This is a genomic window from Gluconobacter oxydans DSM 3504, from assembly GCF_000583855.1.
In the GTDB taxonomy this organism is placed as follows: Bacteria; Pseudomonadota; Alphaproteobacteria; order Acetobacterales; family Acetobacteraceae; genus Gluconobacter; species Gluconobacter oxydans.
Map to the genome: position 1 here is coordinate 1,830,001 of NZ_CP004373.1, position 57,671 is coordinate 1,887,671.

General features: G+C 60.4%; 52 protein-coding genes, 1 tRNA gene and 2 rRNA genes (2 of these 55 only partly in view). 28 read left to right on the forward strand and 27 right to left on the reverse strand.

From position 1 onward, the window contains the following. The 3 genes from GLS_RS08000 to GLS_RS08010 form a co-directional block, all read left to right on the forward strand. Positions 1–569 (forward strand): 23S ribosomal RNA (locus GLS_RS08000); it begins 2,167 nt to the left of the window's first position. Between the two features lie 82 nt (positions 570–651). Then, a 5S ribosomal RNA gene (gene rrf, locus GLS_RS08005) occupies positions 652–766 on the forward strand. A gap of 53 nt (positions 767–819) precedes the next feature. Then, positions 820–896, forward strand: a tRNA-Met gene (locus tag GLS_RS08010). 218 nt (positions 897–1,114) lie between these two features. Here GLS_RS08010 and nagB read toward each other — a convergent pair. The 6 genes from nagB to GLS_RS08040 form a co-directional block, all read right to left on the reverse strand. Next, on the reverse strand, positions 1,115–1,858 hold the full coding sequence (nagB, locus tag GLS_RS08015; protein WP_041111695.1) for a glucosamine-6-phosphate deaminase: 744 nt from the start codon (positions 1,856–1,858) through the stop codon (positions 1,115–1,117). 127 nt (positions 1,859–1,985) lie between these two features. Next, positions 1,986–3,275, reverse strand: coding sequence for a glucose/galactose MFS transporter (gluP, locus tag GLS_RS08020; protein WP_041111821.1), 1,290 nt, complete (start codon positions 3,273–3,275; stop codon positions 1,986–1,988). Then, a complete protein-coding gene (locus GLS_RS08025) occupies positions 3,272–4,288 on the reverse strand; it encodes an N-acetylglucosamine kinase (RefSeq protein ID WP_080691928.1) in 1,017 nt (338 codons plus the stop codon). The genes gluP and GLS_RS08025 overlap by 4 nt, the downstream gene beginning before the upstream one ends. Before the next feature lie 76 nt (positions 4,289–4,364). Then, positions 4,365–5,912, reverse strand: a complete 1,548-nt coding sequence (locus tag GLS_RS08030) for a hypothetical protein (RefSeq protein ID WP_041111822.1) — start codon at positions 5,910–5,912, stop codon at positions 4,365–4,367. A gap of 29 nt (positions 5,913–5,941) precedes the next feature. Further along, a complete protein-coding gene (locus GLS_RS08035) occupies positions 5,942–7,147 on the reverse strand; it encodes an acyltransferase family protein (RefSeq protein WP_052327535.1) in 1,206 nt (401 codons plus the stop codon). A 61-nt stretch (positions 7,148–7,208) separates the two neighbouring features. Then, positions 7,209–9,431 (reverse strand): TonB-dependent receptor, encoded by a 2,223-nt coding sequence (locus tag GLS_RS08040; RefSeq protein ID WP_158413641.1) that lies wholly within the window; start codon positions 9,429–9,431, stop codon positions 7,209–7,211. 346 nt (positions 9,432–9,777) lie between these two features. Here GLS_RS08040 and GLS_RS08045 point away from each other — a divergent pair, with 346 nt between their 5' ends. Continuing rightward, on the forward strand, positions 9,778–10,929 hold the full coding sequence (locus tag GLS_RS08045) for an ROK family transcriptional regulator (protein WP_041111824.1): 1,152 nt from the start codon (positions 9,778–9,780) through the stop codon (positions 10,927–10,929). 147 nt (positions 10,930–11,076) lie between these two features. Here the strand turns inward: GLS_RS08045 and nagA are convergent, their stop codons facing one another. The 8 genes from nagA to GLS_RS08085 form a co-directional block, all read right to left on the reverse strand. Then, on the reverse strand, positions 11,077–12,186 hold the full coding sequence (gene nagA / locus GLS_RS08050; RefSeq protein WP_041111825.1) for an N-acetylglucosamine-6-phosphate deacetylase: 1,110 nt from the start codon (positions 12,184–12,186) through the stop codon (positions 11,077–11,079). Next, positions 12,183–12,329: a hypothetical protein gene (locus tag GLS_RS13370; RefSeq protein WP_155721048.1), complete on the reverse strand. Its 147-nt coding sequence runs from the start codon at positions 12,327–12,329 to the stop codon at positions 12,183–12,185. The genes nagA and GLS_RS13370 overlap by 4 nt, the downstream gene beginning before the upstream one ends. Before the next feature lie 703 nt (positions 12,330–13,032). After that, on the reverse strand, positions 13,033–14,421 hold the full coding sequence (gene hydA / locus GLS_RS08060; protein ID WP_041111826.1) for a dihydropyrimidinase: 1,389 nt from the start codon (positions 14,419–14,421) through the stop codon (positions 13,033–13,035). A gap of 31 nt (positions 14,422–14,452) precedes the next feature. Continuing rightward, positions 14,453–15,106 carry a GntR family transcriptional regulator gene (locus GLS_RS08065; RefSeq protein ID WP_226986546.1) on the reverse strand — a complete coding sequence of 218 codons (654 nt, stop codon included), beginning with the start codon at positions 15,104–15,106 and terminating at the stop codon, positions 14,453–14,455. Then, complete coding sequence (locus GLS_RS08070; RefSeq protein WP_041111827.1) at positions 15,106–16,047, reverse strand: dihydrodipicolinate synthase family protein; 942 nt, start codon at positions 16,045–16,047, stop codon at positions 15,106–15,108. Before GLS_RS08070 ends, GLS_RS08065 begins: the two co-directional genes overlap by 1 nt. After that, entirely contained in the window at positions 16,044–17,198 is a 1,155-nt protein-coding gene (locus GLS_RS08075; RefSeq protein WP_041111828.1) for an NAD(P)/FAD-dependent oxidoreductase, read from the reverse strand. Before GLS_RS08075 ends, GLS_RS08070 begins: the two co-directional genes overlap by 4 nt. Beyond that, the gene (locus GLS_RS08080) at positions 17,195–18,616 is read right to left on the reverse strand and encodes an FAD/NAD(P)-dependent oxidoreductase (protein ID WP_041111829.1); all 1,422 of its coding nucleotides are present in this window, start codon (positions 18,614–18,616) and stop codon (positions 17,195–17,197) included. Before GLS_RS08080 ends, GLS_RS08075 begins: the two co-directional genes overlap by 4 nt. Continuing rightward, positions 18,603–18,854 (reverse strand): (2Fe-2S)-binding protein, encoded by a 252-nt coding sequence (locus GLS_RS08085; RefSeq protein WP_080691930.1) that lies wholly within the window; start codon positions 18,852–18,854, stop codon positions 18,603–18,605. The genes GLS_RS08080 and GLS_RS08085 overlap by 14 nt, the downstream gene beginning before the upstream one ends. A 139-nt stretch (positions 18,855–18,993) precedes the next feature. Here GLS_RS08085 and GLS_RS08090 point away from each other — a divergent pair, with 139 nt between their 5' ends. The 12 genes from GLS_RS08090 (at position 18,994) to GLS_RS08145 (ending at position 34,828) form a co-directional block, all read left to right on the forward strand. Continuing rightward, complete coding sequence (locus GLS_RS08090) at positions 18,994–19,794, forward strand: transporter substrate-binding domain-containing protein (RefSeq protein ID WP_041111831.1); 801 nt, start codon at positions 18,994–18,996, stop codon at positions 19,792–19,794. After that, a complete protein-coding gene (locus GLS_RS08095) occupies positions 19,791–20,450 on the forward strand; it encodes an amino acid ABC transporter permease (protein WP_041111832.1) in 660 nt (219 codons plus the stop codon). Before GLS_RS08090 ends, GLS_RS08095 begins: the two co-directional genes overlap by 4 nt. Next, the gene (locus GLS_RS08100; RefSeq protein WP_041111833.1) at positions 20,447–21,100 is read left to right on the forward strand and encodes an amino acid ABC transporter permease; all 654 of its coding nucleotides are present in this window, start codon (positions 20,447–20,449) and stop codon (positions 21,098–21,100) included. The genes GLS_RS08095 and GLS_RS08100 overlap by 4 nt, the downstream gene beginning before the upstream one ends. Beyond that, the gene (locus GLS_RS08105) at positions 21,087–21,860 is read left to right on the forward strand and encodes an amino acid ABC transporter ATP-binding protein (protein WP_041111834.1); all 774 of its coding nucleotides are present in this window, start codon (positions 21,087–21,089) and stop codon (positions 21,858–21,860) included. The genes GLS_RS08100 and GLS_RS08105 overlap by 14 nt, the downstream gene beginning before the upstream one ends. Before the next feature lie 14 nt (positions 21,861–21,874). Continuing rightward, entirely contained in the window at positions 21,875–22,765 is an 891-nt protein-coding gene (locus GLS_RS08110; RefSeq protein ID WP_041111835.1) for a dihydrodipicolinate synthase family protein, read from the forward strand. 1 nt (position 22,766) lies between these two features. Further along, positions 22,767–23,615 carry a transporter substrate-binding domain-containing protein gene (locus tag GLS_RS08115; protein WP_041111836.1) on the forward strand — a complete coding sequence of 283 codons (849 nt, stop codon included), beginning with the start codon at positions 22,767–22,769 and terminating at the stop codon, positions 23,613–23,615. Between the two features lie 40 nt (positions 23,616–23,655). Further along, positions 23,656–24,387: an amino acid ABC transporter permease gene (locus tag GLS_RS08120; protein WP_041111837.1), complete on the forward strand. Its 732-nt coding sequence runs from the start codon at positions 23,656–23,658 to the stop codon at positions 24,385–24,387. After that, entirely contained in the window at positions 24,387–27,260 is a 2,874-nt protein-coding gene (locus GLS_RS08125; RefSeq protein ID WP_041111838.1) for an FAD-dependent oxidoreductase, read from the forward strand. Before GLS_RS08120 ends, GLS_RS08125 begins: the two co-directional genes overlap by 1 nt. Then, a complete protein-coding gene (locus GLS_RS08130) occupies positions 27,257–27,991 on the forward strand; it encodes an amino acid ABC transporter ATP-binding protein (protein ID WP_041111839.1) in 735 nt (244 codons plus the stop codon). The genes GLS_RS08125 and GLS_RS08130 overlap by 4 nt, the downstream gene beginning before the upstream one ends. A 109-nt stretch (positions 27,992–28,100) precedes the next feature. Then, positions 28,101–29,369: an ArgE/DapE family deacylase gene (locus tag GLS_RS08135; protein ID WP_226986547.1), complete on the forward strand. Its 1,269-nt coding sequence runs from the start codon at positions 28,101–28,103 to the stop codon at positions 29,367–29,369. 110 nt (positions 29,370–29,479) lie between these two features. After that, the gene (locus tag GLS_RS08140) at positions 29,480–32,059 is read left to right on the forward strand and encodes a TonB-dependent receptor plug domain-containing protein (protein WP_041111840.1); all 2,580 of its coding nucleotides are present in this window, start codon (positions 29,480–29,482) and stop codon (positions 32,057–32,059) included. 288 nt (positions 32,060–32,347) lie between these two features. Then, positions 32,348–34,828, forward strand: a complete 2,481-nt coding sequence (locus GLS_RS08145; protein ID WP_226986548.1) for a TonB-dependent receptor plug domain-containing protein — start codon at positions 32,348–32,350, stop codon at positions 34,826–34,828. On the opposite strand, the gene GLS_RS13535 is transcribed toward GLS_RS08145, so the two are convergent. Continuing rightward, positions 34,825–34,974 carry a hypothetical protein gene (locus tag GLS_RS13535; protein WP_226986549.1) on the reverse strand — a complete coding sequence of 50 codons (150 nt, stop codon included), beginning with the start codon at positions 34,972–34,974 and terminating at the stop codon, positions 34,825–34,827. The two genes, GLS_RS08145 and GLS_RS13535, sit on opposite strands and share 4 nt — an antisense overlap. 15 nt (positions 34,975–34,989) lie before the next feature. Between GLS_RS13535 and GLS_RS08150 the strand changes: the two genes are divergently transcribed. Genes GLS_RS08150 through ureG form a run of 8 tightly spaced genes read left to right on the forward strand, consistent with a single transcriptional unit; the run spans position 34,990 to position 40,805 of the window. Continuing rightward, positions 34,990–35,838 (forward strand): HoxN/HupN/NixA family nickel/cobalt transporter, encoded by an 849-nt coding sequence (locus GLS_RS08150; protein ID WP_226986675.1) that lies wholly within the window; start codon positions 34,990–34,992, stop codon positions 35,836–35,838. Next, positions 35,835–36,662 carry an urease accessory protein UreD gene (locus tag GLS_RS08155; RefSeq protein WP_041111842.1) on the forward strand — a complete coding sequence of 276 codons (828 nt, stop codon included), beginning with the start codon at positions 35,835–35,837 and terminating at the stop codon, positions 36,660–36,662. Before GLS_RS08150 ends, GLS_RS08155 begins: the two co-directional genes overlap by 4 nt. Before the next feature lie 25 nt (positions 36,663–36,687). Beyond that, entirely contained in the window at positions 36,688–36,990 is a 303-nt protein-coding gene (locus GLS_RS08160) for an urease subunit gamma (protein WP_041111843.1), read from the forward strand. Continuing rightward, positions 36,974–37,318, forward strand: coding sequence for an urease subunit beta (locus GLS_RS08165; protein WP_041111844.1), 345 nt, complete (start codon positions 36,974–36,976; stop codon positions 37,316–37,318). Before GLS_RS08160 ends, GLS_RS08165 begins: the two co-directional genes overlap by 17 nt. Beyond that, on the forward strand, positions 37,315–39,021 hold the full coding sequence (ureC, locus tag GLS_RS08170) for an urease subunit alpha (protein ID WP_080691932.1): 1,707 nt from the start codon (positions 37,315–37,317) through the stop codon (positions 39,019–39,021). The genes GLS_RS08165 and ureC overlap by 4 nt, the downstream gene beginning before the upstream one ends. Next, a complete protein-coding gene (locus GLS_RS08175; protein WP_041111846.1) occupies positions 39,021–39,515 on the forward strand; it encodes an urease accessory protein UreE in 495 nt (164 codons plus the stop codon). Before ureC ends, GLS_RS08175 begins: the two co-directional genes overlap by 1 nt. After that, positions 39,508–40,194: an urease accessory protein UreF gene (locus GLS_RS08180; protein ID WP_052327644.1), complete on the forward strand. Its 687-nt coding sequence runs from the start codon at positions 39,508–39,510 to the stop codon at positions 40,192–40,194. Before GLS_RS08175 ends, GLS_RS08180 begins: the two co-directional genes overlap by 8 nt. After that, positions 40,191–40,805 carry an urease accessory protein UreG gene (gene ureG, locus GLS_RS08185; protein ID WP_041111847.1) on the forward strand — a complete coding sequence of 205 codons (615 nt, stop codon included), beginning with the start codon at positions 40,191–40,193 and terminating at the stop codon, positions 40,803–40,805. Before GLS_RS08180 ends, ureG begins: the two co-directional genes overlap by 4 nt. Positions 40,806–40,852: 47 nt before the next feature. Here ureG and GLS_RS08190 read toward each other — a convergent pair whose 3' ends face one another. From GLS_RS08190 to GLS_RS08230, 9 genes are all read right to left on the reverse strand, one after another. Beyond that, entirely contained in the window at positions 40,853–41,923 is a 1,071-nt protein-coding gene (locus GLS_RS08190; protein ID WP_041111848.1) for an ornithine cyclodeaminase, read from the reverse strand. 1 nt (position 41,924) lies between these two features. Next, positions 41,925–42,848, reverse strand: coding sequence for an arginase (gene rocF / locus GLS_RS08195; protein WP_041111849.1), 924 nt, complete (start codon positions 42,846–42,848; stop codon positions 41,925–41,927). Between the two features lie 33 nt (positions 42,849–42,881). After that, positions 42,882–43,688, reverse strand: a complete 807-nt coding sequence (locus tag GLS_RS08200; RefSeq protein WP_041111850.1) for an ATP-binding cassette domain-containing protein — start codon at positions 43,686–43,688, stop codon at positions 42,882–42,884. Between the two features lie 31 nt (positions 43,689–43,719). Next, positions 43,720–44,403, reverse strand: coding sequence for an ABC transporter permease (locus GLS_RS08205; RefSeq protein WP_041111851.1), 684 nt, complete (start codon positions 44,401–44,403; stop codon positions 43,720–43,722). Between the two features lies 1 nt (position 44,404). Further along, positions 44,405–45,118 carry an ABC transporter permease gene (locus GLS_RS08210; RefSeq protein WP_041111852.1) on the reverse strand — a complete coding sequence of 238 codons (714 nt, stop codon included), beginning with the start codon at positions 45,116–45,118 and terminating at the stop codon, positions 44,405–44,407. Continuing rightward, entirely contained in the window at positions 45,115–46,260 is a 1,146-nt protein-coding gene (locus GLS_RS08215; RefSeq protein ID WP_041111853.1) for an NAD(P)/FAD-dependent oxidoreductase, read from the reverse strand. The genes GLS_RS08210 and GLS_RS08215 overlap by 4 nt, the downstream gene beginning before the upstream one ends. Continuing rightward, positions 46,244–47,752 (reverse strand): FAD/NAD(P)-dependent oxidoreductase, encoded by a 1,509-nt coding sequence (locus GLS_RS08220; RefSeq protein ID WP_041111854.1) that lies wholly within the window; start codon positions 47,750–47,752, stop codon positions 46,244–46,246. Before GLS_RS08220 ends, GLS_RS08215 begins: the two co-directional genes overlap by 17 nt. Continuing rightward, complete coding sequence (locus GLS_RS08225; RefSeq protein WP_041112796.1) at positions 47,749–48,054, reverse strand: (2Fe-2S)-binding protein; 306 nt, start codon at positions 48,052–48,054, stop codon at positions 47,749–47,751. Before GLS_RS08225 ends, GLS_RS08220 begins: the two co-directional genes overlap by 4 nt. Positions 48,055–48,121: 67 nt before the next feature. After that, positions 48,122–48,988, reverse strand: coding sequence for a transporter substrate-binding domain-containing protein (locus tag GLS_RS08230; protein WP_041111855.1), 867 nt, complete (start codon positions 48,986–48,988; stop codon positions 48,122–48,124). A 120-nt stretch (positions 48,989–49,108) separates the two neighbouring features. On the opposite strand from GLS_RS08230, the gene GLS_RS08235 reads away from it, so the two are divergent. From GLS_RS08235 to GLS_RS08245, 3 genes are all read left to right on the forward strand, one after another. Further along, complete coding sequence (locus GLS_RS08235; protein ID WP_041111856.1) at positions 49,109–49,990, forward strand: LysR family transcriptional regulator; 882 nt, start codon at positions 49,109–49,111, stop codon at positions 49,988–49,990. Positions 49,991–50,145: 155 nt separating this feature from the next. Beyond that, a complete protein-coding gene (locus GLS_RS08240; protein ID WP_148295912.1) occupies positions 50,146–51,594 on the forward strand; it encodes a DNA methyltransferase in 1,449 nt (482 codons plus the stop codon). A gap of 213 nt (positions 51,595–51,807) precedes the next feature. Continuing rightward, a complete protein-coding gene (locus GLS_RS08245) occupies positions 51,808–52,668 on the forward strand; it encodes a glucose 1-dehydrogenase (RefSeq protein ID WP_041111858.1) in 861 nt (286 codons plus the stop codon). A 53-nt stretch (positions 52,669–52,721) separates the two neighbouring features. Here GLS_RS08245 and GLS_RS08250 read toward each other — a convergent pair whose 3' ends face one another. From GLS_RS08250 to GLS_RS08260, 3 genes are read right to left on the reverse strand one after another with little or no spacing between them, the layout of a single operon-like run. Beyond that, on the reverse strand, positions 52,722–54,968 hold the full coding sequence (locus GLS_RS08250; protein WP_041111859.1) for a xanthine dehydrogenase family protein molybdopterin-binding subunit: 2,247 nt from the start codon (positions 54,966–54,968) through the stop codon (positions 52,722–52,724). 12 nt (positions 54,969–54,980) lie between these two features. Continuing rightward, positions 54,981–55,988 (reverse strand): FAD binding domain-containing protein, encoded by a 1,008-nt coding sequence (locus GLS_RS08255; protein ID WP_041111860.1) that lies wholly within the window; start codon positions 55,986–55,988, stop codon positions 54,981–54,983. Beyond that, entirely contained in the window at positions 55,985–56,491 is a 507-nt protein-coding gene (locus GLS_RS08260) for a (2Fe-2S)-binding protein (RefSeq protein ID WP_041111861.1), read from the reverse strand. Before GLS_RS08260 ends, GLS_RS08255 begins: the two co-directional genes overlap by 4 nt. A 254-nt stretch (positions 56,492–56,745) precedes the next feature. On the opposite strand from GLS_RS08260, the gene GLS_RS08265 reads away from it, so the two are divergent. Further along, positions 56,746–57,671: the 5' portion of an MFS transporter gene (locus tag GLS_RS08265; RefSeq protein ID WP_226986550.1), read on the forward strand. It continues 301 nt past the right edge of the window; only the first 926 of its 1,227 coding nucleotides appear in the window; its start codon is at positions 56,746–56,748; its stop codon lies off the right edge, out of view.

Genomic DNA, 57,671 nt, shown 5'->3' on the forward strand with positions numbered 1-57,671 from the left:
GCTGTCGAGTGCAATGGCATAAGCCCGCCTGACTGTGAGAGTGACAGCTCGATCAGAGACGAAAGTCGGCCATAGTGATCCGGTGGTCCCACGTGGACGGGCCATCGCTCAACGGATAAAAGGTACTCTAGGGATAACAGGCTGATCTCCCCCAAGAGTCCACATCGACGGGGAGGTTTGGCACCTCGATGTCGGCTCATCACATCCTGGGGCTGGAGCAGGTCCCAAGGGTTCGGCTGTTCGCCGATTAAAGTGGTACGTGAGCTGGGTTTAGAACGTCGTGAGACAGTTCGGTCCCTATCTGCCGTGGGTGTAAGAGACTTGAGAGGATTTGTCCCTAGTACGAGAGGACCGGGATGAACATACCTCTGGTGCACCGGTTGTCACGCCAGTGGCACAGCCGGGTAGCTAAGTATGGACGGGATAACCGCTGAAAGCATCTAAGCGGGAAACCCACCTCAAAACGAGGTCTCATAGAGCCGTGACAGACCATCACGTTGATAGGCCGGGTGTGAAAGTGCAGTAATGCATGCAGCTAACCGGTCCTAATCGCTCATACTTCTCACTCCAAAACACATGCACAGAAATCAGCCACACACTTCAAACGCACCAACCACCACCCTCTCTCAAAAGACAGGGTGGGCTGGAAGACCTGGTGGCCATTGCGAGGGCCCTACACCCGATCCCATCCCGAACTCGGCCGTGAAATCCCTCAGCGCCTATGATACTGCACCTTAAGGTGCGGAAAAGTCGGTCGCCGCCAGGTCCCCCAGCCTACCCAACACCACACCAAATCCCCCAACATCAACCAAACACCACCGCGGGGTGGAGCAGCCCGGTAGCTCGTCAGGCTCATAACCTGAAGGCCGCAGGTTCAAATCCTGCCCCCGCAACCATAGATCCCTGCACCAGGTGCCTGAAACCCCCACGAAACCAACAGGTTCGTGGGGGTTTTCGCGTTGAAGGCCGGGGGGAGGAGAGCTGTTTAGTCCAAGAGACTCACGGCGAAGCTTCAAATCAGGGGCGATCATATCGCTCAGATAACCTACTTTAGATGTTAGCGTACTCTCAGAGCGGGCTTCTTGCGTTTTAGCATTCAAAAAAACGGACAGTGTCATCTCGTTGTCCGCTTCCAGTCACTGGCTGCGGCTTTGTCCAGAATGATCGTGGCGTTGTCATGAAGACGGATTGCGGAGGCACTTACGGTCTCGCTTATAGGGCCGTTCAGAGCTTCATTGACGATTGCCGCCTTTCCTTCTCCGACAGCGACCAGCACAAGGCGCCTCGCATCAAGGATCGTGCCCACTCCCATGGTCAGGGCGCGAGGGGGGACACGGTCCGGATCGTTGCCGAACATGCCGCTGTTCTGACGTCGTGTGACCTCATCGAGATGTACAACCCGTGTCCGGCTGTCGAACGCTGAGGGGGGCTCGTTGAAACCAATATGACCGGTCTCGCCAATGCCCAGGAGTTGCAGGTCAATGCCACCTGCCGCATGGATAGCCGCTTCATAACGCGTACATTCCACTTCCAGATCCGGTGCAATGCCGTTCGGAACATGCGCCCGATTTGCCTGCATATTCACATGAGCGAACAGATGATCCTGCATGTAGTGATGGTATGAATTCGGATCCGTAGGCGCCAGGTCAACATATTCGTCCAGATTGAAAGAGGTGGTACCGGAAAAATCCAGTGCGCCTATCTCATGCTTCTGCACCAGAATCTGGTAGATATTTTCCATTGTACGGCCCGTTGCCAAGCCGAGAACAGGTGTGGGAGATCTGCGGATCTCATCCGTGATCATATCGGCGGCGCACTGGAAGGCCTGCTCGGGGCTGTCGGTGACAATGACATTCATGGGGTGCATCAATCCTGTATGACGTATCACGCTCGGCGCTCTGAATTGGTCCAGAATTTTATGACCTGAAATCTGCCGTCAAGCATGTTGTGCTTGCGCAGGAAGTGCCTGTTATCAGGAGGTGACATCATGGTTTCTGATCCAGAGGTAGGAGGCCAGTCTGACCATAACGTCGCGCATAGATCAGCAGGGCAAGATAGGATGGCAGAACAAGCAGTGCGAACATCGCCTGAAACCCGATCACGGGTTTCAGGGCCACATAAATCTGCGGAATGACGGCCCCGCCGCTATACGCCATGACAAGCAGTGCGGACGCCAGAGGCGTCCATGAACCTGCGCCACGGATCGCAATCGGGAAGATTGTGGGCATCAGCATGGCGTTGGCAGCTCCGAGGAGAGCCACGCAGAGTACAGAAACATAGCCATGCGTCAGGAAGGCTGTGATTGTGAGCATCCCTCCCAGAATGCAGGCCAGTTCCATGAGCCGTTCCTGTGTCAGGATGCGTGGAACAATCACAAAACCGGCCACGTATCCCCCCAGCATTGCGGTGAGGGTCAGAGAGGTGAAGAAGCGGGTCTGGCTGAGCGGCAAACCAAAGCCCTGCCCATAAGTGCCGATGGCATCCCCTGCCATGACTTCAATGCCCACATACAGGAACATGGCGACAATTCCGAAGATCAGATGTGGCCGGAAAATACGCCCATTACTTTCCCGTGGCCCCTGCAGGGCCGGCGCCTGAAGATCGGGTAGGCGACAAATTGCCACACCAATGGCCGTTACAAGCAGAATGACGGCCATCGTCATGTAAGGGGCATAAATGGCGTGGACAAAACCTGTGAGGATCGCGTTGCGCGCCGTAGGGTCTGTCGCGTCCTGTACGCGTTGGGAAATGCTGCCGATATCTCCCATAACCAGCGTCGCAAGAACAAGCGGCGCAAGGATCCCGGCGCATTTGTTGCATACCCCCATGATGGCGATACGCTGTGCGGCCCGCTCCGGCGGTCCGAGCAGGCTGACGAGAGGATTGATGACCACCTGCATCAGCGAGAGGCCAGCGCCCATGACCAGAAGACCGCTCAGCGCTCCTCCATAAAGGCGCATTGCAATGAACTGTCCAAACAGCGCCACGCCAGCCGCGCAGAGTAGAAGTGATACCGATAGCCCCCTGCGCAACCCCAGTTTCCGGGCCAGAAAAGACGCCGGCAGGGAAAAGAGGAAATATGAGAAATAGAATACCATGGGGACAAGAAAGGCGCTCGTATCACTGAGATCGAATGCCACACGCACAAAGGAAATCAGTGGCCCATTCATCCAGGTTACGAAACCCATGATGAAGAAGATTGCGGCCGCAACAGCCAGAGGCCCTAGGCCATAACGGCCGGTAAGGTTTTCGTTGGTCTGCGTGGTTCCTGTCATGATGTCAGCCCTGCAGCACGGAGGGTTCGGGAGGTCCGGTCGATCCAGTCGTCATCCGGGTCCCAGCCAGCCATACGTGCGGCATTGAGCAGTCCCCCTCCGACCGGAGGAAGACGGGGCTGGACGGGCGCGCCATGCCGGGCCGTGATGATGTCGCGGAGGAACTGGCTCTGGAAGGTTCCGCCAGCATAACTCCACGGGAGCGGGGTCCCGGAAAACTGGCGCTGTGCGGCATCGATATGGGCACCCAGATGATCCGCGGCGTCACGCATCAGCCGTCTGGCCGGTTCAAGCCCCTGCTCGGCCAGATCCGATACATGCCGGGCAAGGGCTGCGACACTGGCACGCGGGTGTTCAAGCGCTCCATACCATGCCAGTAGCGCCGTCCCACAGGCCTCTCTCTCGATTGGCAGCCCCATGGCACCTGCAAAGGGTTCGAAAAAGGCCTGATCCTCCTGATTGCGACCGTCGAGGAGCATGGTCAGAAGAGACAGCGCCTGACGACCGATCCAGAAAGCACTTCCTTCGTCACCGAACAGGCCGCCCCAGCCACCGACCTTGATCTGGTTGCCTCTGCCATCTGTCGCCCATGCAACGGAGCCCGTGCCGGACAGGAGGAGAACACCTGCGCGCCCACCGAAAGCTCCTGTACACGCCATTTCCACATCACCGGTAAAGCTGAAAGGTCGCGCAAAAGCGTTCCTGACGACTTCCTCCTGTTTGCGGCCCAGAACGCGGGTTTCGCCATACCCCGCAATCCCCAGCGAGAGGGCCTCCGTTGTGGCGGGGATCCGGGCGAGCAGGGACTGTAGAACAGTCTGCCAGTCGCTCTGGTCGAAAGGATTGGAACCCGCTTCCCGCATCACTGGTCCCAGTGTGCCGTCCCTGCCAAGCACCACCAGAAGTGTCTTTGTCCCCCCGCCATCTATTGCTGCGATGCTGGCAACAGGGGCAGAGGCGCGTGTCCGAGAAACCGGGGGCATGGATTGCAGGATTGGGTGTGTGGCTGTCATATCGGGGCGTTTCGTTCGAAGCGGAGGAAGCAGTTACGGGAAGCAGTGCGCGGAAATCCACGCAAGTGGCATGATGCTATCGGGCAAGAGTGAACACCATTTTGGAAAAATGACCTCCATCATAACGGATCACAACGTCTTTCCGGCCAATAATACTTTCTGCGCCCCTCGCATCGGTCTGGACCTGAATCCGCATGTTGCCCGCGATCCATAGATTGTTATTGATTTTCAGCGTGTCCTGACAGGGATCATGCAGTGAGAACGCCACATGATCTTTCCAGGATACCAGAGCGGCTCCCTGTTCGATCCTGACATCTGCTGCAGGCGTATCCGAGATCCGAAGGGTGCCGATATGTCCGCAGGATGCTCGCCACTGCATGGCCAGGGGATGATACTGCGATTTCGTATCTACGCCGCGCTGCAGATTTGCCGTTTCCCCGCCGAGTAGCATGTCCCGGTCCACCCTGGCGCTGACGCTCCGGCGGCTGTCGATCCGGCGTGTCACATCATGGGGCTGTCGGAGTGTCAGAAAATCATTCCTGAGACCGGCAGGCAGTGTGGCCTTCAGAAAGACGAATGTTGGTGCAAACCATAGATCCGCCAGATGGGGCGTCTCAACTGTTATTGTCGCGGGGAGCGGGGCGCTCGCACGTGGCACGAACGTTCCGATCCAGTCCCCCAGTAACGCGACGTAGCTTTCCATATCCATGCCGTAGGCACGGTCATAAGGACCTGAAAGGTTTTTCATGGGCGCGCTGTAGAATGCGGCGATATCCGTCCACAGATGTCGGGAAATGTCTTCTCCCTCGGACCGTATCATCGCGGTCGACCCATAGCGCCGCCATAGACCCAGCCCGAACAGGTCCACGCCATAATAGGTTGGCGAGTTATATTCCATGAAAGACTGGTTCTGGCGGAAGATGGCCACCGTGTCCTCGATCCAGCGGTCCCGGACATCTGCCAGCGATCTGTCGTGCCTATAGACTGCATCCTCGTCGAGGAGTTGTCCGAACATGATCGCAATATTCGTATAGGATGGGGAAAGACGTTTGTTGTGTAACTCGCCCTGCACAGCCTGATGAATGGAGTCATGAAGACGGCTGCGCAGGTCTGGCGAAAGGCGGTCCCCAAAGACATGCAGCATCAGGGCAAACTCTGAACCGATGAATTCTCGCCAGTTGGGATCATATTCATTCCAGGCAACAGCTTTTTCCGTTGGAAGGACTTCGTCGGGAGAACGGCGGAAAGTTCCGGCCCACGCAGCTTCATCTTTCATTTCCTCAGACGCCGGGTACTGGTTGTCGAGAATGACGCTCACAATATGTTCTGCGCGCTGCTGGTCAGTAGGGCCGTGGCGCATCATGAGCGCAAACGCATACCAGCTGCTTTCCCGGATCGGATGCGATACCGGATGCGAGGAACTCAGCACCGTACCGCGCAGCAGACCGACAGCAGGATCATAAAGGCTGTCCATGGAGGCCATGGCTTCGCGGAAAATCCAGCTCTGACGAACGTCGTTGGAAGCCGGGGTTTCAGGGGTACTCCATGCCGGAAGCGGAATCATTACACTGGCGCCAAGGCACATAGAGAGCGACAGGGAGCGGCGAAACCGTGATGAGAACATGGACGCAATATCTCCAGTCAGGACTGTCTTCAGATTTTCAGAAAAATGCGTCGCCGCCAGAGCAGCAGGTTCAGTATGAAGCACAGCCCCACATAGGTGACCGCCCATGCCAGTGTGGCAGTTTTTCCCGCACCGAACAGTCCGAAACTATGGTCATAACCCCACTGCCATAAGGTGACGGGAACTTCCCCCTCACGCACGGTCAGTGTCGTCATCAGCCCATGTCCAAGTTCCGAAAAAACATAGGCGACAATGGCATTTGCACCGAAAATGACAGCACCTGTGCAGACAGTCTGCGCCACCCGAAAGCGCTCCTGGATCCGACGGATGTCAAACAGTTCAACGCAGGCCGCAAGAAACAGAAATGATGCGCCTGCACACACGAGTGCATAGGAACTGGTCCAGAGGTTCTTGTTCAGGGGGAACAGGAAAGACCAGCCCGTACCGGCGATGAACGTTGTACTTCCCAGGCAGAGAAGGTGGCGAACCTTTCGCCTGTTGTCTTTGTCCTGCATCATGAGGCCGCCCAGCAGGCCGAACAGGGTCGTGGCCAGGCTTGGAATCGTGCTCAGAAGCCCTTCCGGATCACGAAAGCCATGATGGAGGCGCCCGGTATGAAACAGGGTCTGCGTCAGGGAAACGCAGGCCTGATCCAGCCAGTTGGCAAGATTATCATGAATGTCGAGTAGTGGGACATCCGACCCCGGCCATCCCAGCCCCGGCAGCGGCGTTCTGCATAGCAGGACCCAGTATACCAGAAGCAGTCCTGCCGCCGTGAGAGCGATGGATCGGAAGGATCTGACGTAGAGGTAAAACAGGACTGCAGCAAAATAGCAGATGGCGATCCGTTGGAGGACGCCGAAATACCGCATCGTTGTCCAGCCGAATGTTGGAAATACACTGATCAGGAGGCCGATTGCAAAAAGGATCAAGGCCCTGCGTGCTGCCCGACGCAGGATTGTCGCATGCGATGTCTGCTCGCGAAAAGGCCGTCGCATTGCGAAGATTACGGCGCTTCCCATCAGGAAAAGGAAATTTGGAAAGACCATGTCTGTCAGGGTCATGCCGTTCCAGGGGCTATGCTGAAGCTGCGAGAACGTATGGGCCGCATCCATGCCGTCATTAACCAGGATCATAAAAGCAATCGTCACCCCCCGGTCCACATCGATCGCGAGCGAACGATCGGACCGGGTCTCAACGACAGAAATATCCTGCGCTGTATTGATCAGAGTCATGGATGGACGGCTCCGTTCATTCCGGCTGCCTGTAACTGCCGAAATCACTGTATGATCCCACTCATAGGCCGGTCGAAATAGAAGCCATGATGCCGAAATTCGAACCGACATTGTAATTGGGTGAACTTCCGGAAATGGTCGTTCCATAAATGCCTTTGTATGAGCGGGCATTGGCAGTGACCCCGGCAATACCTGACAGGTAGTTGTTCCCGCCTATATTCTGCACGTTCAACTGGATCTGAGGGTGTTTGAAAATACCGAGCTTGGGTGCGAGCCTGTATCCAAGCGTTGTATTGGCCACCACGTAACCCGGCATTTTTTCATCGTTCATGAACGTCGCGTATTGGGAAGACAGATACCGAAGCTGGAAATTCCCGAAGAAGCGTCCGTCATCATAGGACAGTCCCAGAGAGGCCGTGAAATGCGGGCTCTGTACAGCGGTCTTGCCTTTCGTGGGAAGGTAGTCGCTGCCGACCTGATAGTTGTTGTCGATCCGTGCATCCAGATACTGGCCGGAGACGTAAGGGCTGAAGTGGTGCCAGGGCTGCAGACCAAATTCCACCTGCGCGCCACGCACGGTTTCACCACCTACATTCATGGTCTGGTCGATCAGGGTGGTCGTACCTGCAATATACCCGCTGGATGTAACCTGATGGTTCGTCAGGTTCAGGTTGAACAAAGACGCGGACACATTATAGAGGCCGTGATGGCGGAAGCCGATTTCTTCACCAATGGTATATTCGGGTTTGAGCGATCCCGGTTGCGAAACTGCAGTGGAGGATGATGGATCAAAGTCCTGCACCTGAGTCTCACTGCTTCCTGGAACGCGGAAAGCCGTCGTCGCATTGAAATAGACCTGATCGTGTTGCGTGACGTCAAAACTGGCTGCCAGTTGCGGAAGCGGCTCAAAATAGTTCCGGACACTTTTGTAAGGATCGGCCCCAGGCATGTCTTCCGTGGCCTGACGCGAGACCATGGCCGCCTTGATGCCCGCTTCAAGATGCAGTCTGTTCTTCAGAAGATCCAGTCGATCGGACAGGAACAGAGCGTTTGTCTGCTGCAACAGATTAAGGTTATAGCCTCGCAGGACTTTACCATTCTGTAGAATAATGGGGTATTTCCCGTCCATGTTTGCGACATTGCCGTTCAGATCCACTGTAGAGTAGGAGTTTTCTTCCCAGTGAGTGGCGTAAGAATACCAGTATCCGAAAGACAACGTGTTGTTGCCTCGTTTCCAGTCCAGTGAAGTCGTCAGGCCACTGTTCTTTGCATTATAGTAACCAATTCCCATGGCCGTAACTGTGCCATTGACCGTATAGGGCTGGTTGAGGGGGCCCGCAGGTTCAGTGCCGTAATAACTTCCATCCGCGGAAAGATTTGAGGCACCTGTGGCGGGGGAATACTGAAGAACGAAATAAGGCGTCGCGTTGAAAGAAAGTCCACTTCCCAGGTCGAGATGAAGCGGTGCAACGATCGTGATGCCGTTGCGGTTCTTGGTCTGGAATTTGTAATAGGCTGTATCGCCGGGCGTATATTCTTCGTTGAAATTGAAGCTGCGTCCGTACTCGTTCCACTGGCTCATGGTTGGGCGTCGGACAGCATTCCAGAAAAGGCGCGTATAACTGAAAACGACCCCGAACGAGTTCGATTTACCCCATTCCTTGATGAATTTTGCATCAGTATGGTAGCGCTGCAATACGCCAAAGCCGCGGTCCATATGTCCATGGGTGTTGGAAAATGACAGAAAACCGCGGATGCCTGAATGGCCGATATCACCGGTATCGAAGCGGACGAACTCCTTGTTAACAGAATAATTTCCGCCCATCAGGTCAAGATATCCTCCCATCTTGTGGGAGGGATCAATCATTTTTGCAGAAATCTGTCCGCCAACGGTATTATACAGCGGGGCTGTCAGGTCAGGTGATCCCTGCGCAACGGTAATACTGCCGATATTTTCGTTATCAACATAAGTCGAAGTAAAGGGCTCGTAATTGAAGGCATCAGCTACCGGGGCACCTTCGAACAGATACCCGACTTCCGTCTCATTCATCCCGCGCATGGAAAGCGCGTCCCCCGTCGCCCCCATGATATCCTGGCTCTGATAAGCAACACCCGGCATCGCGGAGATGAGTTCGTTCATGTTGGCAGTGGGAGACTGTTTCGCCAGATAGTCCCGGGTTACCGTGCTTTGTGAGCGTGGAACCCGCTGCACGCCCATCATGCCGCCGCCTGGCGTTGTATTCGTCACGCCGTTGGCCGCAGCAATGCCGGCGTGAATGGTCATGGCTTCCTCGGATCTTGCTTCAAGCGACCGGGGTACGGGCTTTCTGTCTGGCGCTTTGGGGCGTCCAGACGGGGAGCTGTTTCGCTGATCCTGACTGACAAGCTTGGAAACAGGCGCTCTGTGCAGATGTTTGGTGTTCGTTGCCGCAAAGGATGCGGTGGCGTTCATCGCTGAAATACAGCTTGTCGCTATGAGTATGCGTCGTTTTGTAGGCCACATAACAAGACCTCATTTGCGGAGATGATTGTTCCGGATTCAACACATATTCGATATCGAATTAATTTCCCATAGGATATTATATCCAGTAAATAAATTTCCTGAAGAACTTATTGGCGGGTTATAAGTCATGAATGAAACAGCTTTTCTTGACGGCATCGCAAGGAACATCGTGGCGCTTCTCGCGCGCCAGGGCGGCATGACACGATCGGATATCGCCTCTGCTCTCAATCTGAGTAAAGGAAGGGTGTCCGTCATCACCGGTCAGCTTCTGTCTCAGGGGGTTATTGAGGAATATGCGTATGTTCCCAGCAGTCGCCGTCCGTCTTCACTGCTGCGCCTTCATCCGGAATATGCGTCTTTCATCGGGGTTAGTCTTCATAACCGGGAAGCATCTGCCGTCGTTATCGACCCCAATGGTACCGTTCTTGCCAAGACCTTCTTCGAGCGTGGCGATGATTACGAAACAAGCATTCGTCGCATTAGCGATGCCGTGACAATGCTCAGAAATGAGTGCCCGCCAGGAACCAATTTTCAGGCGGTCGGGGTAGCTCTGCCTGCCTATGTCTCGATGGATAAGCAGGTCTGCGTTACGTCATCGGTTCTGGGATGGGACAATCTTGATGTCAGTGCGGCTATTTCCCGGGAAATCGGACTCCCGGTCTTTGTCGAAAATGACACGAATGCCCTGGCCGTTTACGAGAGCATGTTTGGGAGCATGCGCCATATTCCCGCATTCGTGGTTATGGCCGTGGGAGATGGAATTGGCGTGGCCTATACGGTCAATGGTTCGGTACACCATGGTGAATATGGTGGCGCAGGAGAACTCGCACATCTTCCCGTGGCGCAGAGCCTTTCGCAGGAGCCGCCTCGTCCATGTCGATGTGGAAACAGGGGGTGTCTTGAGACGGTCTCTTCATCGCAGGCGATCAGAACCCGCGCGCGGGAAGTTGGTCTGCCCCCGAATATTCAGCTGATTTCCGCAAAAGCGCGTGAAGGAGATCCTGAAGCCCTCCGTATCCTGCACACTGCTGCCAATAGTCTGGGTTATGCCGCTGCCAGCCTCATACAGATTCTGGATCCGAGACATATCATCATTGCGATCGAGGACGACCTTCTGCATGGGGTTTTTGCCGCAGCTCTGCGTCAATTTGTGGAACAAAATCTCATGCCGAGTTTTAATCGGCCGGAACGTCTTCAGCTGACCTGTTATGACACGCTTGTGTGGGCTACAGGAGCTGCGGGATTGGCTTCAAGGAAACACCTGTTCGGATCATGCTAGAAACATGCATGATCATATCCAATTTTAGTGTGTTATTCCTCCGCCCTCCTGATGCTGCCGATGCTTCAGGAAGGGGGAAGGTTTCTCTTGAATCGATGAAGAAAAACGTTTTGAAGCCGCATATATGGGGCGGCCTATGCGAGTATGTCAGACGGTTCGCCGCCCATTTACCCAGACTTCTTTTACGGCCAGAGAGTCATCAAGGACGGTAAAATCCGCCAGAAGTTCCGGAACGAGAGCCCCGCGGTCATGGAGGCCGAGATAGCGTGCGGCATTGGTGCTGACGAGCTTGGCGGCATTCGGAAGGGATGTTCCGGCCTGTACGGCATTTCTCAGAGCCTGATCCAGAGTAAGGATGCTGCCAGCGAGGGAGCCGTCGGGCAGGCGAACCGTGCCGTTGCTGATTGTGACGTCCTGTCCGCCGAGCTGGCTGGGACCGTCGGCCCCGCCGGTTCCTCGCATGGCGTCCGTTACGAAGAGTAAACGGCTGTCCATCAGGCGTGATGCCAGCCGAAAGCTGGCGGGATGGACATGGTGAGTATCGAAAATCATTTCGGCATACGCAACATCGCTGCACATCAGAGCCGTGACAGGGCCGGGCTTGCGCCCTTCAATCGGAGACATGGCATTGAAAAGGTGGGTAGCGCCGATCGTCCCCCCTGCTGCACAAACGAGGCAGATGGCACGCTGCGCGCCCTCATAATCAGTTGTGGTGTGACCCAGACTGACGCGCACGCCAGCTTCTGCAAACTGACGCATCGCGGTTTCAGCGTGATCCAGTTCCGGAGCAAGCGTCACCACACGGACACACCCCGTACTGATGGCCTCGGCCACCTTGTCAGGACTGGGAGCAATGGCAAAAGGGGGTTGTGCGCCGAGTTTATGTGGGCTGACGAAAGGTCCCTCCAGATGGGCTCCATGGATACGGGGACCCTTGTCTATGCCGCTCTTGCGAACTTCAGACACCGCATGCAGGGCACTCATCACGTCCTGCCAGGGCGCCGTAATAGTGGTGGGAAGGATTGTGGTCGTACCGTGCCTCATGTGAAAGCGCGAGAGCTTTCGGATGGCATCTGCTCCATCCATCGTGTCCGCTCCGTCACCTCCATGGACATGTCCATCCACGAAACCAGGCAGAATATAACGGTTGGGGGGAGTTGCGACGGGATTGATGGTGCGGATGTGGCTGTCGAAGCTGATACGTCCGGGAAGAATGCGATCAGCGAGGACAAGATTGCCGTCGAGATGAAGTGTCATTGGGTCTGATCCAGAGGGAGAAGGCCGGTCGGCCCGTAATGTCGGGCATAGAAGAAGACTGCAATATAGGTAGGGATGACAAGTAGCGCGAAACTGGTCTGGAAACCGATGAACGGTTTCAGGGCGACATAGAGCTGCGGCATGATGCTTCCTCCGCTATAAGCCATGACGATGAGGGCTGAAGCCAGCGATGTTCAGGGGGCGGCACAGCGGATCGCCATGGGAAAGAGCGTTGGCATTACCATGGCATTGGCCGCGTCTAGAAGGGCAATGCACCCGATCGAGACATGACCGGTTATCAGGAAAGCATGAGGGTAAGAATGACGCCGCAGATGCAGGGTAGTTCAGAAAAGCATTCCTGCGTAATGAGACGCGGTACTATGAGAAAGCCCAGCAGATAGCCGAAAAGCATAGCTGCGAGGGGGAGGGGTGTGAAAAATCCCGTCTGCCTCAAGGAAAAACCAGTTCCCGGCCTTCCTACAACTCTGCCAAGATGCTGTTCTTTTGGGTTTTTCTTTCGTCCAGATCCTTATATTTTCCGGGAGTGGGACCTGGCTGGTCCCATCAGCCTGATACAGGTCGAAAACGAATATGCGTCTTTCGGAAATGATCCGAAGTATATGGCTTGTTTTGCACAGCATGCTGGATGCGTTGCTCGGGGAACGAGGTACTACTTCTCGATTATCATCAGGAAAGCCCCGCCAGCATCAGGGGGTATAAGACCCTAACCGGATTTTAGGTTCGGAATTCATATCCAGAACGGACCTTGTATCTCCACACCCTCTCTCATTGCAGTTAGCGGATGGGGCAGGGTGTGGAGGTATCTCCTGGCAGAAAAGGGTCCGTTTATTTCTTTTGTGCCTTAAGGAACTGACCAGTGCCCGGTTGTGCGACCAGTTTACCATTATTCATGGCGAGCTTGCCTCTCTGGTAGACTTTGACAGGCCATCCCTGGACGGATCGACCTTCGTAGGGTGTGTAATCGATATTACTCTGGAAGAGACTATTGGTGATCGTCACGGATTTTTTCGGATCCCACAGGACGAGATCAGCGTCGGAGCCTGGAGCAATGGTGCCTTTTTGCGGATAGAGGCCGTATCGTTGGGCGGGGGTCGTCGCTGTCAGACGAACGAAGTCTGTCAGGTCGATTTTTCCGCTATTGATGGCCGCGTCATAGAAAACGGGCAGTCTCGTTCCTAGGCCGGGCATACCGTTGGGGATCAGAGAGAAATCCGCGTCCCGACCATGCCGTCCCTTGCCGACCGAGCCGTCGAACGTATAGCCGCAGTGGTCCGAGGAAATAATGCTGATCACGCCACTACGGATATACTGCCACATGCCTTCCTGAGCCGCTTTTGTGCGCAGGGGAGGGCTGCAGATATATTTCGTGCCTTCGAAGCCATCCCGCTTGAGGTCTTCTTCCGTCAGGGTGAGGTAGTGCGGGCAGGTTTCCGCCACGACCTTCACGCCACGGGACTGGGCGCGGCCGATTTCCTCGGCGACTTCGGGGCAGGAAACGTGGAAGATCTGGATCTTCTGGTGGGTCAACTCGCTCATCGTCATGGCACGATAAGTAGCCTCGCGCTCAACACAGGGCGGCCGTGATGTGACATGGCCATGCGGCTCGGTGCGGCCTTCGGCCAGATGCTTGAGGATCAGGTGGCGGATGGCGTCATAGTTTTCGCAGTGTACGGAGACGAGAATGTCGCTTTTATGCGCGGCTTCCAGAACCTGAAGGAACTGGCCGTCAGAGAGGTGAAAATCGTCATAGGTCATGAAGACCTTCAGGCCCGCCGCACCCCGTTCTGCCACGACAGGAATTTCATCACGGATGGTCTGCTCGTCGGTCCGGGTGATGATCTGGTGGATGGCGAAATCGATGCGGGAATTGGCGCCTTTCCTGCGATAGGCGTCAAACTGCTCTACGAGGCCACGGCCGGGAACATGGGAGGCAAAACAGACGACCGTAGTGGTGCCGCCGAGCAGGGCCGAGCCGGTGGCGGAAACGAAGTCGTCTTCGTGGATCGTCCCGTCGGCTTCTTCCTGTTCGATATGACAGTGGCCGTCGATTCCGCCCGGCAGGACGAGCAGGCCGGTTGCATCAATGGTTTCATGGCCTTTCAGGTCGAAACCGATATCGACGATCTTTGAGCCGTTTATTCCAATATCGGCAATATATTTATCCGTTGCGGTCACGATCATGCCGTTGCGGATAACGATGTCAAAAGTCGTCATGACGGGTTCTCCTGAAATATGGGGGAGCTGGTCAGCCGCCCCTGAGAATGTCCATGCAATCGGTTGCGACATTGCGCAGATGCATGACCATGGCTTCACGGGCGCCGGTGCTGTCACCGTCGAGCAGGGCGTCGAGGATGGCCAGATGTTCGCGTGTGGATGCGGGAACACGGCCGAGAGGGTAGGTGACCTCGCACAGGCGGGTCAGAGTCCGCAGTTCGTTGATGGAGCGCAGGAGGACCGAGTTGCCCGAGACTTTCGGGAACATCAGGTGCAGCCTGTCGTCGAGCTGCCACTGGGCGGCAGTCTGTTCGGGCGTTTCGCCAAGTTCGATGACTTCTCTGCGAAGGTTTTCCAGCATGCTGCGATCAAGTCTGTCGAAAGACAGGTTGATGGCTTCGCTTTCAAGGATCTCGCGGATGTGAATGCCCTGAAAGAACTCGGTGGCCGAGACATTCCGGACTGCAAACGAACGCGACCCCTGCTTGACCAGCAGATCTTCGGCAGCGAGTCGCATCAGGGCTTCGCGGACCGGGGTCCGTGAGATGTCCAGATGATCGGCCAGACGGCCCTCCACAACGGACATGCCGCTCGGAAGCTCTTTCTCGAGAATCATGCGCCGGATCTGCGTGTAGGCCAGTTCCGCAAGGTTTAATTCGCGTTCGGCCACCATGTAATCGCCCATTATGGTCCTTCCAGAGTCATTGCGTCCTGCAATGCGGCTGACAGTTCCTGCCATTCTTCTGGAGTGATGATATCAGAAGCCTTGCGGGTACGGCAGGAGGGCCATTTGCCCTGCATGACCAGGCAGGCTTTCAGGCGCAGGGTGGCGCGTCCCGACGGCGCACGGCCGTAGATCAGATTGGCCAGCGGTTGGATGACGTCATGGACCTTGCGGGCGGCGGGGAGGTCATTGTTTTCCATCGCGCGCCACAGCTTTGCGAGCGAGACGGGCAGGATGGCGGCGAGACTGACGAGACTGCCCGTCGTTCCGATGGCAAAGCAGGGCAGGAGATGTTCATCCCCCGAAGCCATGACGTCCACATGCGGTGCGACGCGGGCGGCGAGCCTGCGATGTTTGTCATAGGCGTTGGTTTCCCAACTGCCTTCCTTGATGGCGACGATACCGGGGAGCCTGAGCAGGCTTTCCAGGATCGGAAGGGAATAGGCCATGCCGCCGCTGCCGACTGACGACTGATACAGCATGATCGGGGCGTCTACGGCCTCACAGATGGCGGCATGATAGGCGATGATGGCATCATGGTCCTGTGAGACGGCCCATGAGAATGGCGGAAACACGAGCAGGGCGTCGGCTCCCGCCTCGACGGCATCCCGGGCGTGCAGGCAGGCTTCGTCAACGTCTTCGGACAGGATGCCCGAAACGATGATGCGATCCGCGCCAATGGTTTCGGCCGCCAGTTCCACGACGCGCCGCTTTTCCGCACGTGTCAGCAGATGGTTCTCGCCCGCATGACCGTTGCACAGGATTCCCACGATACCTTCGGGGCGCGTGCAGTCCAGAAGATGCTGCCTGAACAGGAGCTCATCCAGCGTCCCGTTTTCCAGGAAGGGTACCAGCGTTGCGGCATAGACACCCCGGAACGGCGTGGGGGATGCTGGGATCATGACTGTGGTCCAGTGGCTGCGGGAGTGGAAAAGCGGGTGGGGTCGAAGGCGCTCAGGTCCGGGTTGCCGCCCAGGATCCGCTCGGCGAGGAGGCGGCCCATATACGGGCCGCTCGTAAAGCCGGAATGGACGCAGCCGACGACAAAGGCATCATCATCGGGCGTCAGCGCGCCGATCAGGGGCATGGCGTCCGGCGTTTCGGATTCGAGGCCGAGCCAGACACGCAGGACCTGTGCTTCGTCGAGGCGCGGGACGACATACTGGGCCAGACGGACATTGCCGCGCAGGTTTTCGGGAATGACGCGGGTGCCGCCCTGATGGATGTTGCCTTCGCCCTGCCAGCCGCCGCCGATCAGCACGCTGCCATTGGCGAACTGCTTGAGGGACAGCAGGCCATTGGCAATGCTCAGTACACTTCCCATGACGGGAGGAAGCGTCTCCGTGACGACGAGCTGGTTGATGAGGCAGCGGATCGGAATGGTGTATCCAAGCCACCCCAGCATTTTCTCGAGCCATGCTCCAGTGCTGAGTACGATCCTGCGGCCATGCACGGGCTGGGCGCGACTGGAAACCCGGACGTCATAGCCACCGCCAGTGGCGGGGGTAATGGTCTCGACCGGACTGTTTTCGATGATCGTGACGCCGGCCTGCCGGAGCGCACGGGCATAGGCTCCCCCGACGCGATAGGTCGGAATATGGCCGTCCAGTGCGCAATAGGCAGCGGCGCGGAGGGTCGGATTCACCCCCGGTTCGATCCGGACGGCCTCTTCGGGGGAGACCACCTCGATGGGGGCTCCCATATCCTGCCTGACCCGTGCACGCTGGCGCAGAAGCTCTTCTTCGGCTTCGGTGAAGGCCATCGAAAGCCCTGGTGTCGCCAGGGCTCCCACGTCTTCCCCAAGCCAGCTGGCGCTGTCGAGCCACATTTCACGGCCGCGGATGGCATGGGGAATGAGCTGGGCGCGGGTCATGTGCAGGGTCAGGGTGCCCGCGTTGACGCCGGATGCGGCCCGGAACATGTCCTGCCTGTCGACCAGCGCCACCTTCTGGCCGCCGCGCGCGAGGAAAAGTGCGGTTGTGGCGCCCATGACACCGGCACCCACGATGACCGTGTCAAAAACGTCCGGTCTGGTCTGCAGGGCTGGGGTCATAGCGGGGCCGCCTTCGGAAGGGGAATGTCGGAATAGGCGAAGGTCCCGGTCACGGCTGTGAGGGGGAGGGGGAAGAAGGGCATTCGGGCCGTGAAACTGCCCGCTTCTTCGGGAGTGTTGCCGCAGGCCGCCGTCAGCAGGCCCCGGGCGCTGTCCTCGCACATCCGGCCCTGACAGGGCCCCATGCCGCAGCGTGTCCAGGCCTTGAGCTGGTTCAGGTCTTCGGCTCCGGCCTCGATGGCGGAGCGCAGGGTCGCGGCCTTCACCCGCTCACAGCGGCAGACGATTGTCTCGTCCTGAAGATGGGCCGGGATGGCGCTCCCGGCGTTCATCAGGGGAAGCATCCGGCGGGAGACGGCTTCGAGACGGCGAAGCTGCCGCAGGGGCGCACGTGTGAGGGTTTCGTAGGTTTGGGCGGAGATCACACCCCGGTCCTGGGCAATGGCATGGGCCGTGATCAGGCCCCGCAAACGGGCCACGGCCATGCCCCGGATGCCGGCGGCGTCGCCCGTGACATAAAGATCGGGGCGGCTGGTACGGCCTGCGACATCCGTAACGGGTTCGAGATAACCGCCAACGTGATCATGACGGTGCTGGACACCGGCCGTGCGTGTGATGAGGGTGGAAGGCTTGAGTCCATATCCGCAGGCTGCGGCCTCGGCAGCATAGACGTGGCGGCGTTCAGGGTGGTCCATCTCGCTGACGGTCAGGAGAAGGCCGGTTTCCGTTTCCTGCGCCGCCGAAATATGGGCGCGGTGGTGGATCGGAATGCCAGCTTTCCGGAGGCGCAGCATCCAGCGGGTGGCCTGTGTCAGACGGGCGGGATCCAGAGACAGCATGGCGCCGAGACGGAGCCAGTTGGAGCGGTGACCCGCATCCACGATGGCGGCGACCTTGCCGCCCAGTTCAAGTACCTGATGGGCGACCGAGAACAGAAGTGGTCCCGACCCCGCCACTACGACGGTCTGGCCGGGCAGGGTGCCGCCGTTGCGCATCAGGATGCTGGCGCCCGCAAGCCCGGTGATGCGGGGCGTGGTCCAGCCCTGGAACGGAAGGAAGCGCTCGGTGGCACCATTGGCGACGACGACGGTCGACGGGGGAAGCTGATCGATGCCGTCCGGCCCGATCAGGTCGAGGGTCAGGGTAGGGGACAGGCCCCAGACGCGGGTGGAAAATCGGACATCCACCGGGGATGCAGCCAGTTTCTGGCGCAGGGCGTCGCCGCCGGAAAATTCGTGATTGGGCGGAACTGTCTGGCGGGCATAGGGTGAGGGCGCGCGGAAGATCTGACCGCCCGCAGCCGGCTGTTCGTCAATCAGGGTGACGGGAAAATTGTGCCGGGCGAGCGCGATGGCGGATGTCGCACCGGCGATGCCTCCACCGATGACGGTAACGGGGGAGAAATCAGGACTGGACATAGGGCGTGACGGTCATGTTCGGGAGGACGGGAGCCTTGCAGGCATAGGCGACGGCGCCGTCGATGCGGACGCGGCATTCCTGGCAGCTTCCCATGAAGCAGAAGGCACCGCGTGGTGTGCCATCGACGCCGGACTGGCCGAGTTCCGTGATTCCGGCGCGTCTGAGGGCCGCTGCAACCGGTTCTCCCTCGATGCCTTCGATGGCCTGGCTCAGGAAGGTGAAGGTGACGGATTGCATCTTGTTTCCTATCGGGATCGGTCCGGAGAAGAAATTTCTTTTAAAGGGTTTTCTATCGTATACAGAACGTATATCTGAATTAGATCAGTGATCGGGCAACCGCAACCCCAAAGTCGCACAGCATGCAGGGAAACCTTTCTTGAGAGCGAATTGGAACAGTCTGTTGCTGGGGTTCTGCGCTGTTTCCGGTGCCCTGTGGGGTGGGGGAGCAGAGGCGAGGGACAGCGCCGCCATCCGGGCGAGCGGGCACATCAATATCGGTGTAGAGCCCGGGCTGCCTCCGCTTGGGGAATATGACGATCATAACGAACTCGTCGGATATGATGTCGATATCGGCCGGGAGATTGCCCGAGGCATGGGTGTCGAGCCGCGTTTCGTGACGCTCGCGTCCAGCGGACGCATTCCCTATCTGATGGCCGGGAAGGTCGATATCGTTCTCGGCGGCCTGACGCTCACGCCCGGTCGTGCGGAGGTTATTGCGTTTTCACGGCCGCTTTATTCCGAACAGTTTGCAGTCATCACACCCGAGGATCGGGGTATTGCCTCCTTCGCGGATCTTGAATCGGGCGCGCATCGTTTGATCGAGGTGCGGGGTTCAACGGCGGTTGCCTATCTGCAGCAGCGCGTTCCCAAGGCGCCGATGCTGCTTCTGGAGAGCTATGCCGATGCCATCCGCGCGCTGGCGCAGGGGCGCGGCGATGCGATGGTGGATGTCATTGAATATGTCGGCCATTACCTGCCGTCCCAACCCCAGGTTCACTGGCGGATCATTCGGGGATTTGCGCCGCCGGTAGGGGATGACTGCATCGGGATGACGCGGCAGGACGTGACCCTGCGCGGGGACGTGAACCGTATTCTCGACGCGATGGAGCATGACGGGCGTCTGGAGCAGATCCATCGCCGGTGGTTCGATCCAGTCGTGGCGGAAAGCGTGCCATGACGGGGCTGGATTTCCGTCCCGTTTTTGCGCGGCTGCCGTTCCTTCTGGGCGGTGTCGGCGTGACGGTCCTGATTGCAGGGCTGGCCTTCGTGTTCGGCCTGTTGCTGGCGGTCGGGCTGGCGGTTGTGCGTTTTGAAAATCAGGGAGGCTGGCGCAGGTTCAGCCGCAGCTACAGCACGGCCCTGAGCAACACGCCGCAGCTCTCGCAGATTTTCGCGGTTTTCTACTGTCTGCCACTGATGGGGCTGATGGTTTCGCCCTTTCTGTCGGTTGTGATCGGGATGACGCTCAATGCGGCGGCCTATCTGGCGGATATTCTCGGGGCGGGCATGGCGCGGGTGCCGCCGGTCTATCATGAGGTTGCGCTGACGCTGGGGCTGAATCGGCGTCAGACCTATCTGCGGGTGATCCTGCCCTATGCGGGGCGTACGATGTTCCCGGCGCTGGCCAACCATTTCCAGATCATGATCCTGGGCAGCGCGATGGCGTCCATTTTCGGCGTCGAGGATCTGACCGGCCGGGCTTATGATATCGGATCGACAACGTTCCGGATTCTTGAGGTCATGCTCGTGACGGGCGGTTTGTATGCCGTGCTGTCCTTTGCTCTGACCGGCGTGTTTGCCCTGTGCCGCCGGACGATGGAGCGGATGGTATGATTGCGTTTTCGCATTATGACATCGCGCTTCTGCTGCAGGCGATGGGCCGGACGGTCGAGCTGTCGCTGGGCGGCGGTCTTCTCGGGATTGCCGGGGCGATCATCCTGACGGCGCTGCGGCTGTCGGACCTGCGCTACATGTTTCCGCTGCGGATGCTGGCAGTGCTTTATGTGCAGACCATCCGGCGCATTCCGTTCATCGTGACGCTGTATATCGTCTTTTTCTGTGCGGGCATGATGGGTGTGGACGTGTCGGCGACCGTTGTGGCGATCGGCTCCATCGGGCTGATTGCCGCAGCCTATCTCTGCGAGATCCTGCATGGCGGTGTGAAGACGGTTCCGGTGGAGCAGGTCGAAGCCGCACTGGTGCTGAACCTGCCTCTCTGGGCACGGTGGCGCTATGTGATCGGCCCGCAGGCGATGTCCGCCGTTGTGCCACCTGCTGTGGGATATCTGGTTCTGTTCATCAAGGACACGGCGCTGGCTTCGCAGATCGGGGTTGTGGAGCTGAGCCAGGCGGGTGTGATCCTGTCCAACCGCGGGCTGCCCTCGGTGCAGGTCTTCTGCGTGGTGCTGCTGCTTTATTTCGCTATTTCCTATCCGCTGACCTGCCTGAGCCGCCTGCTGGAGAAACGCATTGCCGTACATTGATGTCCGCGACGTCTGCGTCCGCCACGGGAAAAACGAGACCCTGCGTCATGCCGGGTTCGAGGCCGAGCGCGGGGAGATCGTGAGTTTCATCGGGCCGTCCGGCTCGGGCAAGACCACGTTCCTGCGTACGCTGATCGGGCTGCAGCCGGTCTGGCAGGGTCGGATGGGCGTTGACGGGCGGATCGTGGATATGGCCGCTCCGGCATCGGCGCGCATCCTGCGGGAGCAGGCGGCGATCGTGTTCCAGCAATACGGGTTGTTCGGTCACATGTCGGTTCTGCGGAACCTGACGCTGGCGCCGACAGTCGTGGCGAAGCGCTCGCGCCGGGATGCCGAGCATGAGGCCCGGGCGCTGCTGGAGCGGCTGGGTCTGGCGAACAAGGCCGACATGCTGCCTGCCGACCTGTCGGGCGGACAGAAGCAGCGTGTGGCGATTGCGCGCGCGCTCATGCTCCGGCCTTCGCTGCTTCTGCTGGATGAGCCGACATCGGCGCTCGATCCGCACAAGGTGCGCGATGTCGGTGTGCTGCTGCGCGATCTGGCGCAAGACGGCATGACGATCGTTCAGGTTTCCCACGCGATGAATGTCGTTTCATCGCTGTCCGACAGGATCGTCCTTCTCGAGGATGGTCAGGTCAGGGCTGTCGGAAAGGGTCGTGGATGTGCGGCGCAGCAGCCGGATATCGCGGCGTTCATGAATACCCATGGCGGTGATGCCGCAGCGGATCCAGCCGGCTTGCGGCCGGACCCGGAACATTGAGGAAGGAAAGACCCATGAAGTTTCGTGGAACATATACCGTCATGATCACGCCGTATGACAGCGAAGGGCGCGTTGACGTCCAGGGGCTGCGGCGCTTCACCGACTGGCAGATCGCCCAGGGTATCGCCGGCCTCATCCCGCTGGGGTCCACCGGCGAGTTCCTGTCGCTGACGGATGATGAACGCACGCTCGTTGCGCAGACGGTCATCGAGCAGGCGGCGGGGCGTGTTCCGGTGTTCATCGGGACGGGCGCCGAGAATACCTATGACGTGATCCGCTACAGCCAGGAAGCCGAGAAGCTCGGGGCGGATGGCGTGATGATCATCCCGCCGTTCTATTCCACGCCGACGGATGACGAATTGTTCGTCCATTATCGCCGGGTGTCGGATGCGATCGGTCTGCCGATCATGCTCTACAACAACCCGGCCACGGCGAATGTGGATCTGAAGCCGGAACTGGTGGCGCGCCTGTCCCATATCGACAACTGTTGCCTGATCAAGGAATCCACGATGGATGTGACCCGCGTGCGGGACATCATCCGGCTTTGCGGTGACCGGCTCTCGGTTTTCGGCGGGATCATGGGCTTTGAAAGCTTCCTTGAAGGGGCGATCGGCTGGGTAGCTGTTGCGTCCAACGTGGCGCCGCATGTCATGAGCGAGATTTTCAATCTCTGCGACGGTTACAAGGATATCGGCAAGGCCCGCGAGATGTATTTTCGCCATGTCCCGCTGATCCAGTTCGTGGGCGGTCAGGGCTATGTCTCGGGGACGAAAGCCCTGCTGAAGCATATGGGCTTCGACGTGGGCGGTCCGCGCGCGCCGCGTCTGCCGCTGCCGGCTGAGGATGATGCGCGGGCGCTTCAGATCGTCCGCGATCTGGACCTGCGGTTCGAAGAAAGCGCCTGATATGGGGGGCAGCCCTGTATCCTGTCTGATTCGGGGGGCGGGGCTGCTCTGTGCAGCCCTGGCGTTCGGAGCGCAGGCCGCGCCATGCCCGGAGGCGGTCAGCGGGCTGATTTCCCCCGGGCATCTGGTCATGGCGACCAATCCGACGCTGCCGCCCCTGCAATATGTGACGGTGGACGGACAGATCGCCGGGATGCGGATCGAACTCGGAAACGAGATCGCCCGCAGGCTTTGCCTGGCGCCGATCACGCTTTCGACGTCCTTTGCGCAGCTCACGCTTGGACTGCTTGAAAAGCGGTGGGACGTCATCAATACGGGGATGTTCTACACCGTCCAGCGGGCGCGGCTGATGGAAATGATCCCGTACGAAATCCAGGCGATCAGCGTTTCCCTGAATGATGATTCCGCGTTGCATCCTGCTAGGCTCGAGGATCTGTCAGGATCTTCGATCGGGGTCGAGATGGGCGGGATCGAGGAGCATCACGCCCGGGAGGCTGATAAGGCGCTGCGGGATGCAGGGCGTCCGGGCTTCGATATCAAGACGTTCCAGAACGTGGGCATCGCCTTTGCCGCCCTGCGGGCGCGGCAGGTGACGGCCGTGTTCTCCATAGACGCGGTGGCACGGCGCAATGCGCTTCAGGGTGGCGTGAGGCCGGTTCTGAAGGGGCTGTATCCCACCCCCGTTGCCCTGGCGCTGCGGGATCCGGCTCTGGCGCAGCGACTGGCGGAAGTTCTGGAAAACATGCGTGAGGACGGAACGCTGGAGCGCCTCATGGCGCCTTATGGCGTCTCGCCTTTTCCCGGACGGATCGCGGTCTCGGGGCCGTCCCATCCGTCCGGCACACCCTGATACGACACACTGATTCGATACACGAGCACGGGGCATCGACATGCAGATCTGGAGCTGGCACGGCTTCTTCACCTATCTCGGCAGCCCCTATATTTTCCGCGGGGCGCTCATCACGGTCTACATGACGGCCGTCTCAATGGTGATGGGGTTCCTGCTGGGCCTGCTGATTGCAGTCATGAAACGCTCGCAGCGCCGTCTGCTGTCCTGGCCCGCACGGTTTTATGTCTGGTTTTTCCGGGGCACGCCGCTGCTGGTCCAGCTGGTCGTGATCTATGCCGGGCTGCCCAAGCTGGATATCCGGCTGAGCGTGATGGCATGTTCGATCATCGGGCTGACGCTGAACGAGGCCGCGTATCTGGCGGAAATCATCCGTGCGGGTCTGAATGCCGTGCCGACCGGTCAGATCGCGGCGGCACGGGCGCTGGGTCTGAGCGAGCGGCAGATCGCCTGGCGCATCGCGTTTCCGCAGGCGTTCCGGCTCATTATCCCGCCGCTGGGCAATTCGGTGAACGGACTGCTCAAGACGACCAGCGTGACGTCGGTCATTTCCATGGAGGAACTGATGCAGCGCAGCCAGATCCTGGTGCAGGACCAGTTCATGGTTCTGGAGCTGTTTTCCGTGGCGGCCCTGTATTACCTGCTGATGACGACGGCCTGGGATTTTCTGCAGCGGCGGATCGAGCATTATGCGGAGCGTCCCTATCGCCGCCAGCAGCAGTCCGCGGCAGTTGATCCCATCGAACTGCCTGTCACGACGCAGGACGCACGCTGATGTCGGATCGTCTGAGTTTCACGTTCAATGACAGTCCTGTCTCTGCGGAAGCCGGCCAGACCCTGACGGCAGCTTTGCTGGCTGCGGGCCGGATCGTGCATCGTACAGCTCCGGACGGATCAGGGCGCGGGCCGTTCTGTGGGATCGGGGCCTGTCAGGACTGCCTGCTGGAAGTGGACGGGCAGATGTCGCGCCGGGGCTGCATGACGCCGGTGCGGGACGGTATGCGGGTCCGGAGCAATGACCGTCTCCCGGATGCGGCTGTTTCAGCGCCCCTGTCGCAGGGTGAAGAGCGGCTGGCCGAGCATGTCTGCGAGGTTCTCGTGGTGGGCGCTGGGCCGGCGGGACTGGTGGTCGCGACGGAGCTGGCACGGGGCGGTGTGGACGTTCTTGTCGTGGATGAGCGTCACATTCCGGGCGGCCAGTATTTCAAGCAGAACGCCGTACATCCGGAGCGGCAGGACGATCAGGCGCGCAAGGGGCGGCACCTGATTGAGGCCATGCGGGCCAGTGGGGCACGTCTGTGGCATGATACGCTCGTATGGTGCGCCCATCGCGAGGACGGCGCGCTCGTCATCGGGGGGCTGCGGGATGGCGAGGCGTTCTATATCCGCACGCAGCACATCATCGTGGCTACCGGCGCGCAGGAAACGCCCGCTCCGCGTCCGGGCTGGACCCTGCCGGGCGTCATCACGACGGGTGCCGGACAGACGTTGCTGCGGGCCTATGAAACCGTCTCTCCGGGGCGGGTCATCATTGCCGGAAACGGGCCGCTCAATCTTCAGCTCGCGGCGGAACTCGTCGGTCGTGGGGCCGATGTGGTGGCTGTTGTGGAGTCAGCGCCTGCGCCGGTGAAACGGCCTGTCCTGGCCGGGCAGCTTTCTGCAGCGGCGCCACGTCTCGCCCTTGCCGGGATGCGGCATCTCTGGACGCTGCGCCGGGCAGGTGTGCCCGTGCTGTGGGAGAGCGTCGTGACACGGATCGAGGGCTCGGGCCGTGTCGAACGTGTGACGGTGAAGCAGGCCGGGGCGGAAGCGCGATCGATCGAGGTCGAGACGGTCTGTCTTGGCGACGGGTTTGTCCCGGCCAGCGAACTGCCCCGTCTTCTGGGCTGTCGGCAGGACGTCCGGGACTGGCCCGTGACCCACCCCGAAACAGGACGACAGCCCGACGGGCGGACCGATCAGGCGGATGTGTCCGTTATCGGTGAAGCGGGGCGTTTTGGTGGGGCTTTTCTGGCGCAGGCCCAGGGCAGGCTGTGCGCGGCGCGACTGCTGGAGCGTTCCGGAAAGACGTTGCCCCCCGGTCTGGACCGTAGCCGGCGGATGTATCGCGACAATGCGCGTTTTCAGACCCTTCTGTGGAAACTCTATCAGCCGGTTGTTCCGCTTCCCGTACCGGAGGATACCACCATCCTGTGCCGGTGCGAATGTGTGACGGCCGGGACTGTCAGGGCACAGGTGGCCGAGGACGGGATTGCGGATCTGGCGGCTCTCAAACGGGCAACACGTGCCGGGATGGGGCGCTGTCAGGGGCGGTTCTGTCAGGCATCGCTCATGAAGGTCCTGCCTGAGCCGAAAAGCGAGAAGGACTTTACGGCGCCCCAGATCCCCTTGCGCCCGGTGCCGGTGGCAGCACTGGCGCGGCAGAAACCTGAATGGCGGGGGCATGTCCGGGTTCCGATCCCCTCGGGTCTGGGACAGGCCGTGCAATCTGCTTCTGACACCGCTGAGATCGTGGATGTCGTGGTCGTGGGCGGCGGGATCGTCGGGCTTTTTGCGGCGCTCTTCCTTGCGGAGGCCGGGAAGAGCGTCGTTGTGCTGGAACGCGGGCGTGCCGGGGCGCTGGCTTCGGGCGGCAATGCGGGCAGTCTGCATGCCCAGCTTATGGCGTTCGATGCCAGTGCGGATACGGATGGACCGTCGATGCCCGCGCGGACGCTGGCTTTGCAGCGGGAATCCATCCGCATGTGGGAGGCGCTGCGTGGGACGTTCGACCGGGATCTGGAAATCAAGGTCTGTGGTGGCCTGGTCGTGGCAGAAACTGAATCCGACATGGAGCGTCTGCGCAGCAAGGTTGCGGTCGAGCAGTCTCTTGGCGTTGATGCGCGGATCCTGGATCCGGGTGAACTACACGGGATCGAGCCAAACCTGAAACAAGGCTTTCTGGGAGGGGCGTATTGTTCCGAGGAAGGCAAGATCAATCCTATGGCAGCAACGCAGGCCGTCCTCGCCCGGGCGCGTCAGGCGGGTGTGCGGGTTGAGGAACTGACGGCACTCTCCGCAATCGAGCGCGATGGAAGCCGGTTCCGCGTCAGTGCGGGGGCGGCAAGCTGGTCAGCCGGGGCTGTGGTGAATGCTGCCGGGGCCTATGCGGGAGAGGTTGCGGAGTTGGTCGGCAGGCGTCTGCCGGTCTTTGGGGCGCCGTTGCAGATGATCGTAACCGAGCCTGTGGCTCCGCTGGTCTTTTCGCTTCTGGCACATGCCAGCCGTCACCTGACGCTCAAACAGGCAGCAAACGGCTCCCTGCTGATTGGCGGGGGGTGGAGCGCCGGTCTGGATCCGGTGCATGGCCATCCGCGTCCGCTGCGGGAGAATCTGGAAGGGAATCTCTGGGTTGCCCAGAGGCTCATTCCGGCTCTGGGCGCGGTGAATGTCGTCAGGAGCTGGGCGGCAATGAACATCGATATCGATGGTGCTCCGATCCTTGGGGAAAGCCCGGATGTTCCCGGATTCTTCACGGCCGTAACCGCCAATGGTGTCACGCTCGCGCCAGCCATGGGGCGGCATGTCGCGGATATGGTTCTGCGCCGTTCCGAACGTCCCGATCTGGAGATCTTTTCTCCCGCACGTTTTTATGGAGATCCGTCATGATCACTCTGGACAATGTGACGAAATCATATGGCGCCTTTCAGGTGCTCAAAGGCTGTTCGGCGGAAATCGGGAGGGGAGAAGTGGTCGTTGTCTGCGGGCCGTCAGGCTCGGGCAAGTCCACGCTCATCAAGTGCATCAATGCGCTGGAGACGTTCGAAGGCGGCCAGATCTGGGTCGATGGCATGGCTGTGCGGTCTGCGCAGACTGATCATTCGGCGCTGCGGGCGAAAGCGGGGATGGTGTTCCAGAGCTTCGAGCTGTTTTCCCATCTGAGCATTCTGGACAACATCATGCTGGCACCTCGCCTGGTTCAGAAGCGTGCGAAGGACGAGATCCGCGAGCATGCGAAAACCCTTCTGCGCCGGGTCGGGCTGGAGCGCCATGCGGACAAGTATCCGATCGCGCTTTCCGGCGGCCAGCAGCAGCGTGCGGCGATTGCCCGTGCTCTGGCGATGAAGCCGGATGTGATGCTGTTCGATGAGCCGACATCGGCGCTTGATCCGGAGATGGTGCAGGAAGTTCTTCAGGTCATGACGGAACTGGCCCGTGAGGGCATGACCATGATGTGCGTGACCCATGAGATGGGATTCGCCCGGCAGGTGGCAACGCGGATTCTGTTCGTGGATGCGGGCGAAATTGTCGATGACTGTCCGGCAGCGGACTTTTTTGCGGGTCGCTGCTCGGTGCGGGCCCAGGCTTTTCTGCGGTTTGAGGCCGATCATCCCGGATAAGAAATTTTTTTGCAGTTCGGGCAACATTCCGCTTCGATATCGAATTCAGTTCGTATACAAAGAGAATATGAACTGAGGACGAAAAGGCGATCCGGTGGGAGAAGGCGCTGTGCTGGAAAAGACTTCCTGTTGCAAGAAAACGCTGACCGAGAGTCTGGACTGTGTTGTCGACCGGGATTTCGAGACGCGGCAGGTGCCGTTTCTCCAGGAGCTTGTCAGGGTTCCGTCGGACAACCCGCCCGGTGACTGCGCCCCACATGCCCTGTTCTCTGCCGGGAAGTTACGGGATCTTGGGTTCGACGTCGAATGTCATCCTGTTCCCCGGGATTTCGTGGAACGCCACGGAATGCAGAGCGCAACCAATCTGATCATCCGGGAACGTTTCGGGGACGGCAAGGGGCCGGTTATTGCCCTCAATGCACATGGCGATGTGGTTCCTCCCGGTGACGGATGGATTCACGACCCCTATGGCGGTGTGATCGAGGATGGGAAGCTCTATGGTCGCGGGGCTGCGGTCTCCAAGTCCGACTTTGCAACCTATGCGTTTGCATTGCGGGCGCTGAAAGAAGCTGTTTCGGACCTCTCCGGGACCGTTGAACTTCATCTGACCTATGATGAGGAAATCGGCGGACATGTCGGTCCGGGCTGGCTTCTGGCTGAAGGGCTGAGCAAACCGGATCATGTCATCAGTGCCGGTTTCACCTATGATGTGATGATCGCGCATAATGGCAGCCTTCAACTGGACGTCGCTTTCACCGGCAAGGCCGCCCATTCCGCATGGCCCGAAACAGGGGCGGATGCCATCGAAGCGGCCAGTCGTGTCATGTCGGCGCTGTATGCCTATCGGGACGGGCTGGTGAAGACGGTCTGTTCCATTCCCGGAATTGATACGCCAACACTCGTCATCGGAACGATCGAAGGCGGCGTGGCAGCCAATGTGGTTCCCGAGCATGCGAAATTCCGCTTGGAACGCCGGATTCTTCCCGACGAGAAAGCAGCCGATGTCGAGGCTGAACTGCGTCAGATCATTCTGGATGCGATGGATGTTCCGGGTGTGCAATGCGTCGTGACGCAGCATCTGCTGGCGCTGCCTCTGGTGCCGGATGCGGGTCAGGCCCCTCTGATTGCCGCGTTGCAGGCTGCTGCTGAGGCTGTTTTCGGGGAGCGGATTGCCGTGAAGGGCATGCCGCTTTTCACGGATGCCCGGATTTACAGCAATGCGGGTTACCCCACTGTTCTGTACGGAGCCGGACCGCGCCGACTCCAGGACGCCAATGGCCACCGTGCGAATGAGCATGTGGTTCTCGAAGACATGCGTCGTGCGACGAAGGTGATTGCAAATGCACTGGCCCGTCTGCTGCGCCCCGAAGCCATGTAGTACCGACCACGAAATAATCCCACCGTGCAGCAGTAGGCCCTGCGGTTCCTGCTGTGCGATCTGACTATTCCGACTGATATCCCTGTCTTGCCAGGGCGATGGAGCCGATCATGAACATCAGGAAACTTGCGCTTTATTCGACTTTTCTCTCCGTCAGTTTCTGCACTGGTTCGGTTTTTGCTGCCACGACTAAGGCCACGTCAGGCCTCGTGAAGGCGTCGGTTCACAAGACGTCTGCCAAGGCGGCGCCGGTGAAGGCAGCTGCGCCCGCCAAGAGGGTGGCAAAGGCCAGGAATGCGCCGTTCGTCGCAGGGGGCGAAGAGGGCGTGATCGTGACCGGCACGCATGCCACGAACCGCCATGCCCGTCAGAGCACGAGCCCGATCACGGTTCTGTCCAGCGCGACGCTGCGTCGCTCAGGCATGATGAACCTCGCCGATGCGCTGGCGAAGACGTATCCGTCCATCAACATGAGCACGATGGGCAATGACGCCGGCGCGCTGACATCCTTCATCCGGATGCGTGGCCTGAATCCGAACCAAGTTCTGGTGCTGGTGGATGGCAAGCGCCGTCACACCACGGCCAACATCAATGCGGATGCGGGCCCGAACTTCGGCGCGACGCCTGTGGATCTGAACATGATCCCGTCGAACATGATCGATCATATCGAGGTGCTCGAGGACGGCGCTGCTGCGATGTACGGCTCCGACGCCATTGCGGGCGTGGTGAACATCATCACCAAGAAGCAGGATCATGGTCTGAACATGAGCGCCCAGACAGGGGCGAATGCCTATAACGGGGATGGCTGGCAGTACCAGCTGAACGCCGATGGCGGCCTCAAGCTCGGCAATGACGGTTTCATCCATATTTCCGGACAGGTTTACCACACGGATCATTTCGTAACGAATACGGTTGACAACCGTCTGGCGGGCTATGTCCCGGCTGGCGCTGCGAATGAGCTGTATACAGGGTCCGTCAAGGTGTCCAAGAACTCCAACAAGATCATGAGCACGCCTGAAGAGACGCGTGAAAATCTGGGTATCGATTTCGGCAAGAACCTGACCGAGAATATCCAGTTCTATGGACAGATCACTTATGCGCACCGACATGCGGAAGCGTATGAGAACTATCGTGTCCCGTCGGGCGCCAGCGCCAGTAATCCGGAACTGTTCCCCTACGGTTACTCTCCGCTGGAGACGATCGACGAGAACGACTATGCGGCGACACTGGGCCTGAAGGGCAGCCATTTTTTCGGGTTTGACTGGGATCTGAGCAGCACCTGGGGTGAAGATCTGGACAAGATCTCCAACAAGAACACCACCAACCCGAACATGTATGCCGCAACCGGCTACACGCCCACGACCGTCCGGACGTCCAATTTCCGTCTCGCGCAGTGGACGAATAATCTTGATTTCCGCCGGAACTTTAAGATTGCCAATGTGGTTCCCATGACGGTTGCGTTTGGCGGCGAACATCGCCTCGAGCAGTACACCATCATGGCCGGAGATCCCGCATCCTATGAATACGGTGGTACGTCCGCACTTGCCGGTCTGACGCCGCAGGACGCCGGCAAATGGAACCGTGACGTCTGGGCTGCTTATCTGGACGGTGACTTCCATCTGCTGAAGAACTGGGATCTCGATTTCGCCGGCCGCTTCGAACACTACACCGATGTCGGCAATACCGAGAACGGCAAGGTCTCCACACGCTACGACATCACCAAGCGGATCGGCCTGCGCGCCACCATCAGCAACGGTTTCCGTGCGCCGACCATGGCCGAACAGCATTACAGCGCCATTAATGTCGGTCCGACCTCAGTGTTGGGCTTGCTGCCAGTTTCGTCCTCTGAAGCCCGCGCGACGGGGGCGTCTCCCCTCAAGCCCGAGCGTTCGACCAGCGCGACCGGTGGTATCGTTCTTGAACCGATCGATGGCTTTCATATCGAGACGGATGTCTATCAGATCAACATCCGCGATCGCATCGTGCAGGGTGGCAACGTGACGGGGGCAACTGCGATTTCAGCGCTGGAAGCCATGGGCGTGTCTCTCCCGGCCCTGACCCAGCTTTCCGAAAACGCTGTACAGACCTACTACTTCACGAATGGGGCAAGCACCCGGACGCAGGGTCTGGACATCAAGGCGGATTACATGTTCCGCATGCATCGTTACGGCAACCTGACCCTGTCTATGGCGCTCGATCTGAACCGGACGCGCCTGACGCATAACGGTATGTCCGCTACGGGATCACCGCTTCTGAATGCGCAGAACATTGCCTACCTGACGACGGCTTATCCGCGCAGCAAGATCATCCTGAATGCGTTCTGGACGATCGGCAAATGGGACGTGAACGTGCGTCAGACCCGTTACGGCGAGACGACGGACATGATGACCTATCAGGACTGGACGCCGACGGCCTCGATCTGTCCGATTGACGGCAAGCAGCTTCAGCAGTCCAGCAGCTGCTTCGCCCAGTTCAAGAATTCTCCGCGCTGGCTGACGGATCTTGAGATCGGCTATCGTGTGAATTCCCGCTGGCATCTGGCTGTGGGTGCCAATAACATCTTCAATGTCCGTCCCCGCAAGCTGCCGGGCGAGCTGAACCAGCTTGGTGGCAACCCTTACGATACGTTCTCGTCGCAGGTTCCGATGACGGGTGGGTACTATTACGGGCGTGTCAATTTCACGCTCTGATATCACGAGCGGTTTGAGTAACTCATGTTTTGAGCGCGGAAAGGTCATCCTTTCCGCGTTTTCCTGTCTGAAGCCTAAGTTTTTTTAGAGCTGGTGCAGGTGTGAAGCGGTGAGGAGGGGCAGCGTGGGTGCCTCTTCGGTTCTTCTCAAAGGATAAGAACAGCTTACGGTAGGATAGAAAAAAACATACATTCCGTTATCGTTCTGAAGTTCGTTAGATTTTCCCTCAAGGTGATCGGCTGAGTGCGGGAGGTCACCGGGAACATTCAGAACTTCCGGATGCCTGGATTGAGCGACAGGCACGCGGGAGACGAGCGGGAAGAATATCAGCCGATGAAAAAGGTCTCCATTCCTCTAAGTGCCTTTCTGCTCACCTGCGCGGCGAGCCAGCTGGTCTGTCTGCAGGCCTACGCGGCAGATCCCGCACGGGAAAAAGGCAGCGCCACGGCCCGCAAGGCGGCAGGTATCCGTGCGGCGTCAAAACAGAAGGCGGCGTCGCTCCCCAAGGAAGACGAAACCGTCATCGTGACCGGAACGCGTGACCCGCACCAGACGGTCCGCAAGAGTGCCAGCCCGATCCAGGTCGTCACCTCTGCCGAAATTTCCCGCACGGGCCAGTCCGATCTCCGTGATGCCCTGACACAGCTGACACCCTCCCTGACGCGCGCGCCGCTTCTGATCGGCAATGCCAACATGGTGGATGTCCTGCGTTTGCGCGGCCTGTCCCCCAACCACACCCTGATCCTCGTTGACGGAAAACGCCGTCACGCGACTTCCGTGCTGTCCAACAATTCCGGGCCGCAGCAGGGATCGAACGGTGTTGATATCGACATGATTCCGATCTCCGCGATCGATCACGTGGAAATCCTTCAGGACGGCGCCGCCGCACTTTACGGCTCCGATGCGGTCGCAGGCGTCATCAACATCATTCTCAAGCACCGCAAGTCCGGCATCACGATGCAGGCCACCAATGGCGGACGTTACGCTGGCGACGGTTTCCAGTCCGGTGAGTCCATCAACGCGGGCTTCGATCTGATGGGGCGCGGCTTTTTCGATCTGAGCGCGGAATACAAATACCAGGACCACACCATCCGCAATTCGGCCGACAGCCGGAACGGCAAGTATGACGTCAAGGACGAGGGCGATCCGCGTCAGCAGCGCGGCACCATTTCCTACAACATGCAGTATGATTTCCTGCCCGACTTGTCTTTGTATTCGTTCTCGACTTACGGGCATCGCTATGGCGAGAGCTATCAGGATGCGCGTGTCGCGTCTTCGGACTGGCCCATGTATCCCAACGGTTTCAGCCCGAAGGAAAGCGTTTCGGAAGACGATTACAGCGTCACGCTCGGCCTGAAGGGGGAGAAGTTCGGCTGGAACTGGGATCTCAGCACGACCTATGGCAGCGACCATACGTCGATGGATCTCTTCAACACCGTCAATCCATCGCTCTATGCGGCAACGGGGGCTTCTCCGACGAGCTTCCACGAAATGGCGTTCACCAACACCCAGTGGACGAATGATTTCGGCATCCATCGCAGTTTCCACACGCCGATCTTTGCAGGCCCGATCAACCTCGCGATGGGCGCGCAGTATCGCTACGACGAGTTTGACATCATGTCCGGCGATGCCAACTCGTATTACGGCACCGGCCCACAAGGTTTGCACGGTCTGAGCCCGCAGAACGCGAGTGAAAGCAACCGAGATGTCACGGCAGGCTATGTGGAACTTTCCATGCGGCCGCTGAAGAACTGGCAGGTCGATTTCGCCGGGCGCTACGAATATTACACGGATGCCGGGGATACGAAGACCGGCAAGGTCTCCACGCGCTATGATTTCAACAAGTACTTCGCCCTGCGCGGGACAATCTCGAACGGCTTCAGTGCGCCATCCCTGCTTCAGGAACACTGGTCCAACCTGTCCGTCGCGCCGACCTATGCAACGGGTTACCTGCCGGTCAACTCCGCCGGCGCACGCCTGATCGGAGCCAAGCCGCTCCATCCGGAACACACGATGAGCTACAGCGCGGGCTTCACGCTGGACCCGCTGCCGCGCCTGCATATCAGTGTCGATGCGTATCAGATCGCCATCAAGAACCGCATCCTGGCGGCAGGCGTCTATAACGGTGCGAATGCGATCGAAGCCCTCCGTCTCGACGGCTTCACCGTGCCGTCCACGCTCCAGTCCAACGCCGTCACCGCCTCCTATTACGCCAACGCGGCCGACACGCGGACGCGGGGTCTGGACGTGACCGCGCGGTACGAAACCCGCTTCCGCGACTGGGGCAAGATCGACTGGGACGTGGCCCTGAACCTCAACGAGACGGATCTGACCCATACCGGCAAGGACGCGAACGGTAACAGTCTGCTGAACTCCCAGCAGGCCGCCTACATCACGAGCTATACGCCCAAGAACAAGCTGATTTTTGGCGGCACCTGGCAGTACAAGAAGCTGGGTGTGTCCGTGCATGAGGTCCGTTACGGTCATGCGACGTCCTCTCTGACCTATTACGAAGGTCCGCTGGCCTATTCGAATACCGACTTCATGCGCTACGTGAACAAGGCCCGTTTCGAAACCAATCTGGCCGTGTCCTATCAGGTCCTGCCGCAGCTTGGGCTGACGCTCGGCGGGAACAATGTCGGCAACGCGAAGCAGCGCCGCATTCCCAAGGAATTCCGCTACCTTGGTGCGTTCCAGTATGACTATCAGATTGAACAGCTCGGCTATAACGGTGGATACTACTACCTGCAGGCCAATCTGAACTTCTAGGAAACGCGCTTCATGAGGGTGCCAGACACGGGAGAAAGCTCCTGACAGGGAAGGATCTCCCCCATCGTTCCGGAGCACTGCGCCTGATCGGACTTCTGATTGGAGTCAACGGTCTGGCGTGGCTTCTGGTAGTCCTGCTGTTCCATGGAAACGCGCTTCTTCTGGGCGCTGCGGCCCTTTCATATGGACTGGGCCTGCGTCACGCCCTGGATGCGGACCATATCGCCGTCATCGACAATGTCACGCGGGCGGCTTTGCGGGAGAGGCGGGAGGCGCGGTCAGCAGGACTGTTCTTCTCGCTGGGCCACTCCACGATCGTCTGTCTGGCCACACTCGTGATCGTCCTCGCCGGACAGCATTACCGCACGCAGATCGACACTTTTGCCACCCAGGGTGGCCTGTTCGGAACATGGATCTCCGTCCTGTTCCTGCTCGTCATCGCCACCCTCAACGCCACAACCCTGCATGATCTGTGGCGCAGACGGCGTGACGCAGACGCCACCCACTCCGAAATGCCACCCCGAGGCCTCGCCCGACTGCTCACCCCGGTCCTGCGTCAGATCTCGGTCAGCTGGCATCTCTATCCGGTCGGGTTTCTTTTCGGTCTGGGCTTCGATACCGCTTCGGAAATCAGCCTTCTGGGCATCTCCATCGTCCAGACCCAGCACGGCCTGCCGATCTGGCAGATCATGATGTTCCCGCTGCTCTTCACCGCCGGAATGGCCCTGCTGGACACGGCCGACAGCGTCCTGATGCACGGCCTGTACCAAAGGGCAGGGCGCAGGATGAACTGGAATCTGGCCCTGACAACCATCTCCGTTATGCTGGCGCTTGTCATTGCGGGGATCGAACTGGTGAACCTTCTTGCGGACCATCTGCCGGGACTGGAAACGCTCACATCTCTCGCCCGCCTGCTGTCCGAGCATTTTGAACTGATCGGCGCGGCTGTCTTCTGCGCCTCCGTCCTCGGATGGTTCCTGCTGCGATCCGGCCGGGAGGAACCTGCATGAGCACGGCAGTCCTTCAGCGCGCCCGGGGCTGGTTCGGCCTGACGGCAAAACTCCGTGACGGTCAGACCGTCCGTGGCGATCTGGAGCAGGGCGGGTGCTGCCGTTTATTGTTCCCACGCGTGGACGGCGCGTCCCTGGAAGCCGTAACCGTCAATATTTCCGGCGGCATCGCAGGCGGAGACCGGATTGAAGGCCGCATCGCCTGCGCTCCGGACACGGAACTGCTGGTCACATCGCAGGCCGCAGAACGCATCTACCGCGCCCGCGCCAGCGATACGCCTCCCGAAATCCTCACCTCCTGCCACATTGCGGCCGGAGCCCGGCTGGACTGGCTGCCCCACGGCACAATCTTCTTCGATGGCAGCCAGCTCCGTCGACACATGACGGTCGAGATGGCCGCCTCATCCAGCTTCCTCTTCCTTGAAAGCCGGATGTTCGGTCGCACCGGCTCAGGCGAGGTCTTGCGGACACTGGCACTGCGCGACCGGCTGACAATCCGGCGGGACGAGAGGCTCATTCTGGAAGACCTCGTACGGTTGGAAAGCGACGACGTGTCCGCTCTGATGGCCCGCAAAGCCATGAGCGCGGATCAGTGCGCAGTCGCCACGCTGGTGCTGGTCTCGCCACTTGCGGAAACGTATCTCGACGCCGTGCGGGACGTGCTGGACACGATCGCGCCGCACGAGTTTGCAGCATCGGCGTGGAATGGCATGCTGGTCATCCGCGGGGTGGCATCGGGTGGCTGGCCGCTGGAAAAGACGATCAGACAGATCCTGCCGGTCCTGCGGGACGGGCGCCCCATGCCGGCCACATGGCGGTCATGACACAGAGTTCGGAACGGAGCAGGACATGAAGCTTACCCCACGGGAAAAGGACAAGCTGCTGGTGGCGATGGCGGCAAACGTCGCGCGCCGACGGCTGGAACGCGGTGTCGTGCTCAATTATCCGGAAGCCGTGGCCCTCATCACCGATCACGTCGTCGAAGGCGCGCGGGACGGCAAAAGCGTGGCCGAACTCATGGCCAGCGGCGGCCGCGTTCTGACGCGCGACCAGGTCATGCAGGGCGTGGCTGAAATGATTCATGACGTGCAGGTGGAAGCGACTTTCCCCGATGGCACAAAGCTGGTGACCGTTCATGACCCGATACGCTGAATCCCTCGCCGCCGGTGCCATTCCCGGCGAAGTCCTGCCCGCCGAAGGCGAGATCGTCCTCAACGAAGACCAGCCGCGCCGGACGCTTCTGGTGACGAATACCGGCGACCGGCCGGTGCAGGTCGGCAGCCATTATCATTTTGCCGAGGTCAATCCGGCCCTGAAATTCGACCGCGCGCAGGCCACAGGCTGGCGGCTGGACGTCGCGTCGGGCGGGGCCATCCGGTTTGAACCGGGGCAGGACCGCGAAGTTACGCTCGTCCCCCTGCGTGGCCTGCGGCGCGTCGTGGGCTTCCGGGGCGATGTCATGGGGAGTGTGGATCAGTGATGCGTCTTTCCAGACATGACTATGCCGGACAGTTCGGCCCCACGGTCGGCGACCGCCTGCGCCTCGCCGATACCGCGCTGCTCGTCGAGATCGAGCGCGACCACACGATCTATGGCGAGGAAGTCCGCTTCGGCGGCGGCAAGACCATCCGCGACGGCATGGGCCAGTCGCAGGTTACGCGGGCTGAGGGTGCGGCGGATACCGTCATTACAAACGCTGTCATCATCGATCACTGGGGGATCGTGAAGGCCGATGTTGCACTCCGCGACGGGCGGATCGCTGCCATCGGCAAGGCGGGTAACCCCGATATCCAGCCGGGCGTGGACATCATCATCGGCCCGGGTACGGAAATCATCGCGGGCGAGGGCAAGATCCTGACCGCCGGCGGGATCGACAGCCACATCCATTTCATCTGCCCGCAGCAGATCGAGGAAGCACTGGCTTCGGGCATCACGACCATGCTCGGCGGCGGCACCGGCCCTGCCACCGGCACGGCCGCCACGACCTGCACACCCGGCCCCTGGCATCTGGCGCGGATGCTTCAGGCGGCGGAAGCCTTCCCGGTCAATCTGGCGTTCGCGGGCAAGGGCAACGCCTCCCGCCCGGACGGGCTGGAGGAAATGGTGCGTGCCGGGGCCTGCTGCCTCAAACTGCATGAAGACTGGGGCTCAACCCCGGCCGCCATCGACTGCTGCCTGAGCGTTGCGGACCGCATGGACGTGCAGGTCATGATCCATACCGATACGCTGAATGAAAGCGGCTTCGTCGAGGACACGATCGCCGCCTTTCAGGGCCGCACGATCCACGCCTTCCACACGGAAGGCGCGGGCGGGGGCCATGCGCCGGACATCATCCGCGTGGCAGGCCTGCCCAACGTCCTGCCGTCCTCGACCAATCCCACGCGCCCGTTCACCGTCAACACGCTGGACGAACATCTGGACATGCTGATGGTCTGCCATCACCTGGACCAGCGCGTGCCGGAAGACATCGCCTTCGCCGAAAGCCGCATCCGCCGCGAGACGATCGCCGCCGAGGACATCTTCCATGACATGGGCGTGCTCTCGATGATGTCGTCGGACAGTCAGGCCATGGGCCGCGTGGGCGAAGTCCCGCTGCGCACATGGCAGACCGCCCATAAAATGAAAATCCAGCGCGGCTCTCTGCTCGGGGATGTTGCTGCGGATAATGCCCGCGTGAAGCGCTATATCGCCAAATACACCATCAACCCCGCCATCTCGCATGGCCTGTCCCATGAAGTCGGATCCATCGAAGTCGGCAAGCTGGCGGATCTGGTCCTGTGGGACCCCGCTTTCTTTGGCGTCAAACCCGATCTGGTCATCAAGGGCGGGGCCATCGTCTATGCGATGATGGGCGATCCCAACGCCTCGATCCCCACGCCGCAGCCCGTGCATGGCCGCATGATGTTCGGCGGCTATGGCGGCGCGCTGACCCATACCAGCCTGACCTTCGTGTCACAGGCCGCGCTGGAAGACGATATCGGCAAAAAGCTGGGTCTGCGCCGGCCGCTCTCGGCCGTCTCGAACGTGCGCGGCGGGATCGGCAAGCGCAGCATGATCCATAACGACGCCATGCCCCATATCGAAGTCGATCCCGAAACCTATGAAGTGCGGGCCGATGGCGTGCTCCTGACCTGCGAACCCGCCGAAGTCCTGCCCATGGCCCAGAGGTATTTCCTGTTCTGATGACCCAAATCCTGGATATCCTTCCCGCCGGAAGCTGGCCCGAAACCGAGGCCAGCGGCACCTTCGCCGCCGATTATGAAGGACGGCACCGGCGCCGCATGATGCTGACCCTGCAGAACGGTGAGAAAATCCGGCTGGAGCTGGAACATGCCCGCCTGCTTCAGGCCGGGGAAGGGCTGCGTCTGGAGGACGGTCGCATCATCCGCGTGGAAGCGCTGCCCGAAGAGCTGATGGAAGTCACGGCCCACAGCCCCCTGCAACTGCTTCAGCTCGCCTGGCATCTGGGCAACCGGCACCTGCCCGCCGCCATTTCGGAACACGCCATCCTCGTGCGCCGCGATCACGTCATTGCCGACATGATCCACGGTCTGGGCGGACATGTGCGCATGGTGGAAGCGCCGTTCGACCCGGAAAGCGGGGCCTATGCCTCCCGCGCGGGCGGCCACGAACCGCACCACCACGGGGACGGGCACCATCACCACACGCATGACTGAAACTCCGCTCCCGCAGACAGGCGCCGCCTTCCTGCGTCTCCTGTCCTGGGTGTCGCCAGCCTTTCCAACGGGCGGATACGCCTACAGCCACGGTCTGGAATGGGCGGTGGAAAGCGGGGACGTCACGGATGTCGCCACACTCTGCGACTGGATCGGCTGCCTGCTGGAGCACGGCGCGCCGGGCAGTGACCTGATCGTCCTTCAGGAAGCATGGAGCGCCGCGTACGACATGCCCCGCCTGCGCGAACTGGCGGAATTTGCCTGCGCCTGCGCCTCATCGCGGGAGCGGTATGACGAAACAGTCTATCAGGGCGAAGCCTTCCTCAAGGCTGCGTCCGTCTGGCCCGTCACGCCCGATCCGTCCGAACTGCGCGGCACGCGCTGGCCGCTGCCGGTGGCGCAGGGGCTGGTCTTCCGGCGCGGCGGCATCACGCGGGAGGAGGCGCTGCTGTCGGGTGGATACGCCACCATCGCCGCCCTCGTCTCCGCAGCGGTGCGTCTGGTCCCGCTCGGGCAGACGGACGGCCTGCACGCTCTGGCCAAGCTGGAACCGCTTCTCTCGCGCGCCGTAACCGTCACGAAAAACCGGACCCTAGACGATGTCGGGGGCGCGTGCTTCCGCTCCGACCTCGCGGCCATGCATCACGAAACCCAGACAACAAGGTTGTTCAGAACATGACAAAAGCAAAACACGGCCCGCTGCGGGTGGGGATCGGCGGCCCGGTCGGAACGGGCAAGACGGCGCTGATGGATGCCCTGTGCCGGACCTTCCGTGACGACTACAACATCGCCGCCATCACGAACGACATCTACACGCGCGAAGACGCCGAGTTCCTGACCCGCGCGGGCTCCCTCCCGCCGGAGCGGATCAAGGGGATCGAAACGGGCGGCTGCCCCCATACGGCCATCCGTGAAGATGCCAGCATCAATCTGGCAGGCATCGCGGAACTGACGGAGCGCTTCGAAGGGCTGGATCTGGTTCTGGTGGAGAGCGGCGGCGACAATCTGGCCGCGACCTTCAGCCCTGAACTGGCGGACCTGACGATCTATGTGATCGACGTCTCGGCCGGCGACAAAATCCCCCGCAAGGGCGGCCCGGGCATTACCCGGAGCGACCTGCTGGTCATCAACAAGATCGATCTTGCGCCTTATGTCGGTGCCGATCTGGGCGTGATGGACCGCGACAGCAAAAAGATGCGCGGCACACGGCCCTTCGTCTTCGCCAATATCCGCGCCGGCGAGGGCGTCCCCGCCATCGCCCGCTTCATCATCGAACAGGGCGGGCTCTAAAAACCTGCTCCGGCTGCCCCTGCGAGAAGGGCAGCCGGAGCGGCGTTTCAGGCGTTGTCAGCGCCCTTGGAACGCTGAAGCATCCCGAACAGATCACGCGGATCATCCGGATCGGCGAGCATGTCCAGCTTCTCGTACAGGCCGGTTGCGTCCAGCTTGTCGCGCACATAACGCAGGGCCGAGAAGTCCTCGATCGCAAACCCCACGGAATCAAACAGCGTGATCTGGCTGTCACTGGCGCGGCCCTTCGCCTCGCCGTTGATGACCTGCCACAGCTCCGTCACCGGATGGTCTTCGGGAAGCTGCTGGATCTCGCCTTCAATGCGCGTCTGCGGCGGATATTCCGCAAAGATGGAGGATCGCAGCAGGATATCGCGCTGAAGCTCCGTCTTGCCCGGGCAGTCCCCGCCCACCGCGTTGATGTGAATGCCCGCGCCAACCATGTTGTCGGACAGGATCGTCGCGCACTGCTTGTCAGCCGTGACGGTCGTGATGATGTCCGCCCCGTCCACAGCCTCTTCGCTGCTATCGCAGATCGTGATGTCGAAACCCTGTCCGCTCAGATTGCGGGCACATTTTTCCGAAGCCGCCCGGTCCAGATCATACAGGCGCAGCGCACGGATTCCGACGATCTCGCGGAACGCCATCGCCTGGAACTCGGACTGCGCACCATTGCCGATGATGGCCATCGTCTTCGAATTTGCCGGAGCCAGATATTTCGCAGCCATAGCCGATGTTGCCGCCGTGCGAAGGGCCGTCAGCAGCGTCATTTCGGACAGAAGCGTCGGATAGCCCGAAGCCACATCCGCCAGCATGCCGAACGCCGTAACTGTCTGCAGGCCTTCCTTCGTGTTCTTGGGATGGCCGTTGACGTATTTGAACCCGTACAGGCTGCTGTCGCTCGTCGGCATCAGTTCGATGACGCCTTCGGCCGAATGCGCGGCCACGCGCGGGGTCTTGTCGAATTCCGGCCAGCGCTTGAAGTCGGCTTCAAGATACTCCGCAAGCTCGCGCAGGAAGGTCTCGATCCCGATGGTGTGGACGAGCGCCATCATGTTCTCGACCGAGACGAACGGCACGAAGGCGAGATGGGAAGGGGCGGGGGCGAAGGAAGTCATCTCAGTAGGTCCTTGTCTTGCGTTCGAGAACACGGCGGCCAAAGAGGCTGGCGGCCAGATCGGTCATGAGCAGGGCGGTCTTGGCGCGGACGTCGAGGAACGGGTTGAGCTCCGCCAGATCCAGCGACGTCACGAGCCCGCTGTCATGAAGCATCTCCATGATGAGATGCGCCTCACGGAAGGTCGCACCGCCATTGACGGTCGTGCCTACGGCCGGCGCGATGTCCGGGTCGAGGAAGTCCACGTCCAGGCTGACATGCAGGCGGCCATTGGCCGCGCGAACACGGTCCAGAAAGCTGTTCAGCGGGCCGACAATGCCCTGCTCGTCAATGGCGCGCATGTCAAAAACGGTGATGCCGATTTCCGCGACATGGCGCTTCTCGGCCTGATCGACGGATCGGATGCCCATCATGCACATGTTGCGCGGATCGACGGGCGCGACAGGCGGCGGGAAGCCCTCGAATCCCGACTGTCCCGTGAAATAGGCGACAGGCGTGCCGTGCAGATTGCCGCTCGTCGTCGTATGCAGCGTATGCAGGTCAGTATGGGCGTCCAGCCACAGGACGAACTGGGGCCGCCCCAGATCCTGCGCATGACGCGCCACACCCGACACCGTCCCGGCGGACATGGAGTGATCCCCGCCCAGGAAAATCGGAAAATCGCAGGCTTTCGCCATCTCGTAAGCCCGCTCACCGACGCTTTTCGTCCAGGCGATAATGGCGTCCAGATTGCGCACGGCGGGGTTGGAATGGCTCACATCCGGCATCGCGGCCGGCACGGCGTCTCCCACATCCTCAACCTGCCATCCGAGCTCCTGCAGGATTTCGGGCAGTCCCGCGATGCGAAAGGCCGTCGGGCCCATGATGCAGCCTCTTTCGGAGGTTCCGCTCTGGGTGGGGACGCCCAGAATCTGGCACGTCTTCATCTCAACTCCTTTCCGATACTCTGCGCCGGGGCTTCAGCCCTGACGCGAAAAATGGCTGACAAACCTGTCGAAGCGCTCATCCATACCGCCTTTGAACAGATCCTGCGGGGCACCCTGGACGCGGACGGTTCCTTTTTCCAGAAACACGACCCGGCTTGAGACATCCCGCGCAAACGCCATTTCATGCGTGACAATCAGCATGGTCCTGCCCTCGGCCGCCAGATCCTGCATGACTTTGAGCACTTCGCCGACCAGTTCCGGGTCCAGCGCGGAGGTCGGCTCATCGAACAGCAGGACGCGCGGACGCATGACGATGGCGCGGGCAATCGCGACCCGCTGCTGCTGCCCGCCCGAAAGCTGGGACGGATAATAATCCGCCCGGTTCAGCAGACCGACACGGTCCAGCGCCTTCTCGGCTTCCTCACGCACTTCGTGGCGGTTGCGTCCCTGAACATGGACCGGCCCTTCCATGACATTCTGCAGGACCGTCCGGTGGCTCCACAGGCAGAAGTTCTGGAACACCATGCCGACCTGCGACCGCAGGCGGTTGACCTGCCGCGCATCCGCAATCTGCCGCTCTGCGCCCTTCATGCGGAAACGGACATCCTCGCCCAGCACGTTGAGCGCGCCGCCCGAAGGAACTTCCAGAAGGTTCAGACAGCGCAGGAACGTGGATTTTCCCGAGCCGGAAGCCCCCAGGATCGAAATCACCTCGCCTTCATGCGCGTCCAGATCAACGCCCCGCAGGACGTCCAGGGCGCCATAGCGTTTCGTCAGGCCGGTGGCGCGGATGACGGGGGAGGCGGACAGGGCCCCTGTGGCGGACTGGATCGGTTCCATGGAAACTCCGGAAAAGACGGGGGCGTCTGGGTCAGACCCGGCGACAGGGCGTGAGGCGGCGTTCAAGGAAATGGACCCCCGTGGCAATCACGAAAGTCAGCGCAAGATAGATCAGACCCGCAACCGTGAAGATTTCTTCCGAACGATAGGTCTTCGAGACCAGCCTGTAAGCCAGACCCGTGACATCCATCAGCGTGATCACACTCGCGAGCGACGTCGCTTTGAGCAGCAGGATGGCCTCGTTGCCGTAATTCGCCAGCCCGTATTGCAGAGCCTGCGGCCAGATGATCCGCCGGCGCAGCAGCAGTCCGGACATGCCCATCGCGCGCGCTGCCTCGATCTCCCGCGCGGGAACCGCCGCGATGGCGCCACGGATGATTTCCGCGCCATAGGCCGAGGTGTTGAGCGAGAGCGCGAGAATGGCGCACCAGTAGGCCTGCTGCAAAAACGGCCAGGCAAAGGACGCCCGCAGAAAATCGATCTGCCCGAAGCCGTAATAGACGATGAAAATCTGCACCAGCAGCGGCGTGCCCTGAAAGAGCATCACATACAGCGCAGCCAGCCAGCGCGCCGGAGCAAACCGGCTCCCGGCCAGTGCAGCGATCCCGACCGCAAGCACAAATCCCGTGCAGAGCGACGTTGCTGCCAGCCGGAGGGTCAGCGGCACACCTGTGAGGAGCGTCTTTGCCGTTGCGAAAAGAAAAGGCCAGTCCATCCTATCGCCCCCAGCAGCGTGCAAGACGTCTCTCGACAGTCCGGATGCCCAGCGCCGTGATCTGCCCCATGACAAGATAAAGCAGCGCAGCCACACCGTAGAACAGCAGCGGCTGCCGTGTCGCACCCGACGCAATCGTGGACTGCCGGAGAAGCTCGACCAGCCCGATGATGGACAAAAGCGCCGTCTCCTTGAGAACGGACTGCCAGATATTGCCCAGCGCAGGCAGCGCAAACCGCAGGGTCTGGGGTGCTATGACACGCCACAGCAGGATAAAGCTGGACATGCCGCAGGCCTTGCCCGCCTCGATCTGCCCACGTTCGAGGCGCAGATAGGCGCTGCGATAGGCCTCGGTCTGATAGGCCCCCGAAACCAGCCCGATGGCCACGACACCGATAATGAAAGAGGGCAGGGAGAAGAACCCCGGAAACCCCGCCAGATGCATCAGCCGTGTCAGCGCGAGCGAGCCCCCGAAATAGAACAGATAGACGACGAGGATCTCCGGAATCCCGCGAAAAACCGTCGTGTAAAAAGTGCCAATCCCCCGCAGGCCTCGGGACGACGCCAGCTTGAGCGCCGCGCCTGCCGCTCCAAGAAGACTGCCCAGCGCAAAGCTGCACACCGCCGCCACGAGCGTCAGCCCGGCCGCCAGCAGCAGGAGCTTTCCCCAGCCTTCCGGGCCAAACCCGATGAGCGTGAAGGCCGGTGTGCTCACGCGGCGTCTCCCGCGTCAAAGCGGCCGCCGCTGAACGGCGCAAGCAACGGATCGACCGTCCGGCCAACCAGAGAGCGCCCCACAACATCGCCCACCGCTGGCGAAAGCTGGAACCCATGCCCGCAGAACCCGAAGACATGCCACAGATCCGGCGTGTCTTCGCCCGGCCCGATTACGGGAATCCCGTCCGGCGTCGCGCCTTCAAGCCCGGTCCAGGTCCGCAGGACCGGCACATGAGCCAGGGCCGGGAACGCCTCAAGCGTGGCGGCCGCGCCCTCGGGCATCCGGTCCATGACGGTAAAGGACGTGTCATGATCCGCGCAGGGCTTCCCAAGAATGCCCCCGCCGATCACCAGCGATCCAACAGCGCTCTGCTTGAAGGACAGCGGACGGTCGATCCCGATGACAACAGGCTCAAGGAACGGCTGCGTCCGCGCCGTGACCATCATGGAGGGAGCGACCACCTTCAGCGGAAGCGTCTGCCCCGCCATGGACGCCACCTGCGCGCCCCAGGCCCCGGCACAGTTGACCAGCACGCCCGCTTCATACCGCCCCGACGACGCCGCAACGGACCATCCGCCGCCTGGCAGACGCTCCAGCCCCAGAACACGGCAGTTCTCGACGATCTTTGCCCCCGCCGCCATGGCTGCCTGCCTGAAAGCCCGGGTCGACGCGGCCGGATTGGCATGTCCGTCCCCGCGCGAAACAAGCCCGCCCAGAGCCTGCTCCGTCAGACCGGGCAGCATCTTCCGGACTTCCGTGGCGGAGAGAAGCTCTTCCGCCCCCAGTCCCCGCCGTTCCATCTCCTGCACGCGGCCCAGCGTCCAGGACATCTCCGCCTCATCGAGGGCCACCGCGATCTGCCCGACGCCGAGCCGAACCTCACAGCTTTCCGCAGCCCTCGCACCAACAAGCCGGTCGAGATGGCGCCAGTGCTCCATCGCCAGTTCGGACAGCGGATATTCCCGCCAGTCCCGCATCAGCGTGCGCAGGCCCCCCGCATTGACGCTGGAGGCATGGCGCCCGGCGACATTCTTGTCGAGCAGCGTGACACGCCAGCCCGCACGCGCCAGGAACAGGGCGATCGAACAGCCCTGAAGTCCGGCACCGATGATCAGAGCGGTTTCATTCTGCCGGGGCATCGACCGTATCCTCTGATGCATTTTCGGGCTTGTCTTCAAGTGTCAGCCGGATGGTAGCCCGGGGGTCAAGACCCGATAGCTTTGCCACCGCCCCAAGCGGGATCGGCCGGATCGGCGGCCGTCCCCGGAACGTCGGCGGACAACCCGCAGCACGTGTTTCATCCTGAAGCAGACGCGCCGCCGTCACCATGCAGCTTCGCCCCTGACACGGCCCCATGCCGCAGCGTGTTTCGCCGCGCAGCGCATCCATGTTCCGAAAGCCCGAGCGGATCTTCTCCCGCAGATCCCCGGCCGTCAGCTCCTCGCAGCGGCAGACGATCGTGTCATCATCCGGCAGTGCCTGCGCCAGGCCCGGTGGAAACGCCGCATCCAGAAACGGACGCACGGACAGCGCCTTATCGACCGCCCGCAAAGCCTCTGCGGACGGTTCCGCACCCTGATCCAGCGCCGCCAGAATGGCCTGCGCGGCCACTCTGCCATGCGCCATGGCGGCATCCGCGCCCCCGATCCTGCGGGCATCGCCCGTAACGCGCAGCACGCACGGCCCTGCGGACATTTCCGGCGGAAGGGTTGAGGCGCCCAGCCCGTCCGGCGTCGTCGCCGGACGCCAGCTCGCATTGGGCCCGTCCCATTGCAGACGCAGCCCCGCCGCATTGGGAATATCGATCGCAGGCACGATCCCGTCATGGACGATCAGCAGATCACAGGGCAGCGTCTGCCGTTTTCCACCGACCGTAAAGCTCACGCTCTCGACGCTCTGCGTCCCATGCGCGGCCAGGTTCTCAAGCCCCGTCACGGATTTCACACCCGCCAGCTTCAGACGCCCCAGCCAGCCCAGCCCCTTCACAAGCGGCACAAGCCCGCCCGGGCGCAGATGCCGCATAGCTCGCACACTATCGGAAAGCCGGTCGGTCCGGCCCACGAGCGCCGGTTTGACGCCAAGCTGGTGCAACTGGTTGGCCAGCAGCAGCAGCAGCGGACCCGTCCCCGCCAGAACGATCCTGCCCGAAGGCTTCAGATGGCCGGCCTTGAGCAGCGTCTGCAATGCACCCGCCGTCATGACGCCGGGCAGTGTCCAGCCCGGAAATGGCACAGGCCGCTCCATCGCCCCATGAGCGAGCAGAACCTGCCGCCCCCGCACATAGCCGGCGTTCATGCCCTGCAACCAGCCCACGGTTCCATCGGGCCGCACTTCCCACACGGTGGTCTGCGGCCGGTAATCAATTCCGGAAAACGCCCGGAAACGCCGGATCAGATCCGCACCTGCCCGATAGGCAGGCCCCAGCGCGGCCAGAAGGCTCTGGCTTGCGGGGCTCGTGTCGCACAGATTGGCTTCAAGGCTCCGGAAAATCTGGCCGCCGGGCGCAGGCTGCATGTCCAGCACGATGACGGAGCGACCCGCCTCCGCCAGCGTCACCGCAGCCGCCATTCCGGAAGGCCCGCAACCGACGATGATGACATCCGCATCAGGGAGAGGCGCGTTGATGCTCATGGGACGGACGGCTCCAGCGCCGGCGGCGCCCCGGCCTGCCGGCGTACCTTCATGCCGTCGCGCACCAGCGTCAGGCAGGCCTGCCGGTTCCCGATGCCGTCGATTTCGACGAGACATTCAAAGCAGTGCCCGATCATGCAGTAGGGCAGGCGTGGCGCGCCGGAAACCGGTGTCAGGCGGTTATACGGCACCCCGGCCCGCAGCAGACAGGCCGCAACGGTCTCACCCGCACGGGCTCGGACCGGCTGCCCGTCAACAGACAGGGTGACCGCATCGGTGAGGGGGGCGAGGTCTGAAAACATCTTCGGTCCCGGTTGAAGGCCAGAGGAATGACCAGGGGAATAGGCAAAGGCGGGGCGCGTTACGGACTCATTCATGGATCGAGATATCCGTGCCGAACCATTTTTCTGACAGTTTCTGATTGGTGCCGTCACGGTTGACGGATGTCAGGGCCGCGTCAAAGGCATTGCGCAGCGCATCATCATCCGGGCGGAAGGCGATATTGGTCGTGTTCGACCCCAGCACCCCGCCCGAGAATGTTGGCCCGGTCATGACGAGTGCCCCTTTGGGAGCCGCCTCCATCATCGTCCCGAAGGTGGTGACATTGGCGATGGCAATATCGATGCGCCCGGCAATCAGCTCCAGTCCAAGCTGGTCGAGGGAAGGGTATTCCATGATCTTCAGGCCCTGAAGATAGGCATCGGCAAACCCCGCGGCCGTCGAGCCCGTCTGCACCCCGATGACCTTCCCGGCCAGGGCGGTCTTCAGCTCGGCAAGGGCCGCCTGCGCCGCCTGCGGCCCGCGCGTCAGGTCAAAAGGCACACCCGTATGGGCCAGACGGGTCAGGGAGCCTGTGCCCGAGGTCAGAAAACCGTTCGGCGCCCGGGTATAGGGATGCGAGAACGAGACAACTTTGCGCCGCTCGTCCGTAACGCCCATGGACGCGATGATGGCATCGTACTGCCCCACGCGAAGCCCGGGGATAAGCCCGTTCCAGTCCTGCGTGACAACCCTGCAGCTCGCATGCATCCGCTCGCAGAGCACTTTCACGAGGTCCATTTCATACCCGGCATAGGAGCCGTCCGGTTTGGCAAAGGCCCAGGGCGGATATGTGCCTTCCGCGCCGATGGTAATGTGGTGGGGAAAGTCTTCTGCAACGACAGACGCCTTAAACGTCCCGAACAGGCACGCCCCAGACAGGACCGGAAGAAGCAGACATGTCGCACGAACAGCCATTCATGAAGTTCCCGCCAGGGTGTGAGGGAAAGGATCACTCACCTGCTTTATGGCCTTGAGTTCGATATCGGAATATATTTCTTCTTGGCAGAAAGCGTAAGCTGAGCTTACGCTTTAGGGATGCAGCCCCACCGTATTCCGTCCCTGAACTGGCTTCGCGTCTTCGATGCCGCCGCACGGCACCAGAGTTTCGCCTCCGCCGGACGCGAGCTGAACATGTCCGCCGCCGCTGTCAGTCAGCAGATCCTGGCGCTGGAAACCTATCTCAAGAAACCCCTGTTCCTCCGGAGCGCCAACAAGGTCCGCCTCACGCTGGAAGGCAACGAGTTCCTGCCGACCATTCAGGTCTCCCTCCGCGCCATCGAGGCCAAATCCGCCTCCCTGTTTCCCAGACGGGACGTGGAACGTGTCTCTCTCGTTGCCAGCCAGCTGATGGCCATGAGCTGGCTGCCCCGTCGCCTGACGGCTTTTGAAAAGAAGCATCCCTCGGTGCGTGTGGATCTCATTACGGAAGACTCCCAGCGCAACGGAGAGCCGGACCTCGCAATCCGTTTTGATTACGTCATGACTACGCGGGAGCATCCGGGATGGCTGATGGGGATCAGCCATGTCGTTGTCGGACAGCCGCAGGACGTGGAACGCATCACCACGGCAGAGGCTGTCATGGACTACAAGCTGCTTGATGTCCGCTCGCATGCCGTGGGCTGGAATACGCTGCTGTCCCGCTATCCCGGGATTTCCGACACCTCCGCCCTGACGGTGGAATCCGTGGATACGACGCCCCTGGCCCTCATGATGGTCAAGGAAGGCTCCGCTCTCGCCCTCGTGCCATGGCCAGCCGCACAGAACCTCGTCGAAGCCCTGGGACTGACGGTCTGCAACACCCTTCCGGCCATACCGGGTCTGGGAAATTACTATATCGAACAGTTCTCCGGCCACGGCGTCCGCCCCGTCATCCGGTCGCTGTTTAACGAACTGCGCCGATCCAGCCAGAAAGTCTAGGTGACGTTGCCAAAAGATCTGATCCAGAGCTTTGCGGCGACGAGATTGAGGAGGCTCGTGAAGAGCAAGGCGGTCCTGCCGACCAACAGGAATGCTCATTGACCTCGTCGTTTCAACTCTCATGTGAAGAGCCTCTCAGCTTTGCCAGTGGGGAGATGACAGATCTGACCGCACCGAGTGCCTATTCGGGGCTATATGGTTTCCATAAATATTGGGGAAAGAAGCCGGTTGAACCCCTGCGTGCCTTGATATCGGTGCTCAGTGACGCTGGTGATCTTGTAGCCGATCCCTTTTTGGGGGCGGGCGCGATTGCCAGGGAAGCCGCTGCATTGAAGCGGCGTTTTCTTGGCAGTGATATAAATCCTGTCGCCCTTCGTCTTGCTTCTTTCAATATGAATCCCTGTTCCACAGAGGCTTACAAGAGTGCACTCCAGCATCTGTCCGATACTGTCCGAAGCACTATTCTTGAAAGCTATGATGTGGAGGGCCTGGGTCTGACCAGTCACCTTTTATGGGAAGAGGGTGTTATCTCGTCAGTCTGGCAGCGCCCGGTATCGGGTGTTCGGCGCCGTCTTGAACGCAGTGCAACAAATGCCGATTACAAATTGTCTGCGCTTTATGAAGGATATGAGCCCCAAATCCTTCGTGATCTGGTGATATTCAAAAACAGCCGGATCAATGCCAATGCGGATCTTGACTGGAAAACCCTGTTCAGTGGGCGTGCTCTTCGTAATATTGAGATATTAATCAAGGCAATCAGACGTCTGCCTTCCGATGTGAGAGAGGTTTTTGAACTGACGCTGACGGCGTCCATAGGCCAGATGTCCCGGATGGTTTTTGCCATTACGTCTCGTGGGAAAACGACTGGAACAACCACAGGAAAAGTCGAAGTCGGAAGTTGGGTGCTCGGATTCTGGCGGCCAAAGCAGCACTTCGAGATAAACGTCTGGAACTGCTTTGAAGCCAGAGCCAACAAGCTTGCCAGGGCTTTGCCCGAGATACCGGTCCCAGTAACCGTTGGAAAGACGATCGCCAGTGTTCTTGGCGACCAGGCTGCGGTCTACCTGAACAATCAGGGCGCTTTATCTTTGCTCAGGGAAGTTCCTGAAAGCTCCATTCAGCTTGTCATCACCGATCCCCCGCATGGGGACAGAATACCGTACTTAGAACTCAGTGAGATTTGGAACGCCGTCTTGGACGAGACCCCCTGTCTGTCTGAGGAAATAGTGGTTTCGAACGCGGCTGCCCGTCAGATGACGATGAATGAATATAATGCCAGACTGACGGAGGCGCTACAAACGACGGCTCTAAAAGTAAAAGACGGTGGGTTCGTTGTTCTTCTTTTTAATTCGAGACATCAAAAAGAATGGCAGGCCCTCAAAGCTCTTGAGAGCGCTGAAGGAATCAGTCTGGTGGGCGCGCTGCCCCTTCATTACTCCGCCCGATCAGTTGTACAGGACACTCGAAAAGGGGCCATGAAAACGGATTTCATTATTATTTATGCCAAGGGCAAACCCTGTTCCGAGCGTGTGCGAAAACTGGCGATGGTACCTGGCTGGATTTCGCACTTACCTTCTTGCACTAAAATAAAGAATGCACGGTAAAAGCTGATGTCATCGTTGCTCGGAGTTCTCAGGTATAGAGCGGCTGCTGTGTCCGGGATACGAGATCCAGCGATGATAACACGACCCGTTTCTGCCCTTCGCGGCTATCCACCCCCGCAGAGACGTGAGGCAACACTTGCCTGCTTGGGCTGTTGAACATGGCAGAAGTGTTTTCTGTGGAAAGCACCAGAACCCTTTTCGGAGTGCTGTTTCATGCCTGATCATATTCTTCCGCAGTCCCAGGATCATCAACCAGGGCTCGAGGGCCTGATGCAGCCCCGGGCCATTCATATCCGGCCTGATTATCGCGGGAGCGGCAAGCTTGAGGGAAAGAAGGCTCTGATCAGTGGGGGGGACAGTGGGATCGGGCGTGCTGCGGCCATCCATTTTGCCCGTGAGGGTGCGGATGTGGCAATCCTTTATCTGGAAGAGCATGAGGATGCCAAAGAAACCGTTCGTCTTATTGAGAAGGAAGGGCGCAAGGGGCTGGCCATTGCTGGTGATGTCTCTTCCAGCCAGGTCTGCAATGATGCCGTGGCCCGTACTGTGAATGAGCTGGGCGGTCTCGATATTCTCGTCAACAACGCCGGTGTTCAGATCGTTGAGGAAGACATCGAAGCCATCTCCAATGAGGAGTGGCAGCGTCACATGGACACCAATATCAACGGCTATTTCTATCTCGTCCGGGCGGCGCTGGCGCATCTGAAGAAGGGGAGCGCCATTGTCAACACGTCCTCCATCAATGCGTTTGCGGGGAACAAGGCGCTTCTGGCCTATTCCACGACCAAGGCGGCGGAGATGGGTATGACGCGCGCGCTGGCGCTTCAGCTGGTGTCGAAGGGGATTCGGGTGAATGCCGTGGCGCCGGGGCCGGTCTGGACGCCGCTTCAGCCGGCGAGCTGGGGTGTGGTTGATCCGCAGTCCGTCGCCGATCTGGGCAAGGATACGCCGATGGGACGTTGTGGTGATCCGGCTGAGCTTGGTCCGGCCTATGTCTATCTGGCGAGCGAGGATGCATCCTTCGTGACGGGACAGACGCTGCATGTGAATGGCGGCATGATCATCAACGGCTGAGAATGCCTTTCTGCGCCTCTTCCGGTTAGTTCATCGGAAGAGGCGTGGGGATATCAGCTTCCGGGTGTGATGGGCAGGCTGCGGTGGCGCTGGCCCGTCGCATGGAAAATGGCATTGGCGATGGCTGCGGCTGTTCCGCACATCCCGATTTCGCCCACGCCTTTTATCCCGAGCGGGCTGACTTCGGGGTCTTTTTCCGCGACGAAAAGGACATCCATGTCCGGAATGTCGGCATGGGCCGGGATGTGATACTCGGCGAAATTGTGGTTCATGAAGCGGCCGACGCGTTCGTCCATCAGGGACTCTTCGTGAAGTGCCATGCCTGTTGCCATGACCATGGCGCCACGGACCTGACTGGCTGCGGTCTTGGGGTTCATGATGCGGCCGGCGGCTACGGCATTGACCAGCCGCGTCACGCGCACGATGCCAAGTTCCTCATCCACGCGGACTTCGCAGAAAACCGCGCTATGGGTGAATCGTGCTTTTCTCATCTGGCTGACAGTGCCGCGCAGACCCGGCTTTGCGGTTTCCTCGACTTCGAGCCTGTCCTGACCTGTCAGGGACAGGGCTTCTGAGAGGGACAGTCTGAGATTTTCATCTGCGCCTTTATCCTGAAGAAATCCGTCCTGTAGCACTGTGGTCTTGTTCGACAGTCCTTCCGTCAGCCAGGCGGAGATGTTTCCGCTTTTGCCCAGCGTCTTGAACAGCTTTTCGCGCAGGCTTTGGCAGGCGAGCCAGACGGCGGCGCCTGCAGAGGCTGCTGTCCATGAGCCTCCCTCTGTCGGGCATGTGGGCAGGGTTGAATCGCCCAGTTCGATATCGATCATCTCGATAGGGATTCCGAAGGCTTCCGAAGCGGTCTGGGCCAGGATTGTGTAGGTTCCGGTTCCGATATCAGAGGCCGCAGTTGCGATGTGCAGGCGTCCGTCTGCGGTCAGGGTGGCGCGGGCGGAGGTGGGGGAGAACATCGCGTCCCAGATACCGGTTGCCATGCCCCAGCCGATCAGTTCCTTGCCGTCACGCATGCTTTTCGGGGCCATCGGGCGGTTGTACCAGCCGAAGCGTTCCGCGCCCTCATGTATGGCTTCTTTCAACGCCTTGCTGGTCAGGGGCATGTCATGCATGGCGTCGATGTCGGAATAGTTGTGCAGGCGAAAATCCAGCGGGTCCATGTTGCAGGCATAGGCCATTTCATCGATGGCCATTTCAAAGAGATTGACGCCTGTGGCAGCTCCGGGGGCGCGCATGTCGCTGGAAGTGTAGGTGTCACGCGGGGCGACTTTGTAATCGGCCGTGGCGTTGGGGCATTTGTAGTTGATCAGGCCCCAGATCACGAGATTTTCCATGTTGTGCTCAAAGCGCGACGTGTCTGTCACGCCATCGACGATCATGGACTGCAACGTACCATCCGGCTGGGCGCCGAGCGCGATGTCCATGACGGCTTCCGGACGGAAGACATGGGTGAACATCTGCGGGCGTGTCAGGGTGATCCGGACCGAACGTTTCAGCATTTTTGCGCCCAGCGCTGCGAGGAAGACATTGTGCTGGGCGCGCAGGCCGGAGCCGAATGCTCCGCCGACATAGGGATTGCGTACGCGCACCTGATCCTTTGAAAGGGACAGGGCGCTGGTCAGATAGGCCTGTACGGCCTGCGGACCCTGTGTCTTGTCCCAGACCGTGAAGGTTCCGTCATCCTCGGCAATGACGGTGGTTGCGTGCATTTCCATGGGATTATGATGCTCGGGGGCAAGGTGATAGCGCCCTTCGATTTTGATCGGGCTGAGGGCATAGGCCTCGGCAGCGTTTCCGCGTGATTTGGGCGGCACGTAATTGCTGCGTGTTTTGCCCGGCATGTATTTCTGGTGCAGGGACGCTTCGAAATCCGCGTTATGCGGCCAGCGTTCGTAATCCACTTCAAGACGCATGGCGGCTTCACGGGCGGCTTCAAATGTCTCTGCGAGGACAACGGCGACGGGCTGGCCGTTGAAGCTGATTTCCGCGTCATGGAGGGGTCTGTAGGGAGAGCCGGGAACGCCCAGACCGTCCATGTAGGATTTTTCAAAAAGCGCGCTGTGGGGGCGGTTGAGATGCGTCATGATCTCCACCACGCCCGGCACCGCGCGGGCGGCCTCGTCCCGGATCGCCTCGATCCGGCCGCGGGCGATGGGGCTGTTGACGATGAAGCCGTACAGCATGCCGGCAGGATGGGGTTCGGCGGCGTATCGGGCCTGTCCCGTTACCTTGGCGAGGCCATCGATCCGGGAGACGGGCTGTCCGATTTTTGCTGAATGGAGGGTCATACCCGGGTTCTTTCAGAAAATGGTCTTTTGCGTCTGGGACTGGGGCGTGCCCGCGGCGGCCTGCGACAGGGCGCGGATGATCACGCGGGGGGCCAGCTTCAGCTTTGCGGCGTTGTCGCGGTCGGTGACGGCACCTTGCAGCAGGCACTCGGCAGCGTCGCGGAACAGGGAGATGGACGGCGTTTTCTCTTCAAGGAGGGCTTCGGCCTCCGGGACGCACCAGGGTTTCGTGCCGACGCCACCCATGGCGATGCAGGCTTTTCGGATGGTGTTGTTTTCAATCTGCAGACCCGCTGCGACGGAGACGATCGCGAAGGCGAAAGACAGGCGGTCGCGGATTTTGAGGTAGGTGTGATGGGAGCTGAAGCCGAGCGGCGGAAGGTCGATGGATGTAACGATTTCACCGGCGCGCAGGATGTTGTCCTGCCAGGGCGTGTCTTCCGGCAGGCGGTGATAGTCGCGCAGGGGAACGGAGCGCTCGCCTTCGGGGCCTTTGAGGTTGACTGCCGCGTTCAGGGCCGCGAGGGCCACGCACATGTCGGACGGGAATGTGGCGATACAAGAGTCGCTGGTGCCGAGGATGGCCATGATCCTGTTGCGTCCGCCTTTTGCGGAACACCCCGTGCCGGGGGAGCGCTTGTTGCAGGCCATGTTCGGGTCATAGAAATAGTGGCAGCGCGTGCGCTGGTTCAGGTTTCCACCATTCGTGGCCTTGTTGCGGATCTGCGGACTGGCACCGGCGAGAATGGCGGAGGCCAGAAGGGGATAGCGTTCGGTGACGAGCGGATGAGCCGCGGTGTCGGCATTGGTGGCGAGGGCGCCGAGGCGCAGGCCGCCATCAGGATGTTCCTCGATCTGCCTCATGGACAGGGCACTGAGATCGACGACATGTTCGGGCCGTTCGACGTCCGATTTCATCAGATCAATGAGATTGGTTCCGCCGGCGAGATAGCGCGTGTGGTCGGGTGTGTGGCAGGCGGTGTCGAGCGTGTCAGGGCGCGAATAGGAGAACTGTCTCATGCGGCTTCTCCGGCCCGGTCGTGCTGTTGCCGGGCGACGACCTGCTCGATAGCGTCGATGATGCCGTTATAGGCGCCGCAGCGGCACAGATTGCCGCTCATGAACTCCCGGATTTCCTCGCGGGTGCGGACATGGCCTTCTTCCAGAAGCGCCACGGCCGACATGATCTGGCCCGGCGTGCAGTATCCGCACTGGAAGGCGTCCCGGTCGATAAAGGCCTGTTGCATCGGGTGCAGATGCCCATCCGGTGCCAGACCTTCGATCGTCGTGACTTCGGTATCGGGGATCGAGACGGCCAGGATGAGGCAGCTTTTGACCCGCTTGCCATCGACGAGAACGGTGCAGGCGCCGCACTGTCCGTGATCGCATCCCTTCTTCGTTCCCGTGAGGTCCAGACGTTCCCGCAGCAGGTCCAGCAGGGTCACGCTGGGCGGCAGGTCGGCAGAACAGGATTTTCCATTGATCCGGAGATGACAGGGGCTGGCGACAGACACATCGGTCATGGGAGGGCGCTCCGTTCGGTGTCAGGTTTTTCAGCGTGTCAGGGTGTAAGAGTCCGGGAGCGTTCAGGTTTCACGGAATTCTCTGTGATCCCGGTCATAAAATGCGTGCTGATAATAAACATCCCGCAGATACGGGCCTGACCGCGCAGGATCAGTCTTTTCAGAACAGAAAAACCCTTACTGTTTTTTGTAACGGACCCGTGACCCGACCGTTCAGTACGAGGGACGACTGCGAAAAGACTTTGACGGGAATTATGGTGACGAAAAACAGAGCACAGATCGGGCCCCGGAGGGATGACGTTTCCCTGGACGGTCTGAGCTTCCTCCTCGCGGATGTTCAGGACAATCTGGGGAACTTCCTGACAGCCTTCCTGACCATACAGGGCTGGCCTTCAAGCCGGATCGGCGCGGCGATTGCAGCGGGCGGGCTTGGGGCGGTTCTGGCCCGGTTCATCGGCGGATGGGCTCTGGATATCTTCCCGCGCCGGCGCCTGATGCTCGCTGTGTGCTGTGCCGTGACGTTCCTGTCCGTCGCGGTAATGGCCTGGGCGCCGCTGTTTTATCCCATTGTTCTGGCCCATTTCATTGCGGGTGGCGCGGGGGCCCTCTTTACGCCCATTCTTGCGGCCATCAGCCATCATACGGCGGGAGCCAGAGGCTATATCGCGCGTATGGGCCGCAATGAATCCTTCAATCATCTGGGCAATGCGTCGTCCGGTTTTGTGATGAGTCTTCTTGGCAGGATGATGGGGCCTGTTGCGCCTTTGTGGGGTGTGGGCGGGCTTGCGGCAGTCAGTCTGCTGCTGATCGGGGGCTTTTCGAAACGTGCGGACGTCCCTTCCGAACAGTCGCGGGATGCCGCTTCGCTGCGGCAGACACTGCGGGCGATCTGCACACTCCTTTCCGAAGCGCGGCTGGCCGTTTTTCTGGCGACCTACCTGCTCTTCAATGTTGCCAATGGCGCCGTGGTCCCGCTCATGATCGAGCGTTATGCCTTTTTTCATCTTGGCGATCCGGCAAGCGTGACGGCCATCTGCATCGTGGTGGCCCAGATCACCATGGCGCCTGTGGCCCTTCTCGTGGGCAAGAACGCACCGCAATGGCCACGCAAGCCGTTGTTCGTGTTCGCACTCGGCCTGCAACCCGTGCGGGATGGTCTCGTCATCCTGAGCGCGGACTG

Bases quoted from the DNA above. Each gene is read 5' to 3' on its own strand.
- nagB (WP_041111695.1), bottom strand. From the start codon at position 1,858: ATGAATGTCATTGTCACCGACAGCCCCGAGCAGGCCTTCCAGTGCGCC.
- gluP (WP_041111821.1), bottom strand. From the start codon at position 3,275: ATGACAGGAACCACGCAGACCAACGAAAACCTTACCGGCCGTTATGGC.
- GLS_RS08025 (WP_080691928.1), bottom strand. From the start codon at position 4,288: ATGACAGCCACACACCCAATCCTGCAATCCATGCCCCCGGTTTCTCGG.
- GLS_RS08030 (WP_041111822.1), bottom strand. From the start codon at position 5,912: ATGTTCTCATCACGGTTTCGCCGCTCCCTGTCGCTCTCTATGTGCCTT.
- GLS_RS08035 (WP_052327535.1), bottom strand. From the start codon at position 7,147: ATGACTCTGATCAATACAGCGCAGGATATTTCTGTCGTTGAGACCCGG.
- GLS_RS08040 (WP_158413641.1), bottom strand. From the start codon at position 9,431: ATGACCATTCACGCCGGCATTGCTGCGGCCAACGGCGTGACGAATACA.
- GLS_RS08045 (WP_041111824.1), top strand. From the start codon at position 9,778: ATGAATGAAACAGCTTTTCTTGACGGCATCGCAAGGAACATCGTGGCG.
- nagA (WP_041111825.1), bottom strand. From the start codon at position 12,186: ATGACACTTCATCTCGACGGCAATCTTGTCCTCGCTGATCGCATTCTT.
- GLS_RS13370 (WP_155721048.1), bottom strand. From the start codon at position 12,329: ATGCCGCAGCTCTATGTCGCCCTGAAACCGTTCATCGGTTTCCAGACC.
- hydA (WP_041111826.1), bottom strand. From the start codon at position 14,421: ATGACGACTTTTGACATCGTTATCCGCAACGGCATGATCGTGACCGCA.
- GLS_RS08065 (WP_226986546.1), bottom strand. From the start codon at position 15,106: ATGGGCGATTACATGGTGGCCGAACGCGAATTAAACCTTGCGGAACTG.
- GLS_RS08070 (WP_041111827.1), bottom strand. From the start codon at position 16,047: ATGATCCCAGCATCCCCCACGCCGTTCCGGGGTGTCTATGCCGCAACG.
- GLS_RS08075 (WP_041111828.1), bottom strand. From the start codon at position 17,198: ATGACCCCAGCCCTGCAGACCAGACCGGACGTTTTTGACACGGTCATC.
- GLS_RS08080 (WP_041111829.1), bottom strand. From the start codon at position 18,616: ATGTCCAGTCCTGATTTCTCCCCCGTTACCGTCATCGGTGGAGGCATC.
- GLS_RS08085 (WP_080691930.1), bottom strand. From the start codon at position 18,854: ATGCAATCCGTCACCTTCACCTTCCTGAGCCAGGCCATCGAAGGCATC.
- GLS_RS08095 (WP_041111832.1), top strand. From the start codon at position 19,791: ATGACGGGGCTGGATTTCCGTCCCGTTTTTGCGCGGCTGCCGTTCCTT.
- GLS_RS08100 (WP_041111833.1), top strand. From the start codon at position 20,447: ATGATTGCGTTTTCGCATTATGACATCGCGCTTCTGCTGCAGGCGATG.
- GLS_RS08110 (WP_041111835.1), top strand. From the start codon at position 21,875: ATGAAGTTTCGTGGAACATATACCGTCATGATCACGCCGTATGACAGC.
- GLS_RS08115 (WP_041111836.1), top strand. From the start codon at position 22,767: ATGGGGGGCAGCCCTGTATCCTGTCTGATTCGGGGGGCGGGGCTGCTC.
- GLS_RS08120 (WP_041111837.1), top strand. From the start codon at position 23,656: ATGCAGATCTGGAGCTGGCACGGCTTCTTCACCTATCTCGGCAGCCCC.
- GLS_RS08125 (WP_041111838.1), top strand. From the start codon at position 24,387: ATGTCGGATCGTCTGAGTTTCACGTTCAATGACAGTCCTGTCTCTGCG.
- GLS_RS08130 (WP_041111839.1), top strand. From the start codon at position 27,257: ATGATCACTCTGGACAATGTGACGAAATCATATGGCGCCTTTCAGGTG.
- GLS_RS08140 (WP_041111840.1), top strand. From the start codon at position 29,480: ATGAACATCAGGAAACTTGCGCTTTATTCGACTTTTCTCTCCGTCAGT.
- GLS_RS13535 (WP_226986549.1), bottom strand. From the start codon at position 34,974: ATGGAACAGCAGGACTACCAGAAGCCACGCCAGACCGTTGACTCCAAT.
- GLS_RS08155 (WP_041111842.1), top strand. From the start codon at position 35,835: ATGAGCACGGCAGTCCTTCAGCGCGCCCGGGGCTGGTTCGGCCTGACG.
- GLS_RS08160 (WP_041111843.1), top strand. From the start codon at position 36,688: ATGAAGCTTACCCCACGGGAAAAGGACAAGCTGCTGGTGGCGATGGCG.
- GLS_RS08165 (WP_041111844.1), top strand. From the start codon at position 36,974: ATGACCCGATACGCTGAATCCCTCGCCGCCGGTGCCATTCCCGGCGAA.
- GLS_RS08175 (WP_041111846.1), top strand. From the start codon at position 39,021: ATGACCCAAATCCTGGATATCCTTCCCGCCGGAAGCTGGCCCGAAACC.
- GLS_RS08180 (WP_052327644.1), top strand. From the start codon at position 39,508: ATGACTGAAACTCCGCTCCCGCAGACAGGCGCCGCCTTCCTGCGTCTC.
- ureG (WP_041111847.1), top strand. From the start codon at position 40,191: ATGACAAAAGCAAAACACGGCCCGCTGCGGGTGGGGATCGGCGGCCCG.
- GLS_RS08190 (WP_041111848.1), bottom strand. From the start codon at position 41,923: ATGACTTCCTTCGCCCCCGCCCCTTCCCATCTCGCCTTCGTGCCGTTC.
- rocF (WP_041111849.1), bottom strand. From the start codon at position 42,848: ATGAAGACGTGCCAGATTCTGGGCGTCCCCACCCAGAGCGGAACCTCC.
- GLS_RS08200 (WP_041111850.1), bottom strand. From the start codon at position 43,688: ATGGAACCGATCCAGTCCGCCACAGGGGCCCTGTCCGCCTCCCCCGTC.
- GLS_RS08205 (WP_041111851.1), bottom strand. From the start codon at position 44,403: ATGGACTGGCCTTTTCTTTTCGCAACGGCAAAGACGCTCCTCACAGGT.
- GLS_RS08215 (WP_041111853.1), bottom strand. From the start codon at position 46,260: ATGCCCCGGCAGAATGAAACCGCTCTGATCATCGGTGCCGGACTTCAG.
- GLS_RS08220 (WP_041111854.1), bottom strand. From the start codon at position 47,752: ATGAGCATCAACGCGCCTCTCCCTGATGCGGATGTCATCATCGTCGGT.
- GLS_RS08225 (WP_041112796.1), bottom strand. From the start codon at position 48,054: ATGTTTTCAGACCTCGCCCCCCTCACCGATGCGGTCACCCTGTCTGTT.
- GLS_RS08230 (WP_041111855.1), bottom strand. From the start codon at position 48,988: ATGGCTGTTCGTGCGACATGTCTGCTTCTTCCGGTCCTGTCTGGGGCG.
- GLS_RS08235 (WP_041111856.1), top strand. From the start codon at position 49,109: ATGCAGCCCCACCGTATTCCGTCCCTGAACTGGCTTCGCGTCTTCGAT.
- GLS_RS08240 (WP_148295912.1), top strand. From the start codon at position 50,146: ATGACAGATCTGACCGCACCGAGTGCCTATTCGGGGCTATATGGTTTC.
- GLS_RS08245 (WP_041111858.1), top strand. From the start codon at position 51,808: ATGCCTGATCATATTCTTCCGCAGTCCCAGGATCATCAACCAGGGCTC.
- GLS_RS08250 (WP_041111859.1), bottom strand. From the start codon at position 54,968: ATGACCCTCCATTCAGCAAAAATCGGACAGCCCGTCTCCCGGATCGAT.
- GLS_RS08255 (WP_041111860.1), bottom strand. From the start codon at position 55,988: ATGAGACAGTTCTCCTATTCGCGCCCTGACACGCTCGACACCGCCTGC.
- GLS_RS08260 (WP_041111861.1), bottom strand. From the start codon at position 56,491: ATGACCGATGTGTCTGTCGCCAGCCCCTGTCATCTCCGGATCAATGGA.